Origin of the sequence: Aneurinibacillus tyrosinisolvens (genome assembly GCF_001015055.1) — a bacterium.
Lineage (GTDB): Bacteria > Bacillota > Bacilli > Aneurinibacillales > Aneurinibacillaceae > Aneurinibacillus_A > Aneurinibacillus_A tyrosinisolvens.
Window position 1 is genome coordinate 115,343 of sequence record NZ_BBWZ01000002.1, and the last position, 57,118, is coordinate 172,460.

Annotated in this window: 65 protein-coding genes (2 of these 65 cut by a window edge); 63 read left to right on the forward strand and 2 right to left on the reverse strand. The window is 48.9% G+C overall.

Features of this window, described 5'->3' with window-relative positions; all coding sequences use genetic code 11:
- The 29 genes from spoIIR to MBEAL2_RS02685 form a co-directional block, all read left to right on the forward strand.
- A protein-coding gene (gene spoIIR / locus MBEAL2_RS02550; protein ID WP_047150771.1) for a stage II sporulation protein R crosses the window boundary here: on the forward strand, positions 1–230 show its 3' portion. It extends 385 nt beyond the left edge of the window; only the last 230 of its 615 coding nucleotides appear in the window; the start codon falls outside the window, past its left edge; its stop codon occupies positions 228–230.
- Positions 231–336: 106 nt separating this feature from the next.
- Complete coding sequence (locus tag MBEAL2_RS33465; RefSeq protein WP_269082435.1) at positions 337–471, forward strand: hypothetical protein; 135 nt, start codon at positions 337–339, stop codon at positions 469–471.
- Positions 472–746: 275 nt separating this feature from the next.
- A complete protein-coding gene (locus tag MBEAL2_RS02555) occupies positions 747–947 on the forward strand; it encodes a hypothetical protein (RefSeq protein WP_047150772.1) in 201 nt (66 codons plus the stop codon).
- 230 nt (positions 948–1,177) lie between these two features.
- Positions 1,178–2,248, forward strand: coding sequence for an L-threonylcarbamoyladenylate synthase (locus tag MBEAL2_RS02560; protein WP_047150773.1), 1,071 nt, complete (start codon positions 1,178–1,180; stop codon positions 2,246–2,248).
- Positions 2,249–2,327: 79 nt separating this feature from the next.
- The gene (locus tag MBEAL2_RS02565; RefSeq protein WP_369405460.1) at positions 2,328–2,894 is read left to right on the forward strand and encodes a manganese efflux pump MntP; all 567 of its coding nucleotides are present in this window, start codon (positions 2,328–2,330) and stop codon (positions 2,892–2,894) included.
- A gap of 11 nt (positions 2,895–2,905) precedes the next feature.
- The gene (locus MBEAL2_RS02570; protein WP_047150774.1) at positions 2,906–3,655 is read left to right on the forward strand and encodes a ZIP family metal transporter; all 750 of its coding nucleotides are present in this window, start codon (positions 2,906–2,908) and stop codon (positions 3,653–3,655) included.
- 113 nt (positions 3,656–3,768) lie between these two features.
- Entirely contained in the window at positions 3,769–4,479 is a 711-nt protein-coding gene (locus tag MBEAL2_RS02575; RefSeq protein ID WP_047150775.1) for a low molecular weight protein arginine phosphatase, read from the forward strand.
- Positions 4,480–4,560: 81 nt separating this feature from the next.
- The gene (locus MBEAL2_RS02580) at positions 4,561–5,850 is read left to right on the forward strand and encodes a methyl-accepting chemotaxis protein (RefSeq protein ID WP_047150776.1); all 1,290 of its coding nucleotides are present in this window, start codon (positions 4,561–4,563) and stop codon (positions 5,848–5,850) included.
- Between the two features lie 110 nt (positions 5,851–5,960).
- Positions 5,961–6,857, forward strand: coding sequence for an intracellular short-chain-length polyhydroxyalkanoate depolymerase (gene phaZ, locus MBEAL2_RS02585; RefSeq protein ID WP_047150777.1), 897 nt, complete (start codon positions 5,961–5,963; stop codon positions 6,855–6,857).
- Between the two features lie 176 nt (positions 6,858–7,033).
- Entirely contained in the window at positions 7,034–7,477 is a 444-nt protein-coding gene (gene rpiB, locus MBEAL2_RS02590; protein WP_047150778.1) for a ribose 5-phosphate isomerase B, read from the forward strand.
- Between the two features lie 12 nt (positions 7,478–7,489).
- Positions 7,490–8,059, forward strand: coding sequence for a TIGR01440 family protein (locus tag MBEAL2_RS02595; protein WP_047150779.1), 570 nt, complete (start codon positions 7,490–7,492; stop codon positions 8,057–8,059).
- Between the two features lie 20 nt (positions 8,060–8,079).
- Positions 8,080–9,330 (forward strand): serine hydroxymethyltransferase, encoded by a 1,251-nt coding sequence (glyA, locus tag MBEAL2_RS02600; protein WP_047150780.1) that lies wholly within the window; start codon positions 8,080–8,082, stop codon positions 9,328–9,330.
- 149 nt (positions 9,331–9,479) lie between these two features.
- Positions 9,480–10,109, forward strand: coding sequence for a uracil phosphoribosyltransferase (gene upp / locus MBEAL2_RS02605; RefSeq protein ID WP_047150781.1), 630 nt, complete (start codon positions 9,480–9,482; stop codon positions 10,107–10,109).
- Positions 10,110–10,118: 9 nt separating this feature from the next.
- The gene (gene wecB / locus MBEAL2_RS02610) at positions 10,119–11,261 is read left to right on the forward strand and encodes a non-hydrolyzing UDP-N-acetylglucosamine 2-epimerase (protein WP_173427690.1); all 1,143 of its coding nucleotides are present in this window, start codon (positions 10,119–10,121) and stop codon (positions 11,259–11,261) included.
- Between the two features lie 140 nt (positions 11,262–11,401).
- Complete coding sequence (locus MBEAL2_RS02615; RefSeq protein ID WP_047150783.1) at positions 11,402–14,266, forward strand: phosphodiester glycosidase family protein; 2,865 nt, start codon at positions 11,402–11,404, stop codon at positions 14,264–14,266.
- 106 nt (positions 14,267–14,372) lie between these two features.
- Positions 14,373–15,563, forward strand: coding sequence for an acetyl-CoA C-acetyltransferase (locus tag MBEAL2_RS02620; RefSeq protein ID WP_047150784.1), 1,191 nt, complete (start codon positions 14,373–14,375; stop codon positions 15,561–15,563).
- 259 nt (positions 15,564–15,822) lie between these two features.
- Positions 15,823–16,041, forward strand: coding sequence for an AtpZ/AtpI family protein (locus MBEAL2_RS02625; protein ID WP_047150785.1), 219 nt, complete (start codon positions 15,823–15,825; stop codon positions 16,039–16,041).
- 1 nt (position 16,042) lies between these two features.
- Positions 16,043–16,420, forward strand: a complete 378-nt coding sequence (locus tag MBEAL2_RS02630) for an ATP synthase subunit I (protein ID WP_047150786.1) — start codon at positions 16,043–16,045, stop codon at positions 16,418–16,420.
- A 30-nt stretch (positions 16,421–16,450) separates the two neighbouring features.
- On the forward strand, positions 16,451–17,239 hold the full coding sequence (gene atpB, locus MBEAL2_RS02635; RefSeq protein WP_047150787.1) for a F0F1 ATP synthase subunit A: 789 nt from the start codon (positions 16,451–16,453) through the stop codon (positions 17,237–17,239).
- 81 nt (positions 17,240–17,320) lie between these two features.
- Positions 17,321–17,542 (forward strand): F0F1 ATP synthase subunit C, encoded by a 222-nt coding sequence (gene atpE / locus MBEAL2_RS02640; RefSeq protein ID WP_047150788.1) that lies wholly within the window; start codon positions 17,321–17,323, stop codon positions 17,540–17,542.
- A gap of 114 nt (positions 17,543–17,656) precedes the next feature.
- Positions 17,657–18,160 carry a F0F1 ATP synthase subunit B gene (gene atpF, locus MBEAL2_RS02645; protein ID WP_047150789.1) on the forward strand — a complete coding sequence of 168 codons (504 nt, stop codon included), beginning with the start codon at positions 17,657–17,659 and terminating at the stop codon, positions 18,158–18,160.
- On the forward strand, positions 18,157–18,696 hold the full coding sequence (locus tag MBEAL2_RS02650; RefSeq protein ID WP_047150790.1) for a F0F1 ATP synthase subunit delta: 540 nt from the start codon (positions 18,157–18,159) through the stop codon (positions 18,694–18,696). The genes atpF and MBEAL2_RS02650 overlap by 4 nt, the downstream gene beginning before the upstream one ends.
- A 21-nt stretch (positions 18,697–18,717) precedes the next feature.
- On the forward strand, positions 18,718–20,229 hold the full coding sequence (atpA, locus tag MBEAL2_RS02655) for a F0F1 ATP synthase subunit alpha (protein ID WP_047150791.1): 1,512 nt from the start codon (positions 18,718–18,720) through the stop codon (positions 20,227–20,229).
- A 75-nt stretch (positions 20,230–20,304) separates the two neighbouring features.
- Positions 20,305–21,165, forward strand: coding sequence for an ATP synthase F1 subunit gamma (gene atpG / locus MBEAL2_RS02660; protein WP_047150792.1), 861 nt, complete (start codon positions 20,305–20,307; stop codon positions 21,163–21,165).
- Positions 21,166–21,193: 28 nt separating this feature from the next.
- Positions 21,194–22,594 (forward strand): F0F1 ATP synthase subunit beta, encoded by a 1,401-nt coding sequence (gene atpD / locus MBEAL2_RS02665; RefSeq protein WP_047150793.1) that lies wholly within the window; start codon positions 21,194–21,196, stop codon positions 22,592–22,594.
- Between the two features lie 31 nt (positions 22,595–22,625).
- The gene (locus MBEAL2_RS02670; protein WP_047150794.1) at positions 22,626–23,033 is read left to right on the forward strand and encodes a F0F1 ATP synthase subunit epsilon; all 408 of its coding nucleotides are present in this window, start codon (positions 22,626–22,628) and stop codon (positions 23,031–23,033) included.
- Between the two features lie 109 nt (positions 23,034–23,142).
- Positions 23,143–23,598 (forward strand): hypothetical protein, encoded by a 456-nt coding sequence (locus tag MBEAL2_RS02675; RefSeq protein WP_052947383.1) that lies wholly within the window; start codon positions 23,143–23,145, stop codon positions 23,596–23,598.
- A gap of 141 nt (positions 23,599–23,739) precedes the next feature.
- Positions 23,740–24,696 carry a ParA family protein gene (locus MBEAL2_RS02680; protein ID WP_047150795.1) on the forward strand — a complete coding sequence of 319 codons (957 nt, stop codon included), beginning with the start codon at positions 23,740–23,742 and terminating at the stop codon, positions 24,694–24,696.
- Between the two features lie 32 nt (positions 24,697–24,728).
- The gene (locus MBEAL2_RS02685) at positions 24,729–25,274 is read left to right on the forward strand and encodes a hypothetical protein (RefSeq protein WP_047150796.1); all 546 of its coding nucleotides are present in this window, start codon (positions 24,729–24,731) and stop codon (positions 25,272–25,274) included.
- A gap of 253 nt (positions 25,275–25,527) precedes the next feature.
- Here the strand turns inward: MBEAL2_RS02685 and MBEAL2_RS02695 are convergent, their stop codons facing one another.
- The gene (locus tag MBEAL2_RS02695) at positions 25,528–26,013 is read right to left on the reverse strand and encodes a low molecular weight protein-tyrosine-phosphatase (protein WP_052947384.1); all 486 of its coding nucleotides are present in this window, start codon (positions 26,011–26,013) and stop codon (positions 25,528–25,530) included.
- A gap of 175 nt (positions 26,014–26,188) precedes the next feature.
- Here MBEAL2_RS02695 and MBEAL2_RS02700 point away from each other — a divergent pair, with 175 nt between their 5' ends.
- From MBEAL2_RS02700 to spoIID, 15 genes are all read left to right on the forward strand, one after another.
- A complete protein-coding gene (locus MBEAL2_RS02700) occupies positions 26,189–26,557 on the forward strand; it encodes an NADH-quinone oxidoreductase subunit A (RefSeq protein WP_047150798.1) in 369 nt (122 codons plus the stop codon).
- Positions 26,548–27,066 (forward strand): NuoB/complex I 20 kDa subunit family protein, encoded by a 519-nt coding sequence (locus MBEAL2_RS02705; protein WP_047150799.1) that lies wholly within the window; start codon positions 26,548–26,550, stop codon positions 27,064–27,066. The genes MBEAL2_RS02700 and MBEAL2_RS02705 overlap by 10 nt, the downstream gene beginning before the upstream one ends.
- Positions 27,063–28,130, forward strand: coding sequence for an NADH-quinone oxidoreductase subunit C (locus tag MBEAL2_RS02710; RefSeq protein ID WP_047150800.1), 1,068 nt, complete (start codon positions 27,063–27,065; stop codon positions 28,128–28,130). Before MBEAL2_RS02705 ends, MBEAL2_RS02710 begins: the two co-directional genes overlap by 4 nt.
- A 5-nt stretch (positions 28,131–28,135) precedes the next feature.
- Entirely contained in the window at positions 28,136–29,248 is a 1,113-nt protein-coding gene (locus MBEAL2_RS02715; protein WP_152667676.1) for an NADH-quinone oxidoreductase subunit D, read from the forward strand.
- Entirely contained in the window at positions 29,248–30,252 is a 1,005-nt protein-coding gene (nuoH, locus tag MBEAL2_RS02720) for an NADH-quinone oxidoreductase subunit NuoH (protein ID WP_047150801.1), read from the forward strand. The genes MBEAL2_RS02715 and nuoH overlap by 1 nt, the downstream gene beginning before the upstream one ends.
- A gap of 13 nt (positions 30,253–30,265) precedes the next feature.
- Positions 30,266–30,682 carry an NADH-quinone oxidoreductase subunit NuoI gene (nuoI, locus tag MBEAL2_RS02725; protein ID WP_047150802.1) on the forward strand — a complete coding sequence of 139 codons (417 nt, stop codon included), beginning with the start codon at positions 30,266–30,268 and terminating at the stop codon, positions 30,680–30,682.
- Entirely contained in the window at positions 30,683–31,189 is a 507-nt protein-coding gene (locus MBEAL2_RS02730) for an NADH-quinone oxidoreductase subunit J (protein ID WP_047150803.1), read from the forward strand.
- The gene (gene nuoK, locus MBEAL2_RS02735) at positions 31,186–31,497 is read left to right on the forward strand and encodes an NADH-quinone oxidoreductase subunit NuoK (protein WP_047150804.1); all 312 of its coding nucleotides are present in this window, start codon (positions 31,186–31,188) and stop codon (positions 31,495–31,497) included. Before MBEAL2_RS02730 ends, nuoK begins: the two co-directional genes overlap by 4 nt.
- A 30-nt stretch (positions 31,498–31,527) precedes the next feature.
- On the forward strand, positions 31,528–33,408 hold the full coding sequence (gene nuoL / locus MBEAL2_RS02740) for an NADH-quinone oxidoreductase subunit L (protein WP_439644817.1): 1,881 nt from the start codon (positions 31,528–31,530) through the stop codon (positions 33,406–33,408).
- Positions 33,408–34,907 carry a complex I subunit 4 family protein gene (locus tag MBEAL2_RS02745; protein ID WP_047150806.1) on the forward strand — a complete coding sequence of 500 codons (1,500 nt, stop codon included), beginning with the start codon at positions 33,408–33,410 and terminating at the stop codon, positions 34,905–34,907. Before nuoL ends, MBEAL2_RS02745 begins: the two co-directional genes overlap by 1 nt.
- A gap of 4 nt (positions 34,908–34,911) precedes the next feature.
- A complete protein-coding gene (gene nuoN, locus MBEAL2_RS02750; RefSeq protein WP_047150807.1) occupies positions 34,912–36,465 on the forward strand; it encodes an NADH-quinone oxidoreductase subunit NuoN in 1,554 nt (517 codons plus the stop codon).
- A gap of 118 nt (positions 36,466–36,583) precedes the next feature.
- Positions 36,584–36,805, forward strand: a complete 222-nt coding sequence (locus tag MBEAL2_RS02755) for a DUF1146 family protein (protein ID WP_047150808.1) — start codon at positions 36,584–36,586, stop codon at positions 36,803–36,805.
- A gap of 79 nt (positions 36,806–36,884) precedes the next feature.
- A complete protein-coding gene (locus MBEAL2_RS28790) occupies positions 36,885–37,676 on the forward strand; it encodes a YwmB family TATA-box binding protein (RefSeq protein WP_052947385.1) in 792 nt (263 codons plus the stop codon).
- Between the two features lie 22 nt (positions 37,677–37,698).
- The gene (gene murA, locus MBEAL2_RS02765; RefSeq protein WP_047150809.1) at positions 37,699–39,042 is read left to right on the forward strand and encodes a UDP-N-acetylglucosamine 1-carboxyvinyltransferase; all 1,344 of its coding nucleotides are present in this window, start codon (positions 37,699–37,701) and stop codon (positions 39,040–39,042) included.
- Between the two features lie 226 nt (positions 39,043–39,268).
- A complete protein-coding gene (spoIID, locus tag MBEAL2_RS02770) occupies positions 39,269–40,285 on the forward strand; it encodes a stage II sporulation protein D (protein ID WP_047150810.1) in 1,017 nt (338 codons plus the stop codon).
- 218 nt (positions 40,286–40,503) lie between these two features.
- Here the strand turns inward: spoIID and MBEAL2_RS30945 are convergent, their stop codons facing one another.
- Positions 40,504–40,794, reverse strand: a complete 291-nt coding sequence (locus MBEAL2_RS30945; protein WP_152667677.1) for a hypothetical protein — start codon at positions 40,792–40,794, stop codon at positions 40,504–40,506.
- Between the two features lie 49 nt (positions 40,795–40,843).
- On the opposite strand from MBEAL2_RS30945, the gene MBEAL2_RS02775 reads away from it, so the two are divergent.
- The 19 genes from MBEAL2_RS02775 to MBEAL2_RS02865 form a co-directional block, all read left to right on the forward strand.
- Positions 40,844–41,608: a M23 family metallopeptidase gene (locus MBEAL2_RS02775; RefSeq protein ID WP_047150811.1), complete on the forward strand. Its 765-nt coding sequence runs from the start codon at positions 40,844–40,846 to the stop codon at positions 41,606–41,608.
- Between the two features lie 124 nt (positions 41,609–41,732).
- Positions 41,733–42,020, forward strand: coding sequence for a sporulation transcriptional regulator SpoIIID (gene spoIIID / locus MBEAL2_RS02780; RefSeq protein WP_047150812.1), 288 nt, complete (start codon positions 41,733–41,735; stop codon positions 42,018–42,020).
- A gap of 77 nt (positions 42,021–42,097) precedes the next feature.
- Positions 42,098–43,114, forward strand: coding sequence for a rod shape-determining protein (locus tag MBEAL2_RS02785; protein WP_047150813.1), 1,017 nt, complete (start codon positions 42,098–42,100; stop codon positions 43,112–43,114).
- Between the two features lie 99 nt (positions 43,115–43,213).
- Positions 43,214–44,140 (forward strand): flagellar hook-basal body protein, encoded by a 927-nt coding sequence (locus tag MBEAL2_RS02790; RefSeq protein WP_047150814.1) that lies wholly within the window; start codon positions 43,214–43,216, stop codon positions 44,138–44,140.
- A 12-nt stretch (positions 44,141–44,152) separates the two neighbouring features.
- Positions 44,153–45,013 (forward strand): flagellar hook-basal body protein, encoded by an 861-nt coding sequence (locus MBEAL2_RS02795; RefSeq protein WP_047150815.1) that lies wholly within the window; start codon positions 44,153–44,155, stop codon positions 45,011–45,013.
- Between the two features lie 7 nt (positions 45,014–45,020).
- On the forward strand, positions 45,021–45,299 hold the full coding sequence (locus MBEAL2_RS02800; protein ID WP_047150816.1) for a DNA-directed RNA polymerase subunit beta: 279 nt from the start codon (positions 45,021–45,023) through the stop codon (positions 45,297–45,299).
- A gap of 67 nt (positions 45,300–45,366) precedes the next feature.
- Positions 45,367–45,864: an Lrp/AsnC family transcriptional regulator gene (locus MBEAL2_RS02805; protein ID WP_047150817.1), complete on the forward strand. Its 498-nt coding sequence runs from the start codon at positions 45,367–45,369 to the stop codon at positions 45,862–45,864.
- Complete coding sequence (locus MBEAL2_RS02810; protein WP_047150818.1) at positions 45,861–47,051, forward strand: aminotransferase; 1,191 nt, start codon at positions 45,861–45,863, stop codon at positions 47,049–47,051. Before MBEAL2_RS02805 ends, MBEAL2_RS02810 begins: the two co-directional genes overlap by 4 nt.
- A 195-nt stretch (positions 47,052–47,246) precedes the next feature.
- On the forward strand, positions 47,247–48,677 hold the full coding sequence (locus MBEAL2_RS02815) for an AAA family ATPase (protein ID WP_047150819.1): 1,431 nt from the start codon (positions 47,247–47,249) through the stop codon (positions 48,675–48,677).
- A gap of 28 nt (positions 48,678–48,705) precedes the next feature.
- The gene (locus MBEAL2_RS02820) at positions 48,706–49,293 is read left to right on the forward strand and encodes a hypothetical protein (RefSeq protein ID WP_047150820.1); all 588 of its coding nucleotides are present in this window, start codon (positions 48,706–48,708) and stop codon (positions 49,291–49,293) included.
- Between the two features lie 148 nt (positions 49,294–49,441).
- Positions 49,442–50,287 carry a basic amino acid ABC transporter substrate-binding protein gene (locus MBEAL2_RS02825; protein WP_047150821.1) on the forward strand — a complete coding sequence of 282 codons (846 nt, stop codon included), beginning with the start codon at positions 49,442–49,444 and terminating at the stop codon, positions 50,285–50,287.
- Between the two features lie 158 nt (positions 50,288–50,445).
- Positions 50,446–51,108, forward strand: coding sequence for an amino acid ABC transporter permease (locus MBEAL2_RS02830; RefSeq protein WP_236692667.1), 663 nt, complete (start codon positions 50,446–50,448; stop codon positions 51,106–51,108).
- The gene (locus MBEAL2_RS02835) at positions 51,105–51,857 is read left to right on the forward strand and encodes an amino acid ABC transporter ATP-binding protein (protein WP_047150822.1); all 753 of its coding nucleotides are present in this window, start codon (positions 51,105–51,107) and stop codon (positions 51,855–51,857) included. Before MBEAL2_RS02830 ends, MBEAL2_RS02835 begins: the two co-directional genes overlap by 4 nt.
- A 37-nt stretch (positions 51,858–51,894) precedes the next feature.
- Positions 51,895–53,133, forward strand: a complete 1,239-nt coding sequence (locus MBEAL2_RS02840) for a M20 metallopeptidase family protein (RefSeq protein WP_052947386.1) — start codon at positions 51,895–51,897, stop codon at positions 53,131–53,133.
- Between the two features lie 15 nt (positions 53,134–53,148).
- A complete protein-coding gene (locus MBEAL2_RS02845) occupies positions 53,149–54,417 on the forward strand; it encodes a Zn-dependent hydrolase (RefSeq protein ID WP_047150823.1) in 1,269 nt (422 codons plus the stop codon).
- 80 nt (positions 54,418–54,497) lie between these two features.
- Positions 54,498–54,920, forward strand: a complete 423-nt coding sequence (locus MBEAL2_RS28795; protein WP_052947387.1) for a coiled-coil domain-containing protein — start codon at positions 54,498–54,500, stop codon at positions 54,918–54,920.
- Positions 54,921–55,124: 204 nt separating this feature from the next.
- The gene (locus MBEAL2_RS02855) at positions 55,125–55,877 is read left to right on the forward strand and encodes a hypothetical protein (protein WP_047150824.1); all 753 of its coding nucleotides are present in this window, start codon (positions 55,125–55,127) and stop codon (positions 55,875–55,877) included.
- 21 nt (positions 55,878–55,898) lie between these two features.
- Positions 55,899–56,525 carry a zinc-ribbon domain-containing protein gene (locus MBEAL2_RS02860; protein ID WP_047150825.1) on the forward strand — a complete coding sequence of 209 codons (627 nt, stop codon included), beginning with the start codon at positions 55,899–55,901 and terminating at the stop codon, positions 56,523–56,525.
- A protein-coding gene (locus MBEAL2_RS02865; protein ID WP_047150826.1) for a TcaA NTF2-like domain-containing protein crosses the window boundary here: on the forward strand, positions 56,522–57,118 show its 5' portion. Its footprint extends 213 nt past the window's final position; only the first 597 of its 810 coding nucleotides appear in the window; it begins with the start codon at positions 56,522–56,524; its stop codon lies off the right edge, out of view. Before MBEAL2_RS02860 ends, MBEAL2_RS02865 begins: the two co-directional genes overlap by 4 nt.

Below are 57,118 nucleotides of genomic sequence, written 5' to 3' on the forward strand. Positions count from 1 at the left end.
GAAAATATGAAGCAGTCCGGATTACAATTGGGCAAGCCGAAGGACAAAACTGGTGGTGTGTACTGTTCCCGCCGCTCTGCTTTGTGGATATCTCCAACGGTGATGCTGTCGCACAAAAGGATAGCGAAAAGACAAAGCAAACTCAAGAAACAAAGCAGCCCGAAAAGAAGCAGGAAGAACCTCAAGTTCGCTTTTTCCTCGTAGAGTTATTTAACAAAATATTCTCATAAAATTTAATTGTAAACAGTAAACAACTCTGCCGGGCAGGCAGGGTTGTTTACTGCTTTTAAAGGAATTTGTACAATAGCCCACGAATAAAAGGACGAGGTGAATTTGATGGATGCTTTTATTAGCACGGTTGTATTTATAGTCTCAGGTTTCTTAGCTTATTTTTGGTTACAATCCTTGGGTGTAAATCCTGTAGTTAAACATACAGTTCCTGAATTTACAGCTATCTCTGCACTGCTTTAGCTGCCCGTATCAACTGTGTCATTAATATTTTATAATATCTTTTCTTACACCATTAGCCTTGTTTATCCGTTGCAAGCAATCTGGTATATGAGTGCTTCAAAGCATCCGTAGGGTGCTTTTTCTTTTGTGTAATGTTACAACCGAACCAGTGAAACGTAAGCGTACACTTAACGCTTTATCTAATGTCATTTCACAGGTTGGCTCGCAACGTTAAAAATTCGCGTTACAGAAGGAGCATAATCCCCCCTGCCGAATGGGTAGTAGGGGGGATTATCATGATTTTGGGAAAGGCACTAGATCTTAAAGCGGATGTCGGTTTATTGAATACGTTAGCTTTGAAGTTATGTATATGGCTTGTTGGACTTATTATTTTTATTACTATTGTCGAATTGTTTGTACCTAAATGGCTCCGAGGCATTACTCATGCTGCTACACTGCTTTTTGGGATTTATGTGTTCTCTGTTTGGGTTAGTTAAGCATCCTTCGGGGTGCTTTTATTTTCGGACCAGAAAGTATATGCTGCTTTAAAGTCATAAAGCAGGATTTCTTCCATGGGACCGTGATGTTTTCCCCACTATACACAACTCATCAACCGCATTTATCAACAAGTTATTCACATTATGTGGATAAGTGTGCAGTTGCAATCAAAATAAAGACAGGCTATAACTAAAAAGAGTATATTTCTAGTAGAATTGAGGATTTTACCATGAACCAAAAAACAAAATACTGGCATGTGGATAATACTGTGGACGATTGGCTTGCTTATCCACAAGCTCAGCAGGCAGTAAAAGAAGCCGCGGAGTTACTACAGCGAAATGAACTGGTTGCTTTTCCGACCGAAACGGTATATGGCCTCGGCGGAAACGGCCTTGTGGATAAAACCGTAGAGAAAATTTACATAGCAAAAGGAAGACCGAGCGACAATCCGCTTATCCTGCATATTGCAGAAGAAGAACAACTTGAGCAGCTTGCCGAGGAAGTTCCACCGCTCGCCCGCGCGTTAATGGAAGCATTCTGGCCCGGACCCCTTACGCTTGTACTGCCGAAAAAAGCAGGCGTTGCGCAGCGGGCTTCTGCAGGGCTGGATACAATCGCTGTCCGGATGCCGGATCATCCCCTTGCGCTTGCCCTTATTCGCGCTGCCGGCCTTCCCATCGCTGCGCCCAGCGCCAACCTATCAGGGCGGCCGAGCCCTACAACAGGGCGGCACGTACAGGAAGACCTGGAAGGAAGGATCGCCGGAATTCTTGACGGAGGGCCAACCGGAATCGGGGTTGAATCAACGGTTGTAGACGTGACTGGAGAAGTTCCGCTCATTCTGCGGCCAGGAGGAATTACCGCTGAGCAAATCGCGGACATTACAGGTGAAGTAGCTGTTGATCCGGGGCTCACTGTGGAAGGTGCTGCGCCCAGATCGCCGGGAATGAAGTACCGGCACTATGCGCCTGAGGGAGAAATGTGGCTCGTTACAGGCGCGAACGTGGAGGCAATGGCAGAAATGATCCGCCGCCACGCGGACGAAGCGAGAAGAGAAGGGAAGAAGGTAGGCATTCTTGCGACACGGGAATCGGCTTCTTTCTATAACAAAAATGATATCGTGCTTGCCTGTGGAGAACGCGCGAGCCTTATCAGCGTGGCCCAGCATCTATACGACGTGCTGCGCCGTTTTGACGAAGAAAAGGTTGATTTGATTTTTGCGGAAACATTCCTGGAAAACGGGGTAGGGGCGGCCGTAATGAACCGCCTGAATAAAGCGGCAGGCGGAAAAAGGCTGTAGAATCCGCTCCGGTTCGCATATCCTGTCTCCTCCCGCATATCTTGTCTATATACATTGTATTGGGACAGGAGTGATTCATGTGGGGTGGGAGCCGGAAATCCTGCAATGGGGCGAATTTATTACAATATCACTGATCGGAATGGCGCTCGGAATGGACGCTTTCTCGCTTGGCATTGGCATGGGAATGGGTGGCATCCGCCTCCTGACGGTTTTAAAGGTAAGCATTATTACGGGTATTTTCCATGTTTTTATGCCGTTAATTGGAATAGTGCTGGGCATGTTTCTTACTTCGCTTGTCGGGAATGTCGCCACCTATATGGGAGGAAGCATTCTGATCCTGCTCGGATTACATATGATGTGGAACTCTTTTTTCAGCAAAGAAAAAAGCCCGCTGCTCAAAACAACCATCTGGGGACTGATGCTGTTTAGCCTCAGTGTGAGCCTGGACGCGCTGTCTGTTGGGTTCTCCTTCGGCCTGTTTAATGTCAACGTTACGATGGCTGTTTTGGTATTTGGCATACTTGGTACCCTCCTTTCCGCCGCCGGTCTGCTTCTTGGGCGGAAGGTAGGGAGCTGGCTGGGAGAATACAGCGAAGTGCTTGGCGGGCTGATTCTTTTCTCCTTCGGCGTTAAGTTTTTACTGTAGGAGGGCCTGCAATGACAGATCTCCTTCTTATCAGCACGGTAACCGGGTTGACGACGGTCGTAGGTGCAGTGATTATGCTTTTTTCAGGGAAGCCGGGGCGAAAGCTGCTCGCTTTTTATCTTGGGCTTTCGGCGGGAATTATGACCCTTGTTATTTTTATTGATTTGCTGCCTGCTTCTTTGCGGGATGGTGATGTATACGGCACGTTTCTCGGCAGCGCGATAGGTGCTGTTTTTCTTATGGCCGTTCACCTTATCGTTGTAAAAGTCTCTCGGGAGAAGCGGTGGGCGCCCCCGGATGAAGCGAACCCGGGGGACGAAGAATGGAGGAGGGCCGGCTGGTTAATGGCTATCGCGCTCGCCTTTCACCATATCCCGGAAGGCACCGCCATTGGGGCCGGCTTTCATACGCACCGCCATGTTGGGATTCTTATTGCTCTTTCCATGTCGCTTCATAACATTCCGGAAGGGATTGGGCTGGCGGCTCCGCTGCTTATGAGCGGGATGGGAAGGTGGCGCATTTTACGCCTTTCTTTTCTTATTAGTCTTTGCATCCCCGCAGGGGCACTTATTGGGGAATGGTACTTAACTTCCACCCCGCAGGCGATTACGTTCGGCATGGCTTTTGCGGCGGGTTCAATGGGATACATTGTGTGGAAGGAAATAGCGCCGTCCGGGCTGCGGATGCATACGCTCAGCGCACAGGCGGGAATGCTGGCCAGCTTGCTGGCGATGTTCCTGCTTCATCACGTCGTTCCTTGATTAGCTGATAGAAAAAGCGGGCAGGATAGGTAAGGAAAAAATATTTTTGTATACTCTTGCAATTAGGACTATGTTCGTACAACAATAGGAGAAGGAAGAAAGGGGAGATAGATATGCGCATTTTATTCGTATGTACCGGGAACACCTGCCGAAGCCCGATGGCGGAGAAACTATTAAGAAAGATGGCTGCCGAGAACGAAATGGATATTCAGGTGCAATCTGCCGGAATTTTTGCCTCTCCGGGTTCTGCCGCCTCTTCTCATGCCGCTACGGTGCTAGACAAGAAAGGAATTACGGAAGCGCATCAATCGCAAATCGTCAGCGAATCGCTCATCGACTGGGCTGATCTCGTAATGACGATGACAGAATCTCACAAACACACGCTCCTTCAGCAGTTTCCAGATTACGAAGACAAAATATATACGCTTAAGGAATATACGGACGCATCTCCTGAAACGCAGGAAAGAAACGAGGAGCTTGAGTGCCTGTACGCCCGGCTCGCCGAAAAACAGGAAGAGTTTATGAAGCAGCACAGAGAAGAGATTCACAGGCTGGAGGACCAATATCAAGCGCTTTATAGCCAGCTGGAGCTCGTTCGGGAAGAACTGGACGAGTGGAAAGAAAGAATTATGCGGGAAACGGTGGAAGAGCGCAACCAGATTGCCATTCTGGAGCGGCAGACACCGAATTATGATATCGGCGATCCTTTCGGAGGGAGCCTGGAGATGTACGAGAGGTGTGCGTCAGAGATTGAAAAATCGCTGGAGCAGCTGCTTGCTGTACTTAAAGAGGAAGCACAATCCGCTTCTGAAAGAAATTACTAGAAGACGAAAGAATTGCACAATTTGATCCGATATAATAAGTAGTACGATGCTTTGTTTTAGCAGCGGGGAGGAAGAAGAGAAATGAACAAAAAAGCGCGCTATCCGATGAGTTTACAGAGAAAGCTTGTCATTGGAATTAGCGGTTTATCAGCCGTTACGTACGGTACGAGTGCCTTTTTTATTTTCGTGCTTGGGAAGTATGTTACAAGTTTTATGCCATCCTGGCTTTTTACAATGCTTACGCTGATGATGGGCGTGTTCTGGTCCGGTGTATTCGGCTGGCTTGTCGCCCGGTGGATTTCGCGTCCGATCGTGGAGCTTGAAGAAGCGGCCTATCTTGCTTCCAAGGGGGATTTGCGTTCGGAGGTTAAAGTGCCGGGTTCACGGGATGAAATTCAGGCGCTCGCCCAATCGTTTGCTGCAATGATCGGCAACCTTCGCACGATGATTAAGGACATTAACCATTCTTCTGAGCATGCCGTACAGAGTGTAGCTGAGTTAACGCAGGCGTCCGGGCAGGCTGCCGTGCAGATTGAACAGATTAGCGTGACAATGGATCAGATTGCGCGCGGCGCTGACAATCAGGCGGGTCATACGAATACGATGGTCGAATCGCTTGAATCTCTCGGAGAACTCGGGAATGAAGTCAACCATCATGTTGAGAACTCGCGCAGGCTATCAGGACAAATGCTGACAACACTCCAGGAAAGCGGAAAGGTTGTTGCATCGCTTGTGCAGGGAATGCACTCGCTTGCGGAAGAGAACCAGCACTCGATCGAGGCGGTGAAGCGGCTGGAGGAGAATGCGGGACAGATCGGAAACATTACCCGGGTCGTCAGCGAACTTGCCGGACAGACGAATCTGCTTGCGCTGAATGCGAGCATTGAGGCGGCGCGGGCGGGAGAACACGGCAGAGGGTTCGCGGTCGTTGCGGATGAAGTGCGCCAATTGGCGGATGAAAGCGGAAAAGCGGCGGCGAGCATTAACGGATTAATCGAGCAAATGCAGCGGGAAGTGGCCAACGCAGTACACCAGATTAGCGAGCAGGTTGCCATCGCTGATACGGAATCAAAGCGCGGGGAGGAAACGACCAAAGCGCTCGTAAACATTGCGAACTCCGTTGACGAGGTGGTCGCTTCTGTTGAAAATATTGCCTCTCTCATTGGCCGCCAGTTGGAAAGCATGCGGGTAGCGATGCAGGATGCGAGGGATGTTGCCGGCGTCGCTGCGGAAACGTCGAAGGGGGCTGAGATTGTGTCGCTTGCGGCGCAGGAACAGACGGCGTTTATGCAGGAGGTTGCAGCAGCAGGCCAGGTGCTGCGGGACCAATCCGAGCAGCTTAAAGGGTACGTCTCTAAATTCCAGGTATAATAGCAGAGGAACGCTCATCTTTTTATAGAGAAGATGAGCGTTCTTTTTTTGTTCGTGTGGTAATATGTGGAATAGGATGGGTTTTATACTTTTGAAGGAGGCTGAAGCGAATGGCAGATATCTCATTGAAGAAAGTCATACTCGATAATGGGGAAACAATGGCATACCGTGAAAGAGAGGGCGGGCAGAAGCAAATCGTGCTTGTGCACGGAAACATGACGTCGTCCGTCCATTGGGATCTGGTCATGGAGAATTTGCCTGCAGAGTACAAGGTGTACGCGGTAGACATGCGGGGCTTTGGCGAGTCGACCTATAACGAACCGATTTATTCACTCCACGATTTTGCACTTGACCTGAGAGACTGGGTGGACAAAGTGAAGCTAACGTCCTTCGTTCTCGTTGGCTGGTCTACCGGTGGCGGGGTGGCGATGGATTTTGCGGCCGACTATCCTGATTATGTAGAAAAGCTTATTTTACTTGCTTCTGTCGGAACGAGAGGGTACCCGCTTTTCAAAAAGAACGGGCTTGGCCAGCCGGATTTTACAACGCCGCTCCGCACGAAGGAAGAAATCGCGCAGGACCCTGTTCAGGTTGTCCCTATTCAAAACGCTTATGATTCCAGAAACAAAGGAATGCTGCGGCAGGTGTGGAATCTGGCGATTTACACGCACAACCAGCCGGATGAAGCAAGATACGAGAAGTACCTCGATGACATGCTGACACAACGCAATCTGGTCGACGTCGATTATGCACTGGCGACCTTTAATATAAGCGGGGAAGAAAATGTGGTCGGGCCTGGAAGCGGGAAGGCAGCCAAAATAAACATCCCTGTTCTCGTGTTACGGGGTACGCGTGACTATGTTATCCCAGACCAGATGGCGAAGGATATTAAGCAGGATATCGGAGACAACGCGCGCATTCACTATTTAGAGGATGCTGGGCATTCACCGTTAATTGATGCTTTGCCTGAGCTGCTGCAGGCCATAACAGATTTTATAAAAGAATAGATAAAAGAAAATTCGATTAAATAAAAAATGGGTTTATTTCCGAACAATAAATGATATATAATGAAAAACGTACAGGTTTTACAGTAAACTATAAAAGAAAATTCCTCTATGCAATCGCTGTGAATGGGTTATAATACAGGGAGAAACGGAATGCAACGAAACGGAGGAACGGCAAGATGAAAGTAGCGATTGCAGCCGATCATGGCGGTTATAGATTAAAAGAGGAGATTAAATCCTATCTTCAATCAGCAGGAATAGAGTACCAGGATTTCGGATGCAACTGTGAGGACGCTGTCGATTATCCGGACTATGCCCTGCCGGTAGCTGAGAAAGTTGCAACCGGGGCTTTTGACCGCGGGATTCTCATATGTGGTACAGGCATCGGGATGTCGATTGCTGCCAACAAAGTAAAAGGTGTTCGTTGCGCACTTGTACACGATTGCTTCACGGCAAAGGCTACCCGCGAGCATAACGACTCCAATATTCTTGCCATGGGTGCCCGTGTGATTGGTCCCGGCCTTGCACTGGAAATTGCGAAAATCTGGCTCGGAACCGAATTTTCCGGTGGACGCCACCTGCGCCGTGTAGAAAAAATTAAAGAAATTGAAGACAATCAATAAGGTGGCATTCCTATGGAGATAAATAAGATAAAGCAAGACGCACAGTCCATTATGGAAGACCTTTTACAGGCAAAGCCGCTGGGTGGGAAGCATGTTCTTGTCATTGGGACCAGTACAAGCGAAATCGCCGGAAAGCACATCGGTTCAGCAGGCAGCGGCAATTTTGCCGGGGCATTGTATGAAGTGTTTGCCGATTTCTCCGGGAAGTTCGGTTTTTCGCTCGCTTTCCAATGCTGCGAGCATTTAAACCGGGCTCTCGTTGTAGAGCGGGAAACAGCGGAGCGGTACGGCTGGCCGGAAGTTTCCGTCGTGCCTGTTCCAAAAGCAGGAGGGGCGATGGCTTCTTTTGCTTTTAACCGCATGAGCGACCCAGTCATCGTAGAAGAAATTAAAGCGGACGCGGGCATCGACATTGGTGACACCTTTATCGGGATGCACTTAAAATCGGTCGTTGTGCCGGTTCGTCCACGCATGAAACAGATTGGAGAAGCGCACGTAACAATGGCAGTCACACGTCCGAAGCTCATCGGAGGGGCCCGCGCTGTGTATGAGCGCACCCCTTTAGAAGAAAGCTGCCGTTAAACAAGAGGAGGAGAAGGAAAATGCTGGAACACGTGAAGAAACAGGATCCGCAAGTAGCAGAAGCCATTAAGCTGGAGTTAGGCCGCCAGCGCAGTAAAATCGAGTTGATCGCTTCCGAGAACTTTGTAAGCGAAGCGGTAATGGAAGCGATGGGAACCGTCCTTACGAATAAATATGCGGAGGGCTATCCCGGCAAGCGCTATTACGGCGGTTGTGAATATGTCGATATTGTAGAAGACCTGGCGCGTGACCGCGCGAAGCAACTGTTTGGCGCAGAGCATGCGAACGTGCAGCCTCACTCCGGGGCGCAGGCGAACATGGCGGTTTATTTTGCCTTCCTAAAGCCGGGCGATACAGTACTTGGAATGAATCTATCGCATGGCGGACATCTTACGCACGGAAGCCCGGTCAACTTCTCCGGTTCATTATATAACTTTGTAGAATACGGTGTTGACAAAGAAACGCAGGTAATCGATTACGAAGATGTGCGGAAAAAAGCGGAAGAACACAAGCCGAAAATGATCGTAGCGGGTGCCAGCGCGTATCCAAGATACATTGATTTCGTGAAGCTGAGAGAAATTGCAGACAGTGTTGGCGCTTATCTTATGGTTGATATGGCGCACATTGCCGGGCTTGTGGCGACAGGCCACCATCCGAATCCGGTGCCGCACGCGGACTTCGTAACGACAACGACGCACAAAACACTGCGTGGACCGCGCGGCGGCATGATTCTTTGCAGAGAAGAATACGCCAAAGCGATCGATAAATCCATATTCCCTGGTGTTCAGGGCGGTCCTTTAATGCACGTGATTGCAGCGAAGGCTGTTGCTTTCGGTGAGGCGCTTCAGCCCGAGTTTAAAGAATATTCGGCGAAGGTGATTGCGAATGCAAAACAATTCGCGCAATCTTTAGCTGAAGAAGGCCTTACGCTCGTCTCCGGGGGGACGGACAACCACCTCATTCTTATGGATGTGCGGAATATGAACCTAACCGGTAAGGTAGCGGAACACCTGCTGGATGAAGTCGGCATTACAACGAACAAGAATACGATTCCTTACGACCCGGCCAGCCCGTTCGTCACAAGCGGCGTCCGCCTTGGTACGCCGGCGGTAACAAGCCGCGGCTTTGACGAGGAAGCGATGAAAGAAGTGGCGGCGATTATTGCGCTCACGCTGAAAAATCCGGAAGACCAGGCGAAGCAGGAAGAAGCGCGCAATCGCGTGGCCGCCCTGTGCGAGAAATTCCCAATGTATCCGGGCATCCAAATTTAATCGTTTTTTTAGAGTTGAAAATAGCATCCCCCTGTTTGGGCTATACTGCCATAGACAGGGGGATTTTTGTGCTGCTCTTTCAAATGGTGCATCTGGCTTTTCAGTCTGGTATAATATTACGCAGTGCAAAGAAGAGGAGGCCTTACGAGATGGGAAAAGTATATGTGTTTGACCATCCATTAATCCAACACAAATTGTCTTACATTCGTGATAAAAATACGGGAACGAAAGAATTCCGTGAGCTTGTGGATGAAGTGGCGATGCTGATGGCATATGAAATTACGCGCGAGATGCCGCTGAAGGAAATTGAAATCGAAACACCGGTGACAACGTGCAAAACGAAGGTGATCGCCGGGAAAAAGGTAGGGCTTGTCCCGATTTTACGCGCCGGCCTCGGAATGGTTGACGGTATGCTTAAGCTCATCCCGGCTGCAAGAGTAGGCCATGTAGGGCTATACCGCGACCCTGAAACGCTGGAACCGGTTGAATACTATGTGAAGCTGCCGAGCGACGTGAACGAACGGGAATTAATCGTCATTGACCCGATGCTCGCAACCGGCGGATCGGCTGCCGCTGCCATTACGGCTTTGAAAAACCGCGGAGCGCAAAACTTAAAGCTAATGTGCCTCATTGCTGCACCGGAAGGCATTGAGAAATTCCAGCAGATCCATGAAGATATCGACCTTTATGTGGCTGCGGTTGATGAAAAGCTGAACGACCACGGCTATATTGTTCCAGGACTTGGCGACGCGGGCGACCGTTTGTACGGGACAAAATAAGAAGGTGAAATGATGATAAAGAAAAAGATTATGATGGTATTCGGCACGCGGCCGGAAGCGATTAAAATGGCCCCGCTCGTGCATGAACTGCGCCAGCAGGACAAGCTGGAGCCTTTCGTGTGCGTGACGGCGCAGCACCGCCAGATGCTGGACCAGGTGCTCGACATTTTCTCCATTACCCCGGATGCTGATTTGGATATTATGAAGGAGCGCCAGACGCTCACCCAGATTACAACGAGAGTGCTCGAGGGACTGGACAATGTAATGAAGCAGGAGAAGCCGGATATGGTGCTCGTACACGGCGATACAACGACAACGTTCGCTGCCAGCCTGGCTGCCCTCTACAATCAGATTCCCGTTGGACACGTGGAAGCGGGTCTGCGCACATGGACCAAGTATTCTCCGTATCCCGAGGAAATGAACCGCCAGCTTACCGGTGTCATTGCGGATTTACATTTCGCCCCTACCGTACAGGCAGCGGAGAACCTGAAGAAGGAAGATAAGAATCCGGACACCATTTACATAACAGGAAACACGGTCATTGACGCGCTGAAAACAACGGTGGACCATGACTACGAGAGCCCTGTGCTTCGCGAGTTTGAAGGGAAGAAGCTCGTGCTAATGACCGCGCACCGGCGCGAAAATCTTGGGGAACCGATGGCCCGCATGTTCCGGGCGATTCGCCGCCTGGTGGAAAAGCACGAGGAGATTGCGGTCGTCTACCCGGTTCACCTGAACCCGGTTGTCCAGGAAACGGCCGAACAGTACCTTGGCGAGCACCCGCGCATTCGGTTAATCAACCCGCTTGATGCGGTTGACTTTCATAACTTTATGTCCCGGGCGCACCTCATTCTTACCGACTCGGGCGGGGTGCAGGAAGAAGCGCCGGCGTTCGGTGTGCCGGTTCTTGTGCTGCGGGATACAACGGAGCGGCCGGAAGGGATTGCGGCTGGGACCCTTAAGCTCGCGGGCACGGATGAGGAAAGAATTTTTGAACTGGCGGATGAACTGCTGACAAGCCCGGAAGCGTATGAGCGGATGGCGAAGGCCGCGAACCCGTATGGAGACGGACAGGCTTCCCGCCGCATTTGCGAAGCGATTCTTTATCACTTCGGGCTGCGTGAGGAAGGGCCGGACTTATTCCAAGTATAGGTAGAGAGATAAAGCACGTACTTCTCCTTCAAGGAGTTGTACGTGCTTTTCTCATTTTACTTGAAACAATTTCCTTATACATAACGTCTAATTAAGTTATAGAGAAAGACAAGAAATACATAACTGAGAGGAGAAAGAGAATGAATAACCTAATACGTAAGGCATTTGCGGCGTTGATAGCGATGGCTATAATTTTTACGCTGCAAATGCCATACGCCGGGGCTGCAGGTCTGTCCCTGACAAAAATCTCGGAATCGCAAATTGGTGAAGGAACCTTTCTTTTGAAGTACAATCTCGTCATTGGCGGCAGGAGTTCTAACGTTTTCGTTACCCGTGCCGATTTAAACAACCCGTATGTGGAAGTCGGGCCGGTTTATGGAACACAGGGTAAGCTGACGGCCAGGCAGAACGTAAAGAAAATGGCGGATGAAAAGGGAGCGATAGCGGCAGTTAATGCGGATTTCTTCCGCATGGACCGTAGAGGCGCTCCTTTTGGAATTGTTATGGACAAAGGAAAGCTTGTTTCATCAATGGGGAAAATCAACAACTGGTATTCATTCGGTTTGTTGAACGATAAAACAGCCATCGTTTCCCATATGACCTTCAATGGCAGCCTCCAGACTCCGGACGGGGCCACTGCTGTCATCCAGGGGGTCAATAAAGAAGAATACAACCCGACAAATGACAAAAGCCACTTGAACAAAATTAATCTGTACACGAGTGATTTTGGGACAACCAGCCTCGGAGCGATTAAAGGATACGAGGATTCCGTTGAGATGCTCGTAATGAATGACCAGGTGTCTGCCATTCAGGCAGGAAAGCCGGGAATGGCCATTCCGCAAGGCGGCTACGTTCTCTGGGGGCACGGAACAGGCAAGCAATTCCTCATGAGCCATCTCAAAATAGGGGATGCCGTAACGACGACCCTTCAGACAGGAACGGACATACCTATCGGAGATAAACAGCTTTACAATGCAGTCGGCGGCCATATGCTGCTCGTCAAAGAAGGGAAAGCACTTACGAACATTCCGTCGAACAGTATCGGCGGGAATCAGCCGCGCACCGCGTTCGGAATTTCGAAGGACGGAAAAACGGTCTATATGGCAGTCGTAGAAGGTCCTACGAAAAGCCGCGGAGTTACGCTGGATGAACTGGCCCAGCTCATGAGCCAGCTTGGCGCTTACAATGCCGCAAACTTCGACGGCGGCGGTTCGAGTACAATGGTAGCGCGTACCCTTGGAAACACACAAACATCGGTACTGAATACGCCGAAGCTGGGTGAGCCAATGAGAAGTGTTCCAACGGGACTTGCCTTCTTTAATACCGCACCGCCAGGAGAACTGGCCAACTTCTTTTTCACGAATGACAACAAAACGGTCCTCGGAAGACCGCTCACCATGACGGTAGCGGCGTATGATACGCACTATAATCCGTACAAGCTGGACCCTGCATCCATTACATGGACCGCTGCAAACCCGGCGGATGGCACATTCAATAAGAATGTGTTCACACCGAAACGGAGCGGAACGATCCAGGTTACAGGACAATACAACGGCATGGCAAAAACGATGAACCTTTCCGTAACCGATCCGGAAATTACCGACATTTATGTTTCGTCGGCATCGTTCACACTTCATCAGAATGAAACAGTGAACTTTAACGTCAGCTTAAAACCAAAAACCGGCAGCCTGCTTCCTGCGGCAGCCGACCAGGTAAAAGTATCCCTTACACCTGGGCTTGGAACCGTAAACGGATTCTCCATCACGGCTGGCGATGTGGAAAAAGCGGGCGAGCTCGTTCTCACATACAAAAACATCACGAAGAGAATTCCAGTAACGGTCGGAACGAAATGGGTACCGTGGAACAACATGGATAGCTTAACAGGACTTTCTTATGCGACGGTTCCGGACAACATTGCGGGCGACGGTTCCTTCCGCCAGACAGTGGAGGGTGAGCCGGTGAAAGATTCAAGCAAAGCGGTTCGCCTTGATTACAATTTTGCCGGGGCATCCAATGCCAATACGCGCATTGCCTACGGCCGGCTGGGCGCGGCGCCCGTAGTGCTGCCGGGGAAACCGATCGGAATGAAAGTATGGGCCTACGGTGACGGAAAAGGGCACTGGCTGCGCGCAGAACTCCTTGATGCAAACAAAAAGGTATATTACGTTGATTTAGCCAATGAAACCAACTGGACAGACTGGAAGGAGCTTGAGGGTAAATTCCCTGCAGGTGTTGCCTATCCTGTCTCTCTTCGCAGCCTCTACGTTGTAGACAGGGAAGATTCTACGCTTGAGCCACAGGGAACCGTTTATTTCGATGAGATTTCGCTGGAGCAGCCGGTGACGTTTGCCAATCCGGCCCCGGTTCCGGTCCCTGCACCTGCACCTGCTCCGGTACCAACCCCAACTCCAACTCCAACCCCGGTTCCGCTGCCAACAGCGCCTGCGGGTGTGAAGTTTACCGATATTAAAGGGCACTGGGCAGAAGAGGTTCTTCTGTCCATGTACAACAAAGGCATCGTACACGGTGTATCGCAGACGAAGCTCGGGCCGAATTTACCGGTAACGCGCGGGCAGTTTGTCACCTTTATGGATAACGCGTACGGCTGGTCGAAAGCGGCTCCGGCTTCCGGGAAACTGCCTTTTAAAGATTCCGTTCCCGGCTATGCGCAGGCCGCTGTACTTGCCGCTGCAAACAAGGGAATTGTAACCGGGATGCCTGACGGAACGTTCCAGGCCGATAAGCCGATTACCCGCACGGAAATGGCGGCAATGGTTCATAAGGCGATGGTGAAGGGCTACGGGGATTTAAGCGTCCCTGTCCGGCAAAGGGCGAAGCTGAAGGACTCCGCATCGGTTCCTTCCTATGCAAGTGACAGTGTAAACGCCCTGTATGTAAGAGGCTATATGAACGGAGACGAGAAGGGATACTTTAACCCGAAGAAAGTAGCCACCCGGGCAGAAGCCTTATCAATTCTCTACAATGTTTTGCAAAAGTTAAAATAGTAAAGTGATTGTTAATTTTCTCCCACACAGCAGGGAATGGAATAAATTCGGCGAATATAGTACAAGTATTTTTCAAAAAAAAGAGTGAGAGTGAGGGAGCCTGATTATGAGTAACAGAGAAGTTGTTATCGTAAGTGCTGTCCGTACACCGATTGGAAGTTTCATGGGTTCTTTAAGTGCAATTCCCGCCCCTGAGTTGGGAGCCATTGCGATTAAGGAAGCGTTAAACCGCGCAGGCGTTCCAGGTGATCAGGTGGATGAGGTCATCATGGGGAATATTCTCCAGGCCGGAACAGGCCAGGGTCCGGCGCGCCAGGCTGCAATAAAGGCCGGCCTGCCAGTTGAAGTTTCCTCCATGGCAATAAATAAATTGTGCGGTTCCGGCTTGAAAGCCGTACACCTGGCTGCACAGGCCATTTCCAATGGGGATGCGGATATCGTAGTCGCTGGCGGAATGGAAAACATGAGCCTTGCACCGTACCTCCTCCCGAAAGCCCGCACCGGGTTCCGCATGGGCGATCAGAAAGCTGTTGACAGCATGCTGACAGATGGTTTACTTTGTGCTTTTAATGACTATCATATGGGTATCACGGCGGAAAACATTGCCGAGCAGTATGGATTAACCCGCGAAGAGCAGGATGCATTTGCGGCATTGAGCCAGCAGAAGGTAGAAGCTGCCGTAAACGCCGGCCGCTTCAGCGAAGAAATTGTTCCGGTGGAAATTCCGCAGCGCAAGGGTGACCCTGTTATCGTGGACAAGGACGAATTCCCGCGTGCAGGCATAACGGCTGAACAGCTGGGCAAGCTGAAGCCTGCCTTCAAGAAAGAAGGAACCGTAACGGCAGGAAATGCTTCCGGAATTAATGACGGAGCTGCGGCCCTCGTTCTCATGAGCCGTGAGCGTGCAGAACAAATGGGCATTAAGCCGATGGCGGTTGTTCGCGCCAATGCCAGTGCAGGAGTTGACCCTGCGATCATGGGTATCGGGCCGGTGCCGGCAACAAAGAAAGCGCTGGAAAAAGCCGGGCTTACGATCGAAGATATCGATTTAATCGAAGCAAACGAAGCATTTGCCGCCCAGTCTCTTGCTGTAGGACGCGATTTAAACATTCCAGAAGAGAAGCTGAACGTAAACGGAGGAGCCATTTCACTTGGCCACCCGATTGGCGCCAGCGGAGCGCGCATTCTTATTACCCTGTTATATGAGATGAAACGCCGCAATGCGCAGCGTGGTCTGGCGACTCTTTGTATCGGTGGCGGACAGGGCGTATCAACGATTGTAGAATTGGAAAAATAATCATAGATGTCAAGGGCTGAGCTGTAACGAATTGACAAAAAGCCTGCTTTTTCGCAGGGTTTTGTCTAAATCGTGACAATGCTGTTTCAACTTATTGACAAACGATAAATGGTTAAGTACTATGGTTAGGGACATAAATGTCATGTATGCACATGATAACGTGTTCCTAACCATTTCTTAAGAATATTTGACAATTTTGGTCAAATTTTTTTTGACCAAAATGGAAAGAATGTAAAAGCGAATCTGGGAGGGACTGGATTTGAAGAAGGGAAATGAAGGACCTTTACGAGCTTTTGCATTGGTAGGAACAATAGGGGTAGAACTAGCTGCCTCTGTTATTTTTGGCTTCTGGGCCGGACGGCAAATCGACAGCTGGCTGAAAACCGAACCCTGGTTCATGCTTGCTGGCTTATTGTTCGGGTTGGCACTGGGCATCACGGGAATCTTCTTCCTGATCAAACAGTTCTTTGGAGAGTGACATGGAAGAATTCGCTTCCTCAATCAAAACCGCTGCACGTTATACGTTTTTTCTTTTTGCGGCCATCGTTCTGTTATGGCTGTTTATGCCGCAGCGCGTGTTTTTTCAGGGATTAATCCTGGGAACAATCGCGAGTATCATTAATGGCTTTATTCTCTATCTTAAAACGCTCCAGGCAGGAGAAGCGGCCGTTACACCGGGGAAAAAGGTCCGTGGCATTGGAATGCTGCAGCGCCTTCTTGTCGCCGGTTTTGCTGTGTATATGGCAGCGCGCCTCCCCCATCTTTTCTCTTTCGCTGGCGTGCTTATCGGACTGTTTGCGGTCCAGGCCGTCACACTAATCCTTGCTATCTCGCAACATTTTTCTATAAAAAAATAACAAGATTATGAAAGGGGTGAATGAGAAAAAATGGAACATTATTCTCCGTATTTTACAATTGCCGGTCTGGTATTTGATATTCCTACGATGCTAATGTCTGTTCTGACAGCGCTGCTTGTACTTCTTGTTATTTTCTTAAGTACGAGAAATATGACAGCAAGTGTGCCGCGCGGATGGCAGAACTTCTTCGAATGGGTTATTGAGTTCGTTCGCGGCATTGCCGGACAGTTCATGGATGCTAAAACAAGCACCAAGTTTATTACGCTTGCTTTGACGCTATTCCTCTATATCTTCATTGGCAACCAGTTAGGCGTCATGTTCAATGTGAATGTGGCATACACAGAGCCGGTTCCGGCCCTGGGAATTACCCAGGAAGTGTTTAACGCGCACGCCCATCCGGCGGCGGGCCACAGCGGCGAGAAGGAACTTGTGGTTGCCTGGTTTAAATCGCCTACCGCTTCTCCGAGCGTAACCTTTGGACTTGCCCTGATGATTCTCCTATACTCGCACTACCTCGGAATTCGCAAGGATCCAGGCGGTTATGTGAAGCACTGGTTTGAACCGAGCCCGCTCATGTTCATTCTTCACGTAATGGAAGAATTCATCATCAAGCCGCTTACGCTTCCACTGCGTCTATTCGGTAACATCTTCGCAGGTGAAGTATTGATTGCTTTCATGCTGGCCGGTTCCGTAGCGGTCGTAAGTCTTCCGCTCATTGTCTGGCTTGGCTATTCTGTGTTCGTTGGCGCAATCCAGGCGTATATCTTTACGACACTGGCCCTTGTTTACATCTCACAAAAAGTTGTGGACGAACATTAAGTTCTTACTGTTGGTAGCTAACCCTTTTATTTTGATAAAATCATTTTGACTTTTTTATAATTTATGAGGAGGGAAATCATAATGGATTTCGCAATTGCATTAGGTTTAATCTTTGGTCTTGCTGCTGTTGGAGCAGGTATTGGTAACGGTATCGTTGTTTCTCGTACAATTGAAGGGGTTGCTCGTCAACCTGAAGCTCGTGGTGGATTAATGGGTCTTATGTTCCTTGGCCTTGGTCTTGTAGAGGCGGTTCCGATTATCGCTGTTGCGATTGGTTTCATGCTTTTCGGACGTCTTGGATAATAAAAGCGGACGATTTGCGTTTGCACACTTTTTACCTGGGCGGGGACAAAAATCCCTCGCCTTCCTTTTGTACTTGAATGATTCTCCTGATAAGAGGAAAGGAGTTGACATGCATTGTTAGACTTTGGAAGTGTTCGTCTGGAATTCGGCACGATGTTATTCCAGGTTATCGTATTTTTAGTTTTGATTTTCCTGGTCAGCAGAGTTGCCATGAAACCGGCAATGTCGATACTGCAACGACGCCAGGAACATATTGAAGGCCAAATCGCGGCGGCTGAGAAAGCAAACGCGGAAGCGGCATCTTTACTGGAACAACAGCGCGCTGAATTGAAAAAGGTGCGTGAAGAAGCGCAGGTTATCTTAGACCGCGCCAAGAAGCAATCCGAAGTAGAGGCACAGGAAATTGTTGTTGCATCTCAAGAACGCGCGGAGCGCTTAATTGAGGAAGCAAAGCTTGAAATTAACCGTGAGAAAGAAAAAGCGTTAAGCTCCGTCCGTGATCAAGTAGCCGGTCTTTCTGTCTTGCTTGCTTCTAAAATTATCGAAAAAGAAATGACAGAAGCGCAGCAGCAGGATACGATTGAGCAGTTCATGAGACAGGTGGGCGGTCAAGTATGAGTGCGGTAAGCAAGCGCTATGCCCGTGCACTGTTTGAAGTAGCAAGCGATAATCAAACAATTGAAGCAACAGAAACCGAATTGGTGGACATTGCAAGCATCATTGAACAAAACGAAGAGCTAAAGCAGCTCCTCACCCATCCGAAAATCTCTTCAGAAGATAAGAAGCAGATGATGAATGAACTGTTCGCCGGCAACGTTTCCGAAGCGACCATGAACTTTATCAATCTTATTCTTGAGCGCGGCCGGGAAGAAAGCCTGCTTGACATCGTGAAAGATTTTACGCAATTTGCAAATGAAGCCCGCGGCATTGTTGATGCGGTTGTTACAACGGCAAAACCGCTTGGCGAACAGGAAATAAATGAACTGGCTAAAGAGTTTGGCCAGAAGTTGAATAAAACGCTGCGCGTGACGACGGAAATCGATCCTTCCATTGTCGGCGGAGTTATCGTCCGCATCGGGGATCGCCTGTATGACGGCAGCATTAAGGGCAGGCTGGCCCGTTTCACGCAGCAAATTAAGCAAGCCCAAGTATGATAGATAGGGGTGAACCATAAGATGAGCGCAATCAGACCAGATGAAATTAGTTCTGTGATTAGACAGCAGATCGAAAAATATAAATCTGACATCCAGGTAGTGGATGTAGGTACTGTTATCCAGGTTGGTGACGGTATCGCCCGTATTCACGGCTTACAAAACGTTATGGCCGGTGAGCTTCTTGAGTTCTCCAATGGGATTATGGGTTTGGCTCAGAACCTTGAGGAAGACAACGTGGGTGCCATTATTCTCGGACCTTATACTGACATCCGTGAAGGCGACCAGGTAAAACGCACAGGACGTATCATGGAGGTTCCGGCAGGGGAAGCGCTCCTTGGACGTGTTGTAAACCCGCTTGGACAACCGCTTGATGGCCTTGGCCCAATCGAAACGACGGAATTCCGTCCGATCGAAAGCCCGGCACCGGGTGTTATGGCTCGTAAATCTGTACACGAACCGCTTCAAACAGGGATTAAAGCAATTGACGCAATGATTCCAGTTGGACGCGGCCAGCGTGAGCTTATCATCGGTGACCGTCAAACAGGTAAAACGGCAATCGCACTTGACACCATCATCAACCAAAAAGGCAAAGGCATGGTTTGTATCTATGTTGCTATCGGGCAGAAGCAATCCACAGTTGCCGGCGTAGTCGAAACACTTCGTCAGCATGGTGCGCTTGAATATACAATCATTGTATCTGCAACAGCATCCGATCCGGCACCGCTGCTTTACCTTGCACCGTATACAGGGGTATCCATGGGTGAATACTTCATGTACAAGGGCGGCCACGTGCTTTGCGTGTATGATGACTTATCTAAGCAAGCGGCAGCATACCGCGAACTTTCCTTGCTGCTCCGTCGTCCTCCAGGTCGTGAAGCATATCCAGGGGACGTATTCTACCTGCACAGCCGCCTCTTAGAGCGTGCTGCGAAGTTAAACGATGAATTAGGCGGCGGTTCATTAACAGCCCTCCCTTTCATTGAAACACAAGCAGGGGACGTATCTGCATACATCCCAACGAACGTAATCTCTATCACAGACGGACAAATCTTCCTTGAGTCCAACCTGTTCCACTCCGGCCAGCGTCCGGCGGTAAATACAGGTATCTCTGTATCCCGTGTAGGGGGTTCCGCTCAAATTAAAGCGATGAAGAAGGTTGCAGGTTCCTTGAAGCTTGATATGGCTCAATACCGTGAGCTTCAAGCGTTTGCCCAGTTCGGTTCTGACCTGGATAAATCAACCCAGGCTCGTCTAAACCGTGGGGAGCGTACGGCTGAGATTTTGAAGCAGAGCCAGTTTGACCCGATGTCGGTTGAGAAGCAGGTTGTCTCCATCTACGCGGTAATTAAAGGATTCCTTGATGATATCCCTGTTAAGGATGTTCTCCGCTTTGAAAAAGAATTCCACTCTTACCTTGACCACAACAAGAAAGAGATTCTTGATACAATCGTCAATACGAAAGAATTACCACCGGAAGACCAATTGAACGCAGCCATCGAAGAGTTCAAGAAGGGCTTCGCAGTATCCGAATAATAGCAAAACAAAGGCTCCATCACATACAAGAAGGTCGATGGAGCGTAAATATAAGGATAAAGGTGGTGAATCAAATTGGCCGGAGGAATTCGTGAGATAAAAGGTCGTATCAAGAGTTTCTCGAACATGCGACAAATTACGAAGGCGATGAAAATGGTTGCCGCCGCTAAGCTGCGCCGTGCGCAGGAACGTGCGGTAGCATCCCGCCCTTACGCTGACAAAATGCGTGAGGTCGTTATGAGCATCGCTGCCGGCACGACAGGCTCCAAGCATCCCATGCTGCAGAGCCGTCCCGTGAAAAAGACGGGCTATGTCGTCATTACATCTGACCGTGGTCTTGCGGGAGGATACAACGCTAACGTGCTCCGTACTGTCGCTCGTACGATTGAAGAGCGGCATAACAGCAAGGATCAATATACAATTATCGTGTTAGGCCGTAAAGGACGTGACTTCTTCAAGAAGCGCGGATACCCGATTGCTGATGAGTTCGTAAACGTGTCCGATGCTCCGACATTTGCAGACATTAGAAACGTTGTGCGCAACGCGGTAAACTTGTTTGCAGATGGAGGCATTGATGAACTGTACCTCGTGTACAACAAATTCATCAGTGCCATCCAGCAGGAGCCTATGGAACTGCGTTTGCTTCCACTGGCAAATGTGGAGAAGGCGGAAGGTACGCCAACGTATGATTTTGAACCATCCGCGGAAGAAGTGCTTGCTGATTTGCTTCCAAGATATGCGGAAACCCTTATTTACAGCGCGCTGCTTGATGCAAAAGCAAGTGAGTGGGGTGCCCGTATGACAGCAATGGGCAGTGCAACGGACAACGCGACAGATATGATCGACCGCTTAACATTGTTTTATAACCGCGCCCGTCAGGCGGCTATCACGCAAGAAATTGCCGAAATCGTCAGCGGAGCCAGCGCACTCGAGTAGTCGGGTGTGTTAGATAGGAGGGAAACAGATGAGCAAGGGACGTATTATTTCAGTTACAGGTCCGGTTGTAGATATTCAGTTCGATCGTGGACACCTGCCTGAGATTTATAACGCAATTAAAGTTACTGGAACACTTGAGAACGGAAAAGCAGTTGATCTTACGCTCGAAGTTGCGCTTCACTTAGGAGATAACCAGGTTCGTACCGTAGCGATGTCTTCTACCGATGGTTTGGTTCGCGGCATGGACGCCCTTGATACAGGAAAACCAATTTCCGTACCGGTTGGGGAGAAAACACTTGGCCGTGTATTTAACGTATTAGGTGAGCCAATCGACTTACAGCCAGCTCCTGAAGGAGTACAGTACGATCCAATTCACCGCCAGCCGCCAGCATTTGAAGAGCAATCTACATCGGATGAGGTATTGGAAACAGGAATTAAAGTCGTAGACCTGCTTGCCCCTTATGCAAAAGGTGGTAAAATCGGTTTGTTCGGCGGTGCGGGTGTAGGTAAAACCGTACTGATCCAGGAACTTATTAACAACATTGCCCAGGAGCATGGCGGGTACTCCATCTTCGCGGGTGTAGGGGAACGTACTCGTGAAGGGAACGACCTTTACCACGAGATGGTTGACTCCGGCGTTATCAGCAAAACATCCATGGTATTCGGACAGATGAACGAGCCGCCAGGTGCGCGTCTTCGCGTAGCCTTGACAGGTCTTACAATGGCTGAGTACTTCCGTGATGTAGAAGGCCGTGACGTACTTCTGTTCGTTGACAACATCTTCCGTTTCACACAAGCCGGTTCTGAAGTATCCGCCCTTCTTGGACGTATGCCTTCAGCGGTAGGTTACCAGCCAACGCTTGCTACGGAAATGGGTCAGCTGCAAGAGCGTATTACATCCACAAAGAAAGGTTCTGTAACATCGATTCAAGCGATTTACGTACCTGCGGATGACTATACGGATCCGGCTCCAGCTACAACGTTTGCTCACCTGGATGCGACAACAAACCTTGACCGTGGTATTTCCGAGCTTGGTATTTACCCTGCGGTAGATCCGCTTGCATCTACTTCCCGTATCCTGTCTCCTGCAGTTGTAGGCCAGGAACACTACGATGTAGCGCGCGGCGTACAGTCTATCCTGCAGCGTTACAAAGAACTTCAGGACATCATCGCCATCCTTGGTATGGACGAATTGTCTGATGAAGATAAAGTAATCGTAAACCGCGCGCGTAAAATCCAGCGTTTCATGTCCCAGCCGTTCCACGTTGCGGAGCAGTTCACAGGATTCCCTGGTAAATACGTTCCGGTTAAAGATACAGTGCGCAGCTTTAAAGAGATTCTGGAAGGAAAGCACGACAACCTTCCGGAAGCAGCGTTCCTCTATGTTGGAACCATTGAGGAAGCCGTTGAAAAAGCCAAGGGCATGTAGTTCAACCCTGATGAAGGGGAGGGTTTCGTAGATGAATACAATTGCAGTCGAAATCGTTACTCCGGAACGGGTTGTCTACCGCGGAGATGCACGCATCGTTGTAGCCAGAGGCGCCGATGGGGATCTTGGCATTTTGCCAAACCACATCCCGATGGTTACGCCGCTTAAGATTGCTCCGGTTCTGGTTAAGAAAGCAAATGAAGGGGAAGAAGACACCATCGTTGTAAGCGGTGGGACAATGGAGGTTCGCAAGGACAAGATTACGATTCTTGCTGAATCTGCAGAGCTTCCTGAAGAAATTGATGTGAACCGTGCGCTTGCTGCGAAGGAACGCGCGGAACGCCGCCTTGCTGAAAGTGCAGGAAATGACCTTGATTTTAAGCGTGCCCAGCTGTCACTTCAGCGCGCAATGACGCGCCTTGGCGTCAAAGGTAAATAAGCGTTATAAAAAAGAGCTTCCCGGGATCCCGGGAAGCTCTTTTTGTATATAATTCGTCATTTTTGTGAAAGTGCAGTCATGGTATAATTTAAAAAATGAGGTGGGATGAATGGAAAACACGTTAAAACAAATTCTGGATGAACTCAAGGGCTTGCGTTCCGATGTAGGAGAATTAAAGGACGGGCAAAGAGGGTTACGTGCTGACGTAGAAGAGTTAAGGGACGGGCAAAGAGGGTTACGTGCTGACGTAGAAGAGTTAAGGGACGGACAAAGAGGACTACGTGCTGATGTAGAAGAATTAAGGGATGGCCAAAGAGGATTACGTTCTGATGTGGAAGAGTTAAAGAGTGGACAAAAGGGATTACGTTCTGATGTAGAAGAAGTAAAGAACGGGCAAAAAGAGATTAAGGAAGCAGTTATTCGTCTGGAAGAAACCCAACCCAAAGATATTATCGCTATTTTGGAGCGTATTGATAAGAAATTAGACACGAAGGATTTTGAGTTGCATGCATTAAATAAGCGTGTATTCAAAGTCGAAACTGAAATTGAGCGGTTCAGCCGATAGTAATGATTGAGAATCCAGTCTGAAGGTTGGGTTTTTTCATCAAGAAAATAGAAAATTGCGTTCTCAAATTTAAATTCACTAAATCAAATAGTAATCATTATAATTAAGCAGAAAACTTTTTAATTTTGGGGAGAGATTACAGTGGCTAAAAAGATATTTTTTGGAAATTATAAAGGTGGCGTCGGTAAAACCACCAGTGTTTATCAGATTGGACTATGGATGGCAAAAAAAGGCAAGAAAGTTTTACTAATTGATTTAGACCCGCAATGCTCACTCTCTGATATGTGTTGGAGTAACAAAACCCGGGTAAATAAATATAACAATTCATTGAATTTTGCAATTGAGCTTTATACCCGCTATATAAGTAATAACGTCACAGATTATAATTTGTTGACCGGTAAGACAAAAAGCATGCACTCTTATCTTAATGAACTAATAGTGAATATTAAGAATAACATTGACTTTATCCCATCGACAATAATGTTTAAAAATGCGAGACTTAACGATCTCTCTTCGAGAATGGAAAAGAATGCTTTGAACGTATTTATTATGGCATTAATTGTTAAGGATATGGAACTTAATGAAAATTATGATTTCATTTTATTTGATTGTCCTCCAACGAGCAATATGTTAATTCACAGTGTGTTTATGGCATCCGACTATTATATTATCCCAACAATTGGTGATAAAATTAGTATTAATGGTGTTCCTGACTACGTTAGAGAAATCGAGAATGTATATACTCGATATGCAATGAACGATGAAATAGGCGGTATTATGCTTAATGCAATTTTTGGTGAAAAACCTAAATTAATCGGGGTATTTGAAACAATTTACAAAAATCGTACTGGAAGCGGGAATATTCGATTGCTTAAAGAATTGGATGACTCAATTAATAATACCCACGTAGAATCTCTGTTATCAGAACCGGGATTTGCAAAATACAGATACCAGAAACCTTCCCATAGCATTGAAACAAAACATACATTTGCTGATTTCATGAGAAATTTAGTTTCGATTCCAAGTGATACTTATAAAACATTGGAACATGGAGAATATGAGAAAATCACTGTTCAAATTATTGATGTGATAAAGTAACGGAAAGTATTAAATGATGGAGGCCATTAAGCATGAGTCCAATACCAAAGGGACAAAATAAAAAGATGGTTAAAAAAACTGATGAATTATTGAAAATAATAGAAGATGCAAAAGATGATATCTACTCATTTCTAAATAGTTCAGACAGTCAGCAACAGGGAAAATTGGATGAAGTATTAAAAAATTATAACGAGATTATTGACTATCTTGCATCAATTAAAACAGTGCTTGGAAAAGTTGATTTAATTACTAATGAAAATAAGACAAAAAAACAAACCCAAGGTACTAAAAGAAAGAGTATACATAGCTTTAATGTGAAAGAGGTTAATTGTGTAACAATAGATAACTATGAAATAAGGGATGCCTATACAGCAAAAACGTTTTTTGAAAGCAGCTTGCTCCCTATATATATAGTTAATCCTCAAGAAACATTAAAGAAAGTTAGTTTAAATGATCTAAAATTTATGTATTATTTACTTACAGAAATTGAATTGGAAAATAAAGTTGCAAAGACTGAAGTTTTTGGTTATATCAAGTCATATTTAGAAAACCAAAACAGAACAAAAACAATGTTGTAAAGTATAGATCTTGAGCGGAATCACTCCCCGTAAGAGAGCACTGCAAAAGTGTCATTTATATTAAAAAAGACGGTAAATAACTACAACCTGTAGTATTTTATCGTCTTTTTTGTTATCCAACATAACAGTAATCCTCCTGCGGAAAGGCAAGGCAAGTTTTTGAAACCTTCTTTTTTCGCCAAATGAAACAAGGTTTTCAAAATCTGTGCTATAATGAAAATTGAGAAATACAGGAATCATATACATATATTATTTAAGAAAGCTGATGCTCCTTTATGATGTGATCGAGCAGTTTTTCGCAGGAACGCCGGATAATCGTATACGTTTCATGGAAAGCTTCGTCCCCTCTTGCCCATGGATCCGGAACATCTCCCGGTCCTTCCGGGTCAAACTCGCGCAGCAAATGAATGCTGCCGGAAAGAGCGCCCAGCTTCTTTATATTGCTGTGATTAGAAGCATCCATAGCGATAATGTAATCCCAGTCTGTTAAATCATTGCCGGTAAACTGCCTGGCGTATTGTCCCTTCAGGGAGACCCCATTACTTTCCGCTGCACGGATGGAACCGGGATCAGGCGTCTTACCCACATGGTAGGCTGCTGTTCCGGCTGAATCTATCTGAAACCGGTCCGATAGCCCTTTTTCCTCCACTAGATGCCGAAAGATGCCTTCTCCAAGAGGAGAGCGGCAGATGTTCCCTAGACATACAAAAACGACATGTGCTTTTTCTGTTATCGGCATGCGATCACTTCCTTATTTTTATCACTATCTTTTGCTAATTTTACTATAAAAATAGTACCTTACCCAGCCTATTCCTTTGTTAGACAGTACCCATATCATCTGTTATAATTGTATGGGATTTTCATATTTCGCACTTTTGTCACTACTTGTACAAAAGAAAAATAGGGGGAGAGTTATGACGGCGTTATACGCAAACAATTACTTTATTGTTGTCATCTTTCTTTTGTTAGGTATCATTCTTCCTGTGGGAGCGCTTACGTTAGCTCGTTTTCTGCGCCCGCACAATCCTACTGAAGAAAAAAGAAAAACCTATGAAAGCGGGGTCGAGCCGGTCGGCTCAAGTTGGGTTCAGTTTAATGTAAAGTATTATATTTTCGCACTTCTTTTTGTCGTATTTGACGTAGAGACCGTATTTCTGTACCCATGGGCGGTTGCCTACGATCAATTAGGCCTATTTGCACTTATTGAAATGATTATTTTTATTGTGTTGCTTGTTATCGGCTTAGCCTATGCCTGGAAGAAGAAGGTGTTAGAATGGAACTAAACTTAGAAGGCATCACACTGGAAGAACAGCGCGAACTGCAGAAAAGCGTATTTTTTAGTACGTTTGAACAATTGAAAGCATGGGCACGAAGCAATTCGATTTGGCCGCTTACTTTTGGTCTCGCCTGCTGTGCCATTGAAATGATGGGTACTGGGGGAGCGAACTGGGATACCGACCGTTTCGGCGTGTTTTATCGCGCCTCACCGCGTCAGTCTGACTGCATGATCGTATCAGGTACCGTAACGAAGAAAATGGCGCCGCTCGTTCGCCGTCTTTATGACCAAATGGCCGAACCAAAGTGGGTAATCGCCATGGGTTCATGCGCAACCGCAGGCGGTCCGTATGTAAATTCATATGCGGTTGTAAAAGGCGTAGATCAGATTGTTCCGGTGGATGTATACATCCCTGGATGCCCGCCAAGCCCGCCTGCGTTAATCTACGGCATAAATAAATTGCAAGAGAAAATTCGCTATGAAGCAAAAACCGGGAAGAAGGTGACCGGTGCATGAGTGAAGAGAGACCGAAGCCAACGCCAGAAGAAAAGGCAAAGGCCGCCGCAGCCGCAAAAGCTGCAGCTGAAGCGAAGCGCAAACGCATGGAAGCGGATGCAGCCGGAACCGAACCGAAGCAGCCGGCCGCTGAAACATCCGCTGACGATGTAGCCAAAGCCAAAGCTGCTGCCGCTGCAAAGGCCGCAGGCGAAGCAAAGCGCAAGCGCATAGAAGCGGAAGGTGGTGCGGAAACGGCTGAACAGCCGGCCGCTGGTGATGCCGATGCCGTTGCAAAGGCGAAAGCCGCAGCCGCCGCGAAAGCGAAAGCAGCCGCCGCCGCTGCAGCCAAAGCTAAAGCCGCCGGCGCAGAAGGAAACGCCACCGATGCAGATGCGAAGGCCAAAGCGGCTGCTGCTGCTAAAGCAAAGGCCGCCGCAGCCGCTGCAGCCAAGGCGAAAGCAGCTGGTGCCGTCGGTGGTGGGGATGACGACAAAGCGAAAGCAGCCGCTGCTGCCAAAGCCAAGGCCGCTGCTGCAGCCGCAGCAAAAGCGAAAGCGGCCGGCGGGGCAGACGCTGAAGCGCCCGAAGCTCCAAAACCGCCGTCACCGAAACAACCCGTACTGGATAACATTGTGAAAGTTATTACAGATACGTTCGGCGCAGATGTGCTGGAGGATTCCTACATTAACGAACTGAGTGAACACATCCCGACGCTTATCGTAAAGAAGGAGAAATGGCACGATGTGGCCCGCCTCCTGTATGATAACGAGCAGCTCGCCTTCGATTACCTGTCGCTCAGCCTCGGCGTTGACTATGAAACCTACATGGAATCGCTCGTCTACCTCTATTCCTACAACCACCGTGAGAATGTCTGTGTCAAAGTAAAAGTGGACCGCGATAAGGCGGCCGTTGCTTCTGTAACCGACATCTGGGCCGGTGCGGACTGGTTCGAGCGGGAAACATACGACCTTTTAGGCATTACATATGAAGGTCACCCTAACATGAAGCGCATCATGCTCCCGGAAACATGGGTCGGCCATCCGCTTCGCAAAGATTACGTACAATACGATGAGGAGGTGTGAGGACAATGAGCCAGGGCACACAGATGAGAACCGAAGAAATGCTGCTCAACGTTGGTCCTCAGCATCCGAGTACACACGGGGTTTTTCGCCTAGTTGTAAAAATCGACGGGGAGACGATTACGGAAGCGACACCGATCATCGGCTACCTGCACCGTGGAACCGAGAAGCTGGCTGAAGATTTGAATTACACACAGATTATCCCGTATACGGACCGCATGGACTACATCTCGGCCATGACGAACAATTACATGATGGTTCATACGGTAGAAACATTGATGGGGCTCGAGATTCCGGAGCGTGCGGAACACCTGCGTGTCACCGTAATGGAGCTTCAGCGCGTGGCCAGCCACTTGCTGTGGTTCGGTACGTACTTGCTTGATTTAGGTGCGCTAAGCCCGCTCCTGTACGCCTTCATTGACCGGGAGAAAATTCTTAGCTTCTTTAACGAATTGTGCGGCGCCCGCCTAACCTACAACTATATGCGGGTCGGCGGTGTCAAATGGGATGCGCCGGAAGGCTGGATTGAGAAGGTAAAAGAGTTCGTTCCTTACATGCGCAACCAGATAAAAGACTACCATAAACTCGTAACGGGCAATGAAGTGCTTATCAACCGCTTAAAAGGAGTAGGGGTCATTACGCAGGAAGATGCGATTAACTACTCATTAAGCGGTGTCCAGCTTCGCTCAACGGGCATGAAGTGGGATTTGCGCAAAGACATTCCATACTCTATCTATGACAGGTTCCAGTTTGAAGTGCCGACGGAAACTGCGGGAGATTGTTTTGCCCGCTATTTAATCCGTTTGCGAGAGATGGAAGAATCACTGAATATCGTTGAACAGGCGGTTAACCAAATCCCTGAAGGGGAAGTCATGGCCAAAGTGCCGCGTGTGCTTCGTACCCCGCCGGGAGAAGCATTTACGAGAATTGAGTCGCCTCGCGGAGAAATCGGCTGCTACATCTCAAGTAACGGGAAAGATAAACCGTACCGCATTAAGTTCCGCCGTCCTTCCTTTGCTAACCTGCAAATCCTTTCCAAGCTTGTGGAGGGGCAGAACATTGCCGACATGGTAGCAATCCTGGGAAGCATTGATATCGTGTTAGGGGAGGTAGACGGGTAATGGGGGCTTATTTAGAACAGAGTTTAGGGTGGCAGAACGGCCTGGTATTTGTTGTTTCCGCCGCTGTTCTGCTTGGGATTGTACTGGGATTCGTAACCTATTCTATTTATTTTCAGCGTAAAATCCTCGGCTGGATGCAGCTGCGCGTCGGCCCGAACCGGGTTGGCCCGTTCGGTCTCCTGCAGACGGTCGCCGACGTATTGAAGCTTCTTCTGAAAGAAGATATCATTCCGAAAGCGGCAGACAAACCGCTGTTTATTATCGCACCGGTCATTGCCTTTATGCCGGCGTTCGCGGTTCTGGCCGTTATGCCGTTTACCGAAAACCTGCACTTTGCTGATGTCGGCGTCGGGCTGCTGTACTATATCGCCATTTCCGGCATTACCGTTCTCGGTATCGTAACCGGGGGATGGGCGTCCAATAACAAATGGGCCCTTATCGGTGCCATGCGTTCGGCCGCACAGATGATCAGCTATGAAATCCCGCTTGTCATGTCCGTTGTCGGCGTTATCCTCATGACGGGAAGCTTGAATCTCATCGATATCGTTGAGAAGCAGCGCGACATGCACATGTGGTTCATGATTCCGCAGTTTCTTGGATTTATCATTTTCGTTATTGCTCAGTTAGCGGAGTTAAGCCGTACCCCTTTTGACCTGACCGAAGCCGAATCCGAGCTGATTTCAGGTTATCACGTTGAGTACAGCGGTTTCCGCTGGGCGTTTTTTATGCTGACAGAGTATGTATACATCTTTGCCATGGCTTCTCTGACGACCGTGCTGTTCCTGGGCGGATGGCTGCCGCCGTTCGAATTCTTAAGCTTTATCCCTGGAATCGTCTGGTTCATTCTCAAGTTTGGTGCGATTGTCTTTTTTATCTTCTGGCTGCAGGCGACCTTCCCGCGGATGCGTGTCGATCAGCTCATGCAGATGGGATGGAAAGTGCTGCTGCCGCTGGCTCTCGTGAATATCCTTATCACCGCGATTGTGAAGACGGTCCTAATGTAGAAGGGGTGATAGTATGTTAGGTTTTGCTAAAGGAATGGCTTACACATTTAAACAGATGACCAAGAAAAAGGCCACACATATGTATCCGGATCAGGAGATGATCTGGCCGGAACGTTTCCGGGGCATTCAGCACTTCGCTCCGGATAAATGTATCGTATGTAACCAGTGCGCCCGTATCTGCCCGACAGGCTGTATTAACCTCATCGGGAAGAAAAGCGAAGACCCGAACAAAAAAGGAAAGATCATCGACACATACGACATTAACTTCGAGATTTGCATTCTATGCGATCTCTGTACAGAAGTATGCCCGACAGAAGCGATCGTTATGACAACGAATTTCGAGCTTGCCGCCTACAGCCGGGATGAACTGTTCAAAGACATGAAATGGCTTGATGATAATAACACGAACGTACGGGGAGGGAACGCCTAAATGACCGGGCAGTTTATCGCTTTCTTTGTTCTTTCCCTCCTGGCCATCGGTGGAGCGGTCTTCATGATCAGCTTCACCCGGGTTGTACATATGGTCGTTGCCCTTGCCTTTACGTTCCTTAGTATCGCCGGGCTTTACGTTTTGCTTGAGGCCGAGTTTGTCGGAATGACCCAGATTCTCGTTTATTCCGGTGCGATTTCTATTCTCATGCTGTTTGGAATCATGCTTACACGCCATGATGCATCGGAAACAAAGGAGAGGAAAGGGCCTTTCAAGTACATTGTTTTTGCCGCCATTGCTGTTTTTTTCGCGCTCGTTTTCTTCGGCATCCAGAGTGTGCAGTGGCCGGAAGAGGCTGCCGATTACTCGAAACAGAACAATGTAAAAGAAATCGGGATTCAAATGTTTACAAACTATGTCATTCCGTTTGAACTCGTTTCCGTCCTCCTGCTGGTAGCTCTTGTGGGTGCGATTATTCTGGCGAAGAAGGAGGCGGACGACCAATGAGTGTACCGATTACGTCTTACCTGCTGGTCGGACTGATCCTTTTCTGCGTCGGGCTTTACGGCGCGTTAACGAAGAGGAATGCGGTCGTAGTGTTGTTGTCGATTGAGCTTATGCTCAACGCGGTGAATATTAATCTTGTTGCGTTTGCGAAATACGGTATGTTTGCCAATATCTCAGGGCAGATTTTCTCCCTGTTTACGATTACAGTGGCAGCTGCAGAAGCGGCCGTAGGGCTAGCCATTCTCATCTCCCTCTACCGCAACCGCAATACGGTAAATGTTGATGAGATGGACTTAATGAAGCGATAGAATGGAAAAAGGACTGGTGACTCAATGGAAATGTTAGCAAATGCCTGGCTTGTACCGCTCTTTCCGCTCCTTGCTTTCGTACTGCTCCTAGCCTTCGGACGCCAGATGAAAGAAGCATCCGCGTATGTGGGAATTGCTGCGACACTCGCTTCTTTTATTGTTGCACTCCTTGTTTTCTTTGAGCGGTTTGCCAAGGGAGCTGAAGATTATATCAACATTGATTTCCACTGGTTAACCCTGGCCGGTCATAAAATTATGATGGGCTATGAAGTAACCCAGTTGAACGCAATGATGCTCGTGATTGTTACGTTTGTCAGCATGCTGGTAAACATTTATTCTAAAGGCTACATGCACGGAGACGAACGCTTTTCCGTGTTCTATCAATATCTTGCACTTTTTACTTTCTCTATGCTTGGTGTTGTTCTTTCGCCGAACATTCTTCAATTGTACATATTCTGGGAGCTCGTAGGGGTTTGCTCCTTCCTCCTCGTCGGCTTTTACTACTTTAAGCCGGAAGCGAAGGCGGCCGCCAAGAAGGCTTTTATCGTAACCCGGATCGGGGACGTTGGCCTTTTTATCGGAATTGCCCTTATCTTCTGGTGGTTCAGAAGCTTTAATTACAGCGATATTTTCAACGCTGTTCATTCAGGAACGGTAGAAGGCTGGAAGATTACCCTCGTCGGCATCCTCGTGTTTATCGGCGCGGTCGGTAAATCCGGTCAGTTCCCGCTGCATACGTGGCTGCCGGATGCCATGGAAGGCCCGACACCGGTCAGTGCGTTAATCCACGCCGCAACGATGGTTGCAGCCGGTGTCTACCTCGTGGCGCGGATGTACGACCTGTACCTTGCTTCTCCGGTTGCGACCGATGTTGTCGCGTACGTCGGGGGCTTTACGGCGATTTTCGCGGCTTCGATCGGTTTAACACAGCGCGACATTAAACGCGTGCTCGCGTATTCAACCGTCAGCCAGCTCGGTTACATGATGCTTGCCCTTGGTGCGGCCAGTGCGGCCGGCTATGTCGCCGGTACGTTCCACCTGATGACGCACGCATTCTTCAAAGCATTGCTCTTCCTCGGTGCCGGCAGCGTGATTCACGCGGTACACACCCAGGACATTTTCGAGATGGGCGGCCTGTGGAAGAAGATGCGCATTACTGGCGCCGTATTCTTAATCGGCTGTCTTGCCATTGCCGGTATCTTCCCGTTTGCGGGCTTCTGGTCGAAGGAAGAAATCCTGACGGCGACCCTTGCATCCGGGCGGTACGACCTATTTGCGGCTGGAGTAATCGCCGCGTTCTTTACCGCTTTCTATATGTTCCGCCTGTTCTTCCTAACGTTTACGGGAGAGGACAAATCCGGCGGACATGCGCACGAGTCTCCGGGCGTGATGACGTTCCCGATGATTCTGCTGGCCATTCTTGCCGTTGTGGCTGGCTTTATCAATACACCATGGGCCCCGGTACTCGGCTCCTGGTTAACGAATGACTTTACCGCTTTCCATGTGGAAGGGCACGAGGAGCACGGCGGCCCAATTTGGGTAACGATTCTGGCGCTCGCCGTATCGCTCGCGGGAATTTTCCTCGCGTGGACGATGTACGGCAAACGTTCCGCCTCTTCCCAGGGAATCGGCGGCCCGCTGTACCGTCTGTCCTTCAACAAATATTACATTGATGAGATTTACGATACGGTATTTGTTCGTCCGCTGGCGGCGATCGGGAAATTCCTGAACCTGGTGGATATTTATATCATTGATGGCCTTGTGCGCGTGGTCGCTGCGTTTACGCGCGGAGTCGGCAAGACGGGTTCACGCGTACAGAACGGTCAGGTGCAAACATACGGAGCGGTCGCCTTCGTCGGCCTCGTTCTCTTGATTGCGGGTCTGACTTTTGCAGGGGGGTATTTCGGATAATGGCGAATTATTTTCTTACCATCTTAACGTTCTCACCGCTTCTCGGTGTGCTGCTGCTCGCCTTCGTTCCGAAAACCAGGGCAGGTACAATTAAAGCGATTGGGATTCTCGCGACGCTCATTCCGCTCGTCCTTGCCGTGATGCTCTATGTGAATTTCGACCAGGCAGCCAAAGGGCTTCAGCTCGTCCAGCAGTCAAACTGGATTAACATTCCGGTAGGTCAGGATGCGCTCCACATTAAATATGAGATGGGCGTGGACGGCCTTTCGATGCCGCTTGTTGTGCTGACGGCTGTTATCGGCACGATGGCTGCCATTGCCGCGTTAACGATTAACAAGCGCTGGAAAGAGTTTTACATCCTGTTCTTAATTATAGAGATGGGGATGTTCGGTGTATTTACCGCGCTCAACCTGTTCCAGTTCTTCGTGTTCTTTGAATTTACGATTATCCCAATGTTTTTCATGTTCGGCATCTGGGGCTATCAGGACCGCGAAAAAGCGGCGATGAAGTTCCTCCTTTACAACGGCGTCGGTTCGGCGATTATGCTCATCGTGTTTGTAGCCCTGTTCATGAATACATTAACGATTAATATGGAGGAAATCCGGCAAGCACTGACCAACCCAATGTCTCCATTTAATGTGGATGAAGGGCTGCGCTTTGGATTGTTCCTCGCGCTGTTGATTGCTTTTGCGATTAAAATTCCGGTTGTGCCTTTCCACACGTGGATGCTCAAGGCGTACGAGGAAGGCCACCCTGCAGTTATTATGATTTCATCCGGTGTTCTCATTAAAATCGGGGGCTATGGCCTCATCCGGATGAACGCCGCCTTCTTCCCGCAGTGGATGGACCAGATGGCAACGTTCATCGCCATTCTCGGTGTCATTAACATACTATACGGAGCGGTGCTCGCCCTTGCGCAAGATGATCTCAAGCTTGTGCTCGCATATTCGAGCGTGAGCCATATGGGAATTGTGCTTCTCGGCCTGGCCGCGATGAATGCAGAAGGCTTCCAGGGTGCGATTTTCCAGATGGTATCCCATGGACTAATTGCGGCGCTCATGTTCTATATGGTTTCGATTGTGCATGAACGAACAGACACGACGAACATCAGCGAGCTGGGCGGCCTGGCCAAGTCGATGCCGGTGATCAGCGGCGTGCTGCTCACAGCGATGATGGCGTCTGTCGGCCTGCCGGGAATGTCCGGCTTCATCAGTGAATTCCTTGCGTTTCTCGGCCTGTTCGGCACAAGGCCGGCCATTGCGGCTGTAGGTGCGCTCGGCATTATCCTGACCGCGGTTTATTTATTACGTGCCGTTCTCGGCACAACGTTTGGCCCGATTCAAGCAAAATACGAATCGCTTTCCGATGCGCGGGCATTTGAAGTGGTTCCGATGGTTGTCCTGCTCAGCCTGGTCATCCTCATCGGCGTATATCCTGCCGTGCTGAGTGAACCGCTGCAGGCAACGCTGCAAAATATCGTGCCAAGGATAGGAGGGTAAACCGATGAATGGTGCCAGCAAGTGGGGAAACCTGGCCAATTTTGACTGGTCGGTCATGACCCCCGAATTTACCATACTAGGTGTTGCCACACTCCTTTCGCTGCTCGATCTTGTGTTTTCGAAGAAAACGGATCGACGCATTCTGGCATGGATTGGTCTTCTCGGCATTATTGTCGCAGGATACTTCGTGGTACGAAACACCGGCAAAGATGTCGTCTCGATTATGAATGATATGTACCGCCTGGATTCGTTTGCGAATGGGTTTAAGCTCATCTTCCTGAGCGGTGTAGCCCTGGTGTTCCTTATCTCCATCAACTATGTGGATGAGCAGAAGAACATCCTTTATTCCGGCGAGTACTACTACCTTATATTAACCGCCCTGCTCGGGGCGATGATTATGGCTTCTTCCGCGGATTTAATTACGCTGTTTGTCGGGCTTGAGCTGCTGTCTATCTCATCCTACATCCTGGTCGGAACGAGGAAGAACCATATTCAATCGAACGAGTCTTCGTTTAAGTACGTTGTATCCGGCGGAATCGCGACGGCGATTACGCTGTACGGAATGTCGTTTATTTACGGCTTGACGGGTTCCACCAATCTGTACGTCATCGCGGAACGCTTGACTGCTGCGTACCAGAGCGGCTTCAGCTATCTTGTTCTGCTCGCGTTTTTCCTTGTGCTGGTCGGCCTGGCGTTCAAAATCTCCGCCGTTCCGTACCACATGTGGGCGCCGGATGTGTACCAGGGAGCACCAACGCCGATTACCGCGTTTCTGTCCGTCGTTTCTAAAGCAGCCGGGTTTGCGATCATCCTGCGCATCTTCCTCGTTGCGTTCGGCGGCCTGTTCGAAATGGGGGCAGCCAACCAGCCGGTATCGGTTCTGCTTGATAAGCTTTCGCTGTACATTGGCATTGTCGCCGCGGCTTCGATGATTATCGGAAACACGATGGCGCTGCGCCAGGTGAACATCAAGCGGATGATGGCGTACTCGGGGATTGCGCAGGCCGGATACCTGCTCGTGCCTTTTGCTACGTTCACGCTGCTCATGTATGAACAGACGATTTTCTATTTTGTCGCCTACCTGCTCGCCAACATGGGGATTTTCGCGATTATTATGATTGTGAACCGCGATCAGAATACAGAGGACGTGAAGTCGTTTGCAGGCCTGTACCACCGGGCGCCGTGGATAGCACTGGCGATGACGTTCTTCGTCCTCTCCCTTGCAGGAATTCCAGTAACCGCCGGGTTCTTCGGGAAGTTCTACATCTTTATCAGTTCGGTCGCGCACCACAATTACTGGCTCGCCGGCATTATGATGGCGACGAGCGTTGTATCATACTATTATTATTTTGGCGTCATTCGCCAGATGTATATGCGCCCGGGAAAAACGGAAGCACGGCTTAAGGTGCCGGTATCGATTGCGGTTGTCGTTCTCATTGCCGTGGTCGGCACGATTGCGGCGGGCATTATGCCGGATCTTGTGATGAACTATATTCACAGCCACTTCCCGTTCCAGCAAATGCTGCAGCCTGGACCGCAGCAAGCCGCACCGCAATAAATAACAGAGGAATGCCCCGGATTCGCTTATGTGGTAAAATAGCGGGTGGGGCGCTCCTCTTTTTTGCGTTTCAGGGGTGCAGGCAAACATAATATATTAGTAAGGAAGTGACTATACAATGGCAATGGCAGGCGCAATTAATATCGTGCTTTCCCTTATTTTTATCGCGCTCAGCTTCTGGACGCTGCAGACGTTCCGCTTCGACTTGTTTCTTAGCAACCCGAAAGGCCCGCAGGCGAAGCTATTGCAAATCTTCCTGTCCATCGTAATCGGGCACTCAGTTTCCACCTTCTTCTCCGATTATTTCGGGTGGACGCGGATGCTCCAGGGATTTTTCTAATTGGCGCATCGAATAGTATAACTCACCCTTATCTCGTGCAAACTGAGTAGTAAAAAAGATGCGCGGGAGAGGGTACAAAATGAATAAAAAAATCAATCTTACCAATACACTGTCTTTTGTGATGATTTTAATCATGTTATCCGGTTATATGCTGTATGGGCGAACCGCCGCAGCGGAGAACAGAAACGAACAGCAGCTGCAGCAATCCTTCGACGACCTCCGATCATTAACGGACGCGGTAAAGACGACCGGTGCAAATGTAACAGAGGTGCAATTTCGCATGAAATGGAGTGATATGCGCTTTAAAAGCATGGAAGAAGCCGAAGCGTTTCGTTCACAATTGGCGAAAAAAGTCGGAATTGCCAGCTGGGACGAAGCGAGCCAGCCGTCTGTCCAAATCTACCAGGGCCACGGCAAAATGAGTGTGGGAGCGGACGTAGAAGCATACGTAAGCCTTTCCCCCTCCGCAAGCAAAAATGAGGCGAGAATGGGTTTATCATTACAAATTCGAGGTAAAGAATACCAGGTGAATTCCATGGCAACTATGACCGAAGACGTGCTGCGAATTGTCGGAAATAGGACTGATTTACCGCAAATTAGCTCTTGTGCCAAAGGATTTTTTAATGGTAAACTGGAAAATGACTTGCAAAAGCAGAAAATCGGTCAGGTTCTGGCACGATTCGACGCAAAGGTTGTCGAGAAGCTGGAAGAAAAAATGGTTTTGAGCTATTCAGCCTATTCACCCCTACTCAGTACTAAAATCACTACGGACCATAAAGCAATGAATCTGCAGATTGCAACTCACACAAATACAATTAAGCATCAAACAACATTAACACTAGGAACACCAATTATTACAACGGAATATTAGCAGGACGCGGGGGGAACGTGACGTGGATAAAATAATCGTTCGCGGTGGACAACGTCTATCGGGAAAAGTTAGGGTACATGGAGCAAAAAATGCAGTATTGCCAATCATCGCAGCATCAATTCTGGCGGAAGACGGTGCGAGCACCATTCATGAAGTACCTGGGTTGGACGATGTTTTTACAATCAGCGAAGTCATGAAAGCATTGAATGTCGACATACAATACAACCAAGAATCCGAAATACTAACGGTCAACGCACAAAAACTATCGGCAGTCGAGGCACCTTATGAATGGGTACGCAAAATGCGTGCGTCTTTTCTTGTGATGGGACCTCTTCTTGCGCGCAAAGGAAAGGCGAAAATCCCGCTTCCAGGCGGATGCGCCATCGGAACGCGCGGAATTGATCAGCACTTAAAAGGCTTTGAGGCAATGGGTGCTAAAGTCGAAATTGGCCAGGGTTACATTGATGCCCGCGTTGAAGGCCGCTTAAAGGGGACGAAAATTTACCTCGATATCCCAAGCGTAGGCGCAACGGAAAACATTATGATGGCGGCCACCATGGCCGAAGGAACAACAACCATCGAGAATGTGGCGCAGGAGCCGGAAATCGTAGACCTTGCGAACTATTTGAATGCAATGGGCGCACGCGTGCGCGGAGCAGGAACAGGAACGATCCGCATTGAGGGAGTCAACCGTCTGACAGGGGCGGTGCATAATGTCATTCCGGATCGGATTGAAGCGGGTACGTTTATGGTTGCCGCAGCCATTACGCGGGGCGACATCATTATCGAAAACGCCATTATCGACCATTTAAAGCCAGTTGTCGCGAAGCTTCGCGAAATGGGCGTATCGATTGAAGAAGTGGATGACGGCGTGCGCGTATACGCGGAGAAGGAATTGAAGTGCGTGGACGTAAAAACACTGCCGCACCCGGGATTCCCGACGGACATGCAGTCACAGTTTATGGCCATGATGCTGTCTGCCGCGGGTACAAGCCTGATTACTGAAACGGTATTCGAAAACCGCTTTATGCATGTGGACGAGTTTAAGCGGATGGGCGCAAAAATCAAAATCGACGGACGCACTTCCATTGTAGAAGGCGGCGTCCGCCTGACCGGAGCGAAAGTGAAAGCGACGGACCTGCGTGCAGGCGCGGCTTTAATCCTCGCCGGTCTTATCTCGGAAGGTGAAACGGAAGTGACCGAGCTTCACCATGTAGACCGCGGATACGTGGACATCGTTTCCAAGCTGAAAGCACTCGGAGCTGACATTGAGCGTTATAATACGCCGGTCGTGCAGCTTGTCAGAGACGATGCCCAGGAAGAGGGTATGGCACAGGTGGCTGCCACACGCGTTTCGCTCGCATAATCAGCGAACTTTATAAGAAAAGTACAAGAGCCCTGCCGGGAATGAACGCCGGCAGGGCTCTTTTTTATCGAGTAAAAAAGTGTATATTGCTTCAGTCCACACAGTCCCCCCTTCCTCGCGGAAGGGAAAGGCAAGTGGAATGAACTTTCTTTTTTCTTGTCTATCTCGCCTCCTTCCCGCATATATTTATACAAGAAAGAAGTTGTCCACCCGGAAGGAGAGAAACATGAAACAGGTTCTGTCTATCATCGCTGTCGTTGTTGTCATCCTGCTCGCCGTTCCGTCCGCTCTCGTCTACTTCTACTCCGGCCCTTCAGAATCTCATTTGACAACACCGGCGACTCCCGTACTGTCTTCCGCGCATGCCGATAAAAAAACGGCTGAAAAACAATATACCGTGCGCGTGTTTCGCGTAGAGACCGGAAAAGTAGACAACGTCCCTCTTGAAAGCTATGTGGCAGGCGTTGTTTCCGGCGAAATGCCGGCCGAGTTCGAGGTGGAAGCCCTTAAGTCACAGGCGCTCGCAGCCCGTACGTATATCGTTGATAGGCTTGTGAAAAATGATTTTACGGACGTGCCCAAGAATTCTCAAGTAACAGATACAGTGAAGCACCAGGTGTATCTCGATGATAAACAGCTGCGCGAGCGATGGGGCAGCTCCTACGCATGGAAAATTCAGCGTATCCACCAGGCTATCAGCGAAACGGAAGGAAAGATCCTGACGTATGAAGAGAAGCCGATTATGGCGACGTTTTTCTCGACGAGCAACGGATACACGGAAAACTCGGAAGATTACTGGGGACAGAAAATCCCGTATTTGCGCAGCGTAGCGGTGCCGTGGGATAAAATATCCCCCCGCTATGAAGAAACGACGACCGTGCCCCTCCAACAGCTGGAGGCGCGGCTGAAGACGAAAATCGCAGTGCCTGCGTCCACCAGCGACAAGCAATGGGAGCGCGTGCTTTCACGGACTGCGGGCCAGCGTGTAAAAGAAGTGAAGATCGGGGATCGGACGTACACAGGCCGCAAAGTTCGCGAGCTGCTGGATTTGAATTCGTCCCATTTCTCGATGAACCTTGAGAAGAATAAGGTGGTTATTCATACGCGGGGTTACGGGCATGGAGTGGGCATGAGCCAGTGGGGAGCGAATGGAATGGCGCGGGAAGGGAAGAAGGCGGAGCAGATCGTGACGTATTTCTACACAGGAGTGAAAATCGAGGATGCAACAAGGTTCCTGGGGTGAAGAGTGGTGGACGCACTCGCTCGCCTTTCCCTTCCGCGAGGAAGGGGGGACTGTCCGCTTCACTCCCTGCAGGGAGGAGACCGCAAAACAAGAAAGCTGATTCGGGGAAGAGGACGTTGCGGTCTTTTTTCCTCCCTTCCGTTCGTTCCGCTGGGTTAGGAAGGCCGGACTTCGCTCTTTGCGTCCACCACTCTTCCCCACTCCCTTTTGCGTTTCCTCTATTTCGTACATCTAATAGAAATGGCTGTAAGAGAATAAAGAGAGAAGAAAGTTTTCATTACATCGTAGAAGTGATAGGAACAATGAGCGTAGTCCGGCCTTTCATACCCAGCGGAGCGGTTGAAAGAGCGGAAAAAAGCCCGCAATAGTCTTCTTCCCCGAATCGGCCCTCTTGTTTTGCGGGCTCCGCTCTTGCGAGCGCGGAGCGGACAGAACCCGCATCCCTGCGAAAGGGAAAGGCAAGCGAATGGGCCTATCACTTCGGCCGTGTAAAAAACTTTCAGTATCATGTTTATTCCTCTCATTTCCTGTCAACAATGGGATTTGAGGTGATAAACAATGAGTGATGAGCAAAAAAAATCAATGGAACCTTCTGGCCCAATCAAAAAAGTTCAGGTTGGCGGCTGGAGGAGAATCTTCGGTAAAAAATGGGTTTTTCCAGCAATGTACATGGGAATCGCAGCAATTATTCTTGCCTTTGTGATGTGGTACCAGGACAGCAAAGACTTCAGCATCTTGAACAAAGCGAAAGAGAATGCGAACCCTCAGGAGCAAACTCAACAGAACGGGGGAGAAATTGCGGTAACTCCGCAGGGTAACCCTCAGGCTGAAAAGGCGACGCCTGTTAACGGCTCGGACAAACCATTAGCGTGGCCGTCCAAGAAAGACGCCGGCACAGAAAAAGTCATGAGCTTCTACGATGATGGTGCAGACAAGAAAGCGCAGGAAGCCTCGCTTGTTCAGTATGACAACTCATACTGGCCAAACAGCGGTATGGCGATTGCAGCGAAAAACAAGAAAACGTTTGACGTTACCGCTGCTGCCGCTGGAAAAGTAACCAAAGCCGAGCGCGACCCGATGCTGGGATACCAGGTAGAAGTAGAACATGCGAACGGTCTTGTAACGGTATATGCAAGCCTTGAAGACGCCAAGGTTAAAGTGGGCGACGAGGTAGAGCAGGGAACGGTAGTTGGAACCGCAGGCCGTAATGTTTTTGAGAAAGACCTCGGTGTCCACCTTCACTTCGAAGTGCACAAAGACGGGCTGGCAGTACAGCCTGAGCAATATTTACAGAAGTCAACCAGTGAAGCTTCCGCAAAATAAATAAAAAACATAAGAAAATGAAGAAAAAAGGCTGATTAGTACATGCTATCAGCCTTTTTTCGCATATATGGGACCTTGCCTCAATATAATGTATCAGACCATTTACCATTAGGAGGCGAGGGGAGTGCACGATTACATCAAAGAGCGGACCATGAAGATTGGCTATTATATTGTGGAAACCCGCAACACGGTCCGCAAGATTGCCAAAGAGTTTGGCGTATCGAAAAGCACGGTGCACAAGGATTTAACGGAGCGGCTGCCCGAAATCAATCCGGAGCTGGCCAATGAGGTAAAAGAGATACTTGAGTATCATAAGTCGGTCCGGCATTTGCGCGGCGGGGAGGCCACCAAAATCAAATACAAAAGAAAGGGAAAATCGATTAAATTAGAGGAGGCAGAAGAGCTGGCGTAAGGAAAAAATCTCCTTGTTACGGGACAATATGCGTAGTACAATATTCTGATGATATATTGTTACAGGGAGGCAGTTGCATGTTAGGCAAAGATATTGGAATTGATTTGGGAACAGCCAACGTAGTGATTTATGTCAAAGGACGGGGTGTCGTACTGGATGAGCCATCGGTCGTAGCTATCGACAGCCAAACGAAAAAAGTTCTTGCCGTCGGGGAAGAAGCGCGCCGTATGGTCGGCCGTACACCGGGCAATATCGTCGCCATCCGTCCGCTTCGTGATGGGGTCATAGCAGATTTCGATATTACGGAAGCAATGCTCAATCATTTTATTAAAAAAATCGGGGTCAAAGGGTTCATGGCTCGGCCGCGTATCTTGATCTGTACACCAACGAATATAACATCCGTTGAACAAAAAGCGATTCGGGAAGCAGCGCAGCGATGCGGCGCAAGAGAAGTGTTCCTGGAGGAAGAACCCAAGGTGGCTGCCGTAGGCGCCGGAATGGACATCTTTCTCCCGTATGGCAATATGGTAGTTGATATTGGCGGTGGTACAACCGATGTAGCCGTGCTTTCTATGGGAGACATCGTCACCGCCTCTTCTATTAAAATGGCCGGGGACAAGTGTGATCTTGCGATAATGAGGTACATTAAAGAGAAGTACAAGCTGCTTATCGGGGAGCGTACCGCTGAGGATATTAAAATCCAGATTGGTACCGTGTTTCCCGGATCGCGCACCGACCAGATCGATATCCGCGGCCGCGACATGGTCTCAGGGCTGCCGCAGACCGTTACGATCACTTCAGAGGAAGTATGTGAAGCGCTGCAGGAAATCGCCCAGGCCATCCTGGCAGCTTCCAAAAACGTACTGGAGCGTACACCGCCGGAGCTTTCCGCTGACATTATCGACCACGGCGTCATGCTGACAGGCGGGGGATCGCAGCTGCACGGGCTGGACCGGCTGCTGGCCGAAGAGCTGAAGGTTCCTGTTCTCACTGCTGAGAACCCGATGGCGTGCGTTGCGATGGGGACTGGCATTATGCTGGAAAACCTCGACAAATCGCCGCAGCATCGGTCAAAGAAGAAGATTTTTTCATAGGCATGTGTTCTCATTCGATTTTCAAAGAGAATCTGCTATAATGGTAACAACATAACTCCCTTTTTTTGCCTAACATGTGATGAAAGCCAGGTGAAGACCATGCTGCGTGGATTAGACGCTGCCGCTTCCGGCATGCTTGCCAACCAGGCAAGGCAGGATGCACTGACAAACAACCTCGCCAACGTAAATACACCCGGCTATAAAGCCGATAATTCTACCTTCCGCACGTTTCCGGAGCTTCTCCTGGAACGAATCCGCGATACCGGGGGCGGTGTCGCGGGGCTTCCGGCGTTCCCGGGACCGCAGCAAATCATCGGAAAGCTCTCCCACGGGGTATACAACCAGGAGCTTGTCCCGAATTTTATCCAGGGGGATATAACGGAGACGGGGAAGGTACTCGATATAGCAATGACGGATGGCACGCTGGCTGCCAGAACGGTAACGAACCCGGACGGTACGACCAAACAAGTGCAGCCGAAGATGTTCTTTGCGATTCAGAAGCCGGCGGCGAACGGACAGCCTGCGGAGACGTTCTATACGCGCAGCGGGAACTGGACGATGAACGCGCAGGGCTTCCTGACGACGCAGGAAGGCTACCAGGTGCTCGGCAGCAACGGTCAGCCGGTTAACCTCGCGCGCTTTTTGCGGGACCCGGCAGGAAGGCCGGTCCGGCTGAGCAAGGAGAATCTCCAGATTAGCCCGACCGGACAACTGACGATCCCATGGAATCCAGCCGCAACGACGCAGCTTCGCATGGTGCGGGTAGACGACCCGACGAGAAATATGATCAAAGAGATGGATACAACGTTCCGTTACACCGGCGCCGGCGCACCGGCCGCCTACAATCCGGCTGTGGACGCGGGTGTGGCGGTGAAGCAGGGATACATCGAACGCTCCAACGTGGATCCCGGCCGCACGATGATTGACATTATGAACGTAGTCCGCAGCTATGAATCGAACCAGCGGGTGCTGTCGGCGTACGATACGACCCTTCAGAAGCTGAATGAAGTTGGAAAAATAGGATAGAAGGTGTAACCGATGAACCATTCCATGATCAATGCCGCTTCCGGCATGCGTGCCATGCAGCTGCGGATTGATACGATTGCCCATAACCTGGCGAACTCCGATACGGTTGGCTACAAAAGCAGCGATACAACATTTGCCTCCCTGCTGACGAGTAAGCTGAACAACCAGCCGTATGACCAGTATGAGCAGGGGCGATTAACTCCGTACGGAATCCGCCCGGGCTTTGGTGCCAAGGAAGCCATCCAGCAGGTAGACTATACGCAGGGCACTGTGAAGCAGACCGATCAGCCAACGGATTTGTATCTGGAAGGGGAAGCGTATTTCCGGGTGCAATCCGCGGATGCGAACCGAACCGGAGAAGCGCTTTTTACCCGCGACGGATCATTTAAGTTTATACCGACGGCGGGGAACCAGCTCCAGCTCGTAACCGCAAACGGTGACTATGTCATGGACAGCAATCCGCGCACCCCGCGCCCGATTCGAATTCCCGCGAACGCCACGAATTTCCGGGTGGACAGCACCGGACAGATTACATACCGGACCCCGGCCGGGGTACAGCAGACCCACAGCCAGCGAATCGGTGTTTATACCGTCCAGAACCCGAATATACTGGATAATGTGGGGGAAAACTATTTCCGCCTCCCGCTTGGTCCCGGACAGGCGCTGAACACCTTCGCCCAGGTGAGCAACAACGTTGTGCAGATGCCGCAGGGGCTCGCCGTTCACCAGGGCGGACTGGAAATGTCGAACGTGGATTTGCGGAAAGAAATGACGTCCCTTATGGAATCGCAGCGTGCGCTCCAGTTTAACTCGCGGGCGCTCTCGTACGGCGACCAAATGATGGATGTCACGAATCGAATTTTTAGAGGATGATAAACGCATGGCAGAACAACCGAAGCAGCCGCAGGTCGTAAAAACACAGGGCGCGGCTGCACTAAAGGATAGTCAAACGAAAACCAGTGATACGTCCGTTACGAAAAGAAGAAAAAGAAGAAAGGGTGTGCCCCTTTTTCTAAAATTGATTCTGGTTCCTTTTCTCCTGTTTGTCGCGCTTCTTGCCGGCATGATCGCGGGCTACGGTGTGCTGGGTAAAGGGAACGCACTTGATGTGTTCAATTTGAACACATGGAAGCACATTTATGACTTAGTGTTCAGCTGAACACTTTTATTTTTTATTACTATATTTCGGAAAATTATAGAAATAGAAAGGGAAGGACTGATTAAAAGTGGAGAGAGAAAAAACGAGAGAGCTTTTGCGGATTTTGGAAGAGAACAGCCGCCGTTCGGCGGAAACGATTGCGACGATGCTGGATACGACCGTGGAAGACATACAGGAAACCATCACAAAGCTGGAGAAAGAAAAAGTTATTATCAAGTACCCTGCGATTGTAAACTGGCAGAAAATCAATGAAGACGACCTTGTGACCGCCATGATTGACGTCAAAGTGACGCCAAAACGCGACGTGGGATTCGATGACGTAGCCGAGCGCATTTACCGCTTTCCCGAGGTACAGTCGGTGTACCTGATGTCCGGCGCCTACGACCTGTCCGTTGTCATCGAAGGAAAGACGATGCGCCAGGTAGCCCGCTTTGTATCCGAGAAGCTGTCGGCTCTTGACTCCGTCATCTCCACTACAACCCATTTCATCCTGAAAAAATATAAGCATGACGGCGTGATTCTAGAGCAGTCGGGAGACGATAAGAGGATGGTCGTATCGCCATGAGTGTATCCCCGCTGCAGCAGATAGAAACAGGGAACCGCAGGCTTTCGCGCACCATTCAAACGATTCCTCCGTCGGGCATCCGCCGTTTTTTCGAGCTGGCGTCCTCGATGGAAGGCGTTATCTCGCTCGGCGTAGGCGAACCGGATTTCGTCACGCCGTGGAACGTACGGGAAGCGGCGATTGATTCACTGGAAAAAGGATACACGTCGTATACGTCGAACAGCGGGATGTACGAGCTGCGGGAGGAAATCTGCCGCTACCTGTCCGACTCGTTCAACGTAACGTACAATCCGGATAAAGAAGTCGTTGTGACCGTAGGGGCGAGCGAAGGCATCGACATTGCGCTGCGGGCGATTCTCGACCCGGGCGATGAAGTGCTCGTTGTCGAGCCATGCTACGTATCGTATGACCCGGTTATCCGCCTGGCAGGCGGGGTACCGGTCACGGTGCAGACGTCGATTGAGGATCAATTTAAGCTGACAGCCCGGCAGATGGAAGAGAAAATTACGCCGCGCACGAAGGCGATTATTTTCTGCTTCCCGAACAACCCGACGGGCTCGATTATGGCGGAGGAAGAGCTGGCTGCCCTTGCTTCGGTCATTAAAAAGCATGACTTACTCGTCATTTCAGATGAAATTTATGCCGAGCTGACATACGATGCGAAGCATACGAGCTTTGCGGCGATTCCGGGAATGAAAGAGCGGACGATTTTGCTGTCGGGGTTCTCGAAGTCGTTTGCGATGACGGGCTGGCGCCTCGGTTATGCGGCCGGGCCGGAGGATATCATCCAGGCGATGGTGAAAATCCACCAGTACACGATGCTGTGTGCGCCGATTATGGCCCAGGTGGCCGCCCTGGAGGCGCTGAAGCACGGGATGGAAGCGAAGGACCGGATGGTGGAGAGCTACCGCCAGCGCCGCAACTATGTGGTGAAGGCGTTCGAGCAGATCGGATTGTCCTGCCACAAGCCGGAGGGGGCGTTCTACGCGTTCCCGTCGATTCAATCGACCGGGCTGTCGGCGGAAGAGTTTGCGGAAGGCCTGATTCTGGAGCAGAAGGTGGCGGTCGTGCCGGGCCATGTGTTCGGGGAGAGCGGCACAGGCCATATTCGCTGTTCGTATGCGACGTCGATGGAGAATCTGGAGATGGCGATTGAGCGGATGGATAAGTTTCTGCAGAAGATTTAACCCTGAATAAAGGAATGAACGACGCCCTTGAAGCGGATAAACGATCGGCTTCAAGGGCGTTTTGCAATAAAACGATTAAAGGAGATTGAATAACAGAGCTTGAATTCTTACATATAGAGTAAAAAAGCATAATTTTTCATATACAGGAAAGCATAGTATAAGTGATACTATATTGAATGGGAAGGGGTGTATATATTGAGACAACGTTGGACTTTATCTATAAATGATTTTGGGAAAATTGATAATGCGAGAATCGATATATCACCATTTATGCTGTTTGTAGGAGATAACAACAGCGGAAAAAGCTACGTGATGTCTTTATTGTGGGGAATTGTGTCTTTAGGCGGCACCCTTTTTTTTGATAAAGAATCCCTCCGTACCTATAAAGATTGTCAAGATTGGCTGTTAAGTAATATAGACAAAGATGAGGTCATCATTGACGAGGAAGCAGAAACATTATTTCTAAAATGGTTCAATGATATTCTAGCGGCAGAAAAAGAAAATCTAGTAAAAAGAATTTTTAATTACCCGATTAAATTGGGCAGCGTACAGATTGAAAATTACAGAAGAGTTGAACCATTAAGGATTAATTTTAATTGGATTTCCATTAAATCTTCCGAAGTTGACGAACTGGATGAAGCTGAGGATGACGAAGGAGTATTTACGAATGTAGATATGGACAACAGCCAGATTGATTTCCATTTGTCTAAACGGCTGACATCAGTACAGGATGATGTTTATGAAATGGTGAGTATTATCACCTGTGCCTTGTTTATTGGCAGCCTCAACATCCCGTTTCCAACAAGAAGATCGTTAAACAGGTTCGAACCGGTTTATCTCCCTGCTTCAAGAACAGGGTTTATGCTTACATATAAAATGTTAATTGATCCACTCATAAATGAATCCTACAGTATGAGCGACGATCAAAAAGAGGCGACAGACCGAAGATTGCCACTCTCGGTAGTAAAGTTTTTAAATAAACTGCTGAAGATGGACATAAAAGAAAAGCCAAAATACGAGGAAATCGTGAATTTTTTAGAGGAAAATATACTGCTTGGTAAAGTAGGAAAGGATTCCTCCCCTGTTCCAAACTATTTCTATAAGCCAAAGAGTATTGAAGATAACTTACCCTTATACGTTACATCGTCTTTAGTGTCTGAAATCGCGCCTATCATCTTATTCTTACAATCCGGATATCAGTTTAGATTAATGATAATTGAAGAACCTGAAGCCCATCTGCACCTCGAACTGCAGCGTGTATTACTAAGGGGTTTAATACGATTGGTAAATAGCGGGCTACCCATATGGATAACAACACACAGTGATACTTTTATCCAGCAGATCAACAATTTAATTTCTTTAAAGAACTTAAGGGAAGAGGGAATTGAAGTTAAAAATCTTAGTTATGACGAAGCAGATACCATTTCCCCTGAGAAAATAAAGATTTATCAATTTAATAATATAGACAATGGCAGGACGAAAGTTGGACTACTAGAATCCACAGAGGAAGGGGTCATTGTTCCAACCTTTAACAATGCAATATATGAGTTGAGCAAAGAGGCATTGGCGATACAAAAAACGAGATTCGAAAATGAAGCAGATCCAGAAGATGATGGAGATAGATAATTTGAGGGAGATTGTTGGGGGAGAATAGATGCTGTCAGACGATTTTTCAACACGATTGGGATGGATTAAACATCACTACGTAATAAAGGCTTCGCAAAATGGCGGGCGTTTACTAGTGAAAGAGAAGCAGGTTGAAGGAGAAGCGGAATTGCTATGCCAATTTCAAAATGAGGCATTTCAGTTCGCATTGGAAGGGACTAATAAAATTGATTACCTGGTAAATCAGAAATGTGCGGATGGAATTATTCTGGAAGATAAAAGTGGCAAGTGGCATCTGCATATTATTGAATGTAAAAAAACGGTGCAAGGCTCATCCTGGGGCAAAGCGAAGGTGCAGTTTGAGGGCGCCATATTGCGTATGCAAAGCATAGCTGGCTTGCTTGGAATTAGAATCGAGAACATTACGCTTTATACCGCGTTCCGGGAAGATAACTTGAGCCAGACAACAAATCCGGTTCTATTAAAAATGGCGTCGATGTCAGCAGACACAGGAGCTCCGGGTGCGTCTACTTACCTGGACTGGGATAAAGATGAGGTTGCGGTTCTCTCCTTAAAGAAACTCAAACATGTAAAGATAAAATTAGACCACCAGGGAAAAAACCAAATTGCTATTTGAAAACTTTCATCATTCTCTGGTGCAGGACCAATTTTTATCATTGATTTTTTTATAAACCAGTACTAAACTGAATGATGTTATGTATTAATATTTGCTATTATGCATGATTATTAATAAACCGTGTTATCGTTTACCAAGGAGGCAAACAATGAAGAAATTATTTTTTCTTATCGCAATACTAACCGTGGCTTTTTCATTAAGTGCTTGTGGCGCGAAACCGGAACTCCCGGCTGCTTCAGCACCAGGTAAGGCAGAAGGAGCCAATCAAGGCTCCGATACACAGGGAAATACACTGGAAGCGATTAAACAGAAGGGGAAACTAACCGTTGCCATTGACGATACGTTCCCTCCGATGGAATATCGCAATGACAAAAATGAACTCGTTGGCTTTGACATTGATTTGGCTAAAGCTGTCGCAAAAGAAATAGGTGTGGAAGCGGAGTTCATTCCTTCTGCATGGGATGGCATCCTCCCCGGCCTGGATGCGAAAAAATACGATATGATCATGTCTTCCATGAATATAACGGATGAGAGAAAGCAAAAAGCAAACTTCTCCGAATACTTGAAGCTCGGTCAAATTGTTGCTGTGAAGTCCGGCAATCCATTAGGGATTAAATCCAAAGAAGATTTAAAAGGCAAAATTGTTGGCGTTCAATTAGGAGCAACAAGTGAGACGGCTGCAAGAAAAATCCCAGGCGTGAAAGAAATTAAAACGTACAACGGATATACCGATGCTTTTAATGATATGGGACTTGGCCGTTTAGATGCCATTGTTGTAGCAGAAGCGGTTGGCCGTTACTATATGAAAACAAAGCCGGACACATTTGAAATCGTGGGCGATACGTTCCAGAGCCTCCCGGTGGGGATTGCGGTTCGCAAAAATGACGCCGATTTATTAAAAGCATTAGACACAGCGGTACAAACGGTTAAAAACAATGGAACGTACGGGGAAATTAGCACGAAGTGGTTTGGCACAGACAAATCAAAAGAATAGTGAATGACCAGCGTAAATCGGGACGAGCTTGTTCCCGATTTACATTTATTTAGTAGATAAGAAAGTATAACTTTCTTATCTACATAAGGGCAACTAAGGCGATCGCCAGCGCCTGCGGCTTGTCGCTAGCCAAGTTTTCTTTATAAGGAGGTAGTGTGGTGTCCGGTTTTTTTGAATTCGCTATAACGTACTTGCCCTATTTACTTCAGGGTGCTCTGGTTACCGTAGAGATAGCGGGAATTTCTGTCGTTCTGGGCTCCGTCCTGGGGCTTATTGTAGGGTTAGGGCGCGTATCTCATAATAAATATATCTCCCAGATTAGCCGCTTTTATATTTGGGTGATTAGGGGAACCCCGTTATTACTGCAATTATTTGCGATTCATTTTGCTCTTCCAACGATAAATGAAGCGCTAACCTTTCCGCCTTTTGTATCAGCGGTCATTGCCTTAACAATGAACGCGGCAGCCTATATCGGGGAAATCGCAAGAGGAGCAATCCAATCCATTGATAGAGGGCAGATGGAAGCAGCCCGCTCCTTAGGATTAAGCTACCGGCAGGCCATGCGCAGGATTCTTGTTCCCCAGGCTTTCCGCCGGATGCTCCCCCCGCTCGGAAACGAATTCATTGCGTTAATTAAAGAATCGTCTCTCGTATCTACGATTGCCTTATATGATTTATTACGTACAGGCCAGCAAATCATAAGCAGCACATTTCGCTACATTGAAATTTTCGCGTTGGTTGGCATCATCTACCTGCTGCTTACAACAATCATGACCTATGTTGTGGGGAAAATTGAAAAAAAGGTGGGGGTGTATGAATGATCCGCTGTAGCAATTTAAAAAAGCGATTTGATGCACTGGAAGTTCTTAAAGGAATTGATGTAGAGATTCATTCCGGTGAAGTGGTTGTTATTATCGGGCCCAGCGGCTCCGGAAAAAGCACATTTCTCCGCTGTCTGAATTATTTGGAGCGCATTGATGAAGGTACGGTTCATATTAATGGAAAACTGTTAGGGAAACGCGAAGTCCGCGGGAAGCTGGTAGAAGACAAAGAAGCCAACATTAATAAGCTGCGGCAAGAAATCGGGATGGTCTTCCAGCAATTTAATCTTTTTCCCCATATGACAGTAGTAGAGAATGTGATGGAGGCGCCTGTCCTGTTGAAAAAAATGAACAAAGAACAGGCAAAAGCGAAGGCACTCACGCTTCTGGAGAAAGTTGGGTTAAAGGAGAAGGCAAACGAGTACCCGAACCGGCTGTCCGGCGGCCAGAAGCAGCGGGTAGCGATCGCAAGAGCATTGGCGATGGAGCCGGAAATTATGCTGTTTGATGAGCCGACTTCAGCGCTTGACCCGGAATTAGTCGGAGAGGTATTGCAGGTCATGAAACAACTGGCCAAAGAAGGAATGACCATGGTTGTCGTCACGCATGAAATGGGATTTGCCAAAGAGGTCGCTGACCGTGTCATCTTTATGGATGGCGGCTACATTGTGGAACAGGGATCCCCGAAAGAATTATTTGATAACCCGCAGCACCTGAGAACGAAAGAGTTTTTAGGGCATATAAGATAAACCGGGTGGTAAAAGAGAGATAGAGAGGGAAGTTAGGATGAAGACTGTGGATGCATTGCGCGATAAGGAAAACGAGCGAACCGCTCTCATAAAGGACAAGACAGAACGTATCTTTTCCCGTTTGCTTGAAATTCGAAGGCACTTTCATATGTACCCCGAAGTAAGCAATGAAGAATTCAAAACAACAGACAAAATCAATGAATTACTGGACCAATTTCATATCCCAAAACTGGCTGTCAACACGCCGACAGGCACAGCCGCCATCCTTCATGGAAAAGAAGCGGGAGCGGTTGTGGCGATCCGGGCGGACATTGATGCCCTGCCGATTCAGGAGGAGACGGAGTGGGAGTATAAGTCAAGGATTGCTGGGGTGAGCCATGCCTGCGGCCATGATGTCCATACGACGGTCGCGTTAGGGGCAGCCATCGTGCTGAAGCAAATGGCGGACCAGTTTCCGGACGGGCAACTGCCTGGGACGGTAAAATTTTTATTCCAGCCGGCGGAAGAGGCGGACGGTGGAGCAGAATCGATGATTCAACAGGGCCTGCTGGAAAACCCGCGTGTGAATGCCGTCATTGGCCTGCATAACTATCCTGATCTCCCTGCCGGGACGATTGGCATAAAAGATGGCTTCCTTATGGCAAGCGTAGATGAATTCCAGATTATCATTAAAGGTGTGGGCGGGCATGCGGCCATCCCGGAAAAAACGATTGATCCGATCGTCATCGGATCTGCTGTTGTCCAGCTTCTGCAGACCATCGCCAGCCGGGCGGTCAGCCCGAAGGAATCGGCCGTGGTTACGATTGGCCAATTCCATGCGGGTACAGCCAATAATGTGATACCGGACACCGCTTTTCTTGAAGGAACGGTGCGTACGTCGAGCAGAGAAGTAAGAGACCGGATTGAACGGCTGTTGATTCAGATGGTCAGTAACACAGTAGCGGGGATGGGAGGAGAAGTAGAAATTGAATATAAAAGACTGCTTCCGCCCGTTATGAATGATAGCAGGGTCGCTTCGATCCTCAGAAAATCGGCCGAAAAAGTAGTAGGAACGGACAATGCCGTCGAAGCAGAACCGACGATGGGCGGGGAAGATTTCTCCTTCTTCCAGTTGGAAGCTCCGGGATGCTATTTTTGGCTCGGCTCCGGCAATGAGGAGAAGGGAGCGATTTATGACTGGCATCACCCCAAATTTATGGTGGACGAAGAAGCGATAAAGACAGGGGTCATGATGATGGTTCAAGCCGCCCTTGACCTGATTGAGAATGGCCGATAGGAGAACCGGGCACAGATGAAATTTAACATTAAAAGTGAGCGCTTATGGAACGATATGATGGAGTTCGGGCAAATTGGCAGAGGCGAGGACGGCGGCGTAACCAGGACGTCTTTTGACGAAGCCGATATGGAGGCAAGGGGGCTCTTCCTGAAGCTGTTGGAGAAATCCGGCCTAAACCCCGGGATGGATGCAGCAGGAAATATCTTTGGGGAAATAACTGGCGAAGACCCGGAGTTACCGGTACTTCTGATCGGCTCCCATCTTGATACCGTGAGGTCAGGCGGCCGCTTTGACGGAGCAACGGGTGTTCTCATGGCGGTGGAAGTGCTGCGGACGATGCAGGAGAACGGCATCAAACCGGCGAGAACGGTGAAGATTGTTTCTTTTACGGATGAGGAAGGGGCCCGTTTTGATTATGCATTCGTAGGAAGCATGGCGGCAACCGGTTCTGTTGCAGCAGATGAACTACAAAGACAATTGGCTGCAGCAATGGACGGGGACGGGATTTCCTATGCTGAGGCGATGCGAAATGCAAGCCATAAAGGCGGTCATTTCAGCCGGATCAATCCTGATTCGCTGGAACAGGCCCAAATAGACAAGGCAAAGATAAAGGCGTACCTTGAAGTACACATTGAACAGGGCAAGGTCCTTGAGAACAAAAACCTCGGTGTGGGCATTGTGAGCGGAATTACCGGGGGAGAATGGTCAGATGTTACGATTTCTGGCGAAGCGGGCCATGCCGGGACGATTGGAATGACAGAAAGAAGAGATGCGCTGACAGCCGCCGGAGAGTGCCTGCTTGCTATAGAATCGATCGCGAAAAACAGCGGGGGAAGTGTCGCTACGGTCGGGAAGCTGGAAGTGAAGCCGGGAAGCAGCAATGTTATTCCTGGAAGAGTCGACTTTACTCTCGACATTCGTGACATTTCCGATGAGCGAAGAAACCAGACATCCATCCAAATTTATGATGCCATTCGAGACATCGTGGCAGGAAGAGGGTTAACCTGTGAAGTTACACCCGTACAGTCCCTCTCGTCCATGATAAGCTCTGCTATGGTTACAGAAGCGATGAAAGCGGCGTTTCAGGAAGTGGATTATCCTACTTATTCGCTGCCAAGCGGTGCGGCCCATGACGCGATGGTGATGGGGAATGTGTGTGAAGTTGGCATGCTTTTTGTGCGAAGCAAAGACGGCATCAGCCACCATCCGGCCGAGTGGAGTTCACAGGAGGATGTGGCCTTAGGCTGTGAAATTCTCTATCGCACGGTAGCAGGGTTATTGTGAATTTATTTACATTTTTTTACAATCTCCTTCTTTTCCTTGGTCATAGGACATGATATACTCAGGAAAAGGAGGAGGAGCGGATGAGTGAGGAACGCTTTAATCGAATAGAAGAGATGATCGGTACCTTAGTTAAGATGGTCGGCACAACAAATGCACGGGTAGAAGAGCTAGCGGAAGACATGAAAGAAGTTCGTACAGAACTAAAAGGACTTCATGCAGAAGTAAAGGGGCTTCAGACAGAAGTAAAAGGACTTCATACAGAAGTAAAGGGGATCCAGACAGAAGTAAAGGGGCTTCAGACAGAAGTAAAGGAAGTTCGTACAGAATTAAAAGAAACTCGTACAGAGATGAATCAGCGGTTTGACCGAACGGATAGGAACTTCAGCATGCTGGAGAGCGATTTTGATTTAATACACAAAAAAGTGTCAGAGAACGAACGGGAAATTAACCGGCATAGTGGTCTGTTCGGTTATGATCAGCAAAAAAGAGTAACGGATAGATAAGAAAAAGGGATGGCTCTCTGTTAAGCAGAAAGCCATCCCTTTTTCTATTACATCACTCCTTTTACCGTGTATTTGTGCCCTAAAAGCCAGGGAGAGAAAATGATAAGTGTCGAAAGTTGTAGGTAATTAGAAGGTAAAAGTAAGAAAACGTCGAATTATGTTTTATATACATAGTATCCATATTTATGGAGGGGAGCAAGTTACATGAATTTTTGTACGAAATGTGGATCGCAACTCGATCCCGAACTGCCGCACGAGTGCCCGAATGAAGTAAAGCAGGCGCAGGCGGAAATCACAGCAGGGGCGCAGCAAAGCGCGGCCACCGTTACGGCACAGCCACATCCAGCCGCCGAAAAGACGCTCAATGTCCAGGTATCCTTTAGCCCGCAGAAGGTATTCAGCCTCATTAAGGATCCGTTCGCAAGCGTCAGGCTTTCCGCGGAATCGGACATGCTGTACGGGCTGCTCGGCATCCTTTTTTCGGTTATCGGCTACGCCATATGGGCTAAGGCATGCGCCAGCCAAATCGAAGACATGGTACGAGAGGCAATGGGCGGAATGTCTTTCCTGTTCGGACAGATGCCAGGCTTCTCGATTGATTTCTCCAGGCTATTATTATTCTGTTTTCTTTCCATTGCTTTACTTCCTCTTATCGTATGGCTGTTTGCCAACTGGGCCGGGACCGAGAAAAAAGGATTCAAGGGAATGCTGACGGTGCTTGGCGGTACCCAGTGGTTCACGTTTGCCGGCTTTATCGTGACGTCGCTTGCCGGCTATCTGTCGGTTAAGTTTGCGCTGCTGCTATTCGTCGTTGTGCTGCTGTGTAACTTAACGATTGTGATTCAGGCAGGACTGCTGGGCTTCCTGGTGCCTGTCCGCCATTATATGAGGACGATTGTCCTATCCGTTGCCGGCTATTTAATTGCCTTCATGCTGGCTGTACAAATACTGCTATAGAGAGAATAAGGGGGGATTCCATTGTTTTGTGGTTCATGTGGTAAGCCCGTCACACAGGGGGACGCTTTTTGCGGCTCCTGCGGGGCAAAAGTAGAGAGAGTAGAACAAGTTGTGCAGCAAGAGGTTGCGGCCGCACAGGAAGCGATTCCGATATACACACCGAATGTGGCAGCCGAGCCGGCACCTGCGTATGAGGTTAAGCTGGGCAGCCCGAAGAAGTGGATTTTCGCCCTGTGTACGATTGCAGTGCTCGCAGGGGCGTATTTTGGTGCACGGTTTTTTCTGCTCGGTCCGGCAACACCGGAGAAACTGCAGGAAGCATTTAATAACGCGCTGAATACGCATGATACAGCCGCACTGGCCAGACTAATCGATCCGAATCAGAAGCCGCTGCAGGATCAGAAGGCCATCGCTGCTTTTTCCGAAAGCCTCAACAAGGAAGCGATCGCAAACTATGGAGCAGGCATTCAGACTGCTGTAGATCGCGTGACGGAATCGTTGAAGAATGACAGCTCCGGAAAAATCCGAGCCTGTCTTTCACCGATGTGTCCTGGGTTGGACTTGTCGGTAAATCTTCGTGGCTCGGCACACAGTGGTATGTTCACCTTCCACCCTGCCAGATTAAAATGGAAGAAAACAGCGGCGTGAAAACAAAGCTGACGGTGAAAGGGATGGATACAGAGAACGGGCAGGTAGGCATGCTGTGGCCGTCTGTGTATGAGTATGAGGTGGAGGCAAGCAATGACTTTGCCTCAAGAAAAGCCAAAGAAAAAGCCAACTTCCTCGATATGGTGGGTTCATACAATAACGATACCTCAAAGACGCTTACGCACCCTGTGAGCGTGCAGGGAATGTTCCCTACGTTAACGGTTTACTTCCCGGAAGACCCGGGTGCGAAAGTGAAGCTGAACGGAAAGGAACTGCCGGCTGGACAGCCGAGCATGGCCCTGATGCCGGCACCTGATAAGGCCGAGTTTCGCATAACAGCGAACGTGTCCGGGCAGAACGTGCAGCGTTCGGTTATCGTGAATCCGGCGCAGGAGAGCGAAGTGAACCTGCAGACTGCGCTGAATGAGGCTAGTGACGAGATCGCTGCGGCACAACAGGGAGTCCAGAATACGATATACACGTATCTTAACGAGCGCATCGGTGCGATTAATTACAATGACTTTGGCCGTATCTCCAGCATAATGGTGCCGAACTCGGAGATTTACAATTATAACAAGGATTTGATCGCCAGG

Coding starts and splice junctions, on each gene's coding strand:
- MBEAL2_RS33465 (WP_269082435.1), top strand. CDS start 337: ATGGATGCTTTTATTAGCACGGTTGTATTTATAGTCTCAGGTTTCTTA.
- MBEAL2_RS02555 (WP_047150772.1), top strand. CDS start 747: ATGATTTTGGGAAAGGCACTAGATCTTAAAGCGGATGTCGGTTTATTG.
- MBEAL2_RS02560 (WP_047150773.1), top strand. CDS start 1,178: ATGAACCAAAAAACAAAATACTGGCATGTGGATAATACTGTGGACGAT.
- MBEAL2_RS02570 (WP_047150774.1), top strand. CDS start 2,906: ATGACAGATCTCCTTCTTATCAGCACGGTAACCGGGTTGACGACGGTC.
- MBEAL2_RS02575 (WP_047150775.1), top strand. CDS start 3,769: ATGCGCATTTTATTCGTATGTACCGGGAACACCTGCCGAAGCCCGATG.
- MBEAL2_RS02580 (WP_047150776.1), top strand. CDS start 4,561: ATGAACAAAAAAGCGCGCTATCCGATGAGTTTACAGAGAAAGCTTGTC.
- phaZ (WP_047150777.1), top strand. CDS start 5,961: ATGGCAGATATCTCATTGAAGAAAGTCATACTCGATAATGGGGAAACA.
- rpiB (WP_047150778.1), top strand. CDS start 7,034: ATGAAAGTAGCGATTGCAGCCGATCATGGCGGTTATAGATTAAAAGAG.
- MBEAL2_RS02595 (WP_047150779.1), top strand. CDS start 7,490: ATGGAGATAAATAAGATAAAGCAAGACGCACAGTCCATTATGGAAGAC.
- glyA (WP_047150780.1), top strand. CDS start 8,080: ATGCTGGAACACGTGAAGAAACAGGATCCGCAAGTAGCAGAAGCCATT.
- upp (WP_047150781.1), top strand. CDS start 9,480: ATGGGAAAAGTATATGTGTTTGACCATCCATTAATCCAACACAAATTG.
- wecB (WP_173427690.1), top strand. CDS start 10,119: ATGATGATAAAGAAAAAGATTATGATGGTATTCGGCACGCGGCCGGAA.
- MBEAL2_RS02615 (WP_047150783.1), top strand. CDS start 11,402: ATGAATAACCTAATACGTAAGGCATTTGCGGCGTTGATAGCGATGGCT.
- MBEAL2_RS02620 (WP_047150784.1), top strand. CDS start 14,373: ATGAGTAACAGAGAAGTTGTTATCGTAAGTGCTGTCCGTACACCGATT.
- MBEAL2_RS02630 (WP_047150786.1), top strand. CDS start 16,043: ATGGAAGAATTCGCTTCCTCAATCAAAACCGCTGCACGTTATACGTTT.
- atpB (WP_047150787.1), top strand. CDS start 16,451: ATGGAACATTATTCTCCGTATTTTACAATTGCCGGTCTGGTATTTGAT.
- atpE (WP_047150788.1), top strand. CDS start 17,321: ATGGATTTCGCAATTGCATTAGGTTTAATCTTTGGTCTTGCTGCTGTT.
- MBEAL2_RS02650 (WP_047150790.1), top strand. CDS start 18,157: ATGAGTGCGGTAAGCAAGCGCTATGCCCGTGCACTGTTTGAAGTAGCA.
- atpA (WP_047150791.1), top strand. CDS start 18,718: ATGAGCGCAATCAGACCAGATGAAATTAGTTCTGTGATTAGACAGCAG.
- atpD (WP_047150793.1), top strand. CDS start 21,194: ATGAGCAAGGGACGTATTATTTCAGTTACAGGTCCGGTTGTAGATATT.
- MBEAL2_RS02670 (WP_047150794.1), top strand. CDS start 22,626: ATGAATACAATTGCAGTCGAAATCGTTACTCCGGAACGGGTTGTCTAC.
- MBEAL2_RS02675 (WP_052947383.1), top strand. CDS start 23,143: ATGGAAAACACGTTAAAACAAATTCTGGATGAACTCAAGGGCTTGCGT.
- MBEAL2_RS02685 (WP_047150796.1), top strand. CDS start 24,729: ATGAGTCCAATACCAAAGGGACAAAATAAAAAGATGGTTAAAAAAACT.
- MBEAL2_RS02695 (WP_052947384.1), bottom strand. CDS start 26,013: ATGCCGATAACAGAAAAAGCACATGTCGTTTTTGTATGTCTAGGGAAC.
- MBEAL2_RS02700 (WP_047150798.1), top strand. CDS start 26,189: ATGACGGCGTTATACGCAAACAATTACTTTATTGTTGTCATCTTTCTT.
- MBEAL2_RS02705 (WP_047150799.1), top strand. CDS start 26,548: ATGGAACTAAACTTAGAAGGCATCACACTGGAAGAACAGCGCGAACTG.
- MBEAL2_RS02710 (WP_047150800.1), top strand. CDS start 27,063: ATGAGTGAAGAGAGACCGAAGCCAACGCCAGAAGAAAAGGCAAAGGCC.
- MBEAL2_RS02715 (WP_152667676.1), top strand. CDS start 28,136: ATGAGCCAGGGCACACAGATGAGAACCGAAGAAATGCTGCTCAACGTT.
- nuoH (WP_047150801.1), top strand. CDS start 29,248: ATGGGGGCTTATTTAGAACAGAGTTTAGGGTGGCAGAACGGCCTGGTA.
- nuoI (WP_047150802.1), top strand. CDS start 30,266: ATGTTAGGTTTTGCTAAAGGAATGGCTTACACATTTAAACAGATGACC.
- MBEAL2_RS02730 (WP_047150803.1), top strand. CDS start 30,683: ATGACCGGGCAGTTTATCGCTTTCTTTGTTCTTTCCCTCCTGGCCATC.
- nuoK (WP_047150804.1), top strand. CDS start 31,186: ATGAGTGTACCGATTACGTCTTACCTGCTGGTCGGACTGATCCTTTTC.
- nuoL (WP_439644817.1), top strand. CDS start 31,528: ATGTTAGCAAATGCCTGGCTTGTACCGCTCTTTCCGCTCCTTGCTTTC.
- MBEAL2_RS02745 (WP_047150806.1), top strand. CDS start 33,408: ATGGCGAATTATTTTCTTACCATCTTAACGTTCTCACCGCTTCTCGGT.
- nuoN (WP_047150807.1), top strand. CDS start 34,912: ATGAATGGTGCCAGCAAGTGGGGAAACCTGGCCAATTTTGACTGGTCG.
- MBEAL2_RS02755 (WP_047150808.1), top strand. CDS start 36,584: ATGGCAATGGCAGGCGCAATTAATATCGTGCTTTCCCTTATTTTTATC.
- MBEAL2_RS28790 (WP_052947385.1), top strand. CDS start 36,885: ATGAATAAAAAAATCAATCTTACCAATACACTGTCTTTTGTGATGATT.
- spoIID (WP_047150810.1), top strand. CDS start 39,269: ATGAAACAGGTTCTGTCTATCATCGCTGTCGTTGTTGTCATCCTGCTC.
- MBEAL2_RS30945 (WP_152667677.1), bottom strand. CDS start 40,794: ATGATACTGAAAGTTTTTTACACGGCCGAAGTGATAGGCCCATTCGCT.
- MBEAL2_RS02775 (WP_047150811.1), top strand. CDS start 40,844: ATGAGTGATGAGCAAAAAAAATCAATGGAACCTTCTGGCCCAATCAAA.
- MBEAL2_RS02785 (WP_047150813.1), top strand. CDS start 42,098: ATGTTAGGCAAAGATATTGGAATTGATTTGGGAACAGCCAACGTAGTG.
- MBEAL2_RS02790 (WP_047150814.1), top strand. CDS start 43,214: ATGCTGCGTGGATTAGACGCTGCCGCTTCCGGCATGCTTGCCAACCAG.
- MBEAL2_RS02795 (WP_047150815.1), top strand. CDS start 44,153: ATGAACCATTCCATGATCAATGCCGCTTCCGGCATGCGTGCCATGCAG.
- MBEAL2_RS02800 (WP_047150816.1), top strand. CDS start 45,021: ATGGCAGAACAACCGAAGCAGCCGCAGGTCGTAAAAACACAGGGCGCG.
- MBEAL2_RS02810 (WP_047150818.1), top strand. CDS start 45,861: ATGAGTGTATCCCCGCTGCAGCAGATAGAAACAGGGAACCGCAGGCTT.
- MBEAL2_RS02820 (WP_047150820.1), top strand. CDS start 48,706: ATGCTGTCAGACGATTTTTCAACACGATTGGGATGGATTAAACATCAC.
- MBEAL2_RS02825 (WP_047150821.1), top strand. CDS start 49,442: ATGAAGAAATTATTTTTTCTTATCGCAATACTAACCGTGGCTTTTTCA.
- MBEAL2_RS02835 (WP_047150822.1), top strand. CDS start 51,105: ATGATCCGCTGTAGCAATTTAAAAAAGCGATTTGATGCACTGGAAGTT.
- MBEAL2_RS02840 (WP_052947386.1), top strand. CDS start 51,895: ATGAAGACTGTGGATGCATTGCGCGATAAGGAAAACGAGCGAACCGCT.
- MBEAL2_RS02845 (WP_047150823.1), top strand. CDS start 53,149: ATGAAATTTAACATTAAAAGTGAGCGCTTATGGAACGATATGATGGAG.
- MBEAL2_RS28795 (WP_052947387.1), top strand. CDS start 54,498: ATGAGTGAGGAACGCTTTAATCGAATAGAAGAGATGATCGGTACCTTA.
- MBEAL2_RS02855 (WP_047150824.1), top strand. CDS start 55,125: ATGAATTTTTGTACGAAATGTGGATCGCAACTCGATCCCGAACTGCCG.